The sequence below is a fragment of the Sulfurivirga caldicuralii genome, assembly GCF_900141795.1.
Taxonomy (GTDB): domain Bacteria; phylum Pseudomonadota; class Gammaproteobacteria; order Thiomicrospirales; family Thiomicrospiraceae; genus Sulfurivirga; species Sulfurivirga caldicuralii.
This window is the reverse complement of sequence record NZ_FSRE01000002.1, coordinates 1-57,303: the sequence shown is the minus strand read 5'-3', so window position 1 is coordinate 57,303 and position 57,303 is coordinate 1. Positions and strand designations below refer to the sequence as shown.

Genomic DNA, 57,303 nt, shown 5'->3' with positions numbered 1-57,303 from the left:
CCTTTGCGGCTAGCTCAAGGGCGATGGCCTTGCCAATACCGCGACTGGCGCCCGTAACCAGAGCAACTTTTCCTGCAAACATCTTCATGACTCCATGGCTTCAATGGCGGCCTCAACCGAGGCGGGATCCATGACGGCCGCAATGGGGAAGCGGCGGTCGATGCGGCGGTTCAGGCCGGTGAGCACCTTGCCCGGGCCAAACTCGAACAGCTGCTCCACCCCCTGCACCTTGAGGGCCTCGATGGTTTTCACCCATTGTACCGGCTTGTAAAGCTGCTGCACTAGCGCGTTGCGCAGTGCATCCACGTCCGCATGACTCTGCACATCCACATTGTGCAGCACGGGGAAACGCGGTGTATTCAGGGGCATGTCCGCCAGCTTTTCCGCCAGCTTCTCTGCCGCTGGCTTCATCAGTGAGCAATGAGACGGCGCGCTTACCGCCAGCGGCACGACACGCTTAGCACCCTTGGCTTCCGCCAACGCCATGGCGCGTTCGACGGCCGGCGCATCACCGGCAATCACCACCTGCCCCGGGGAATTGAAGTTCACCGCCTCACAGACTTGTCCCTGGGCCGCTTCCTCACACAACGCGATCACGTCTTCGTCGCTCAGGCCGAGGATGGCGGCCATCTTACCCGCCCCTTCCGGCACGGCATTCTGCATCAGCTCGCCGCGCAGGGCTACCAACTGTACCGCATCCGCAAGCGGCCAGACCTCGGCGGCCGTGAGTGCCGTATACTCACCCAACGAATGGCCGGCCAGCGCCGCCGGTGCCATATCGATCTGGCTGTCGAGCACGCGCCATACTGCCATGCCCGCCGTGAGCATGGCCGGCTGCGTAATCTGCGTCTTGTTCAATTCAGATTCAGGACCATTCTGCGTAAGCGCCCACAGATCGTAGCCAAGCGCATCCGAGGCTTCTTCAAAGGTTTGCTGGACCTGAGGGTAGACGGCGGCCAGCTCTGCGAGCATGCCCACAGATTGTGCGCCCTGCCCAGGAAAAACGATTGCATAGTTCATCGAATGGAATACTCCCTCAATAACGAACCAGGGCGGAGCCCCAGGTAAAGCCGCCGCCAAAGGCCTCCATGAGAATAAGCTGCCCGGGCTGGATACGACCGTCCCGAACCGCCTCGTTCAAGGCAAGCGGCACGGAGGCGGCTGAAGTATTGGCATGACGGTTTACCGTCAGCACCACCTGTTCCGGCTTCATTTTCAGCTTGCGTGCGGTGGCGTCGATAATGCGCTTGTTGGCCTGATGCGGCACCAGCCAGTCAAGCTCTTCCGGTGCCACGCCGTTGCGAGCCAGCGTTTCGGTGGCCACCTGACTGAGAGTATTGACCGCCACCTTGAACACCTCGCTGCCGCGCATGTGCATGCTGCGCTCGGAGATGCTGTCGGTAATGGGTTTCTTGGACACGCCGGACGGCACGTGCAGCAGGTTCTCATACTGGCCATCTGCGTGGATATGGGTATTGATGACACCGGGTTCTTCGCCGACCTCCAGCACGACAGCCCCGGCCCCATCGCCGAACAGTACGCAGGTGTTGCGATCGGACCAGTCGATGATGCGCGACAGGGTTTCTGCGCCGACCACCAGTGCATTGCGCACCATGCCGGCACGAATGAACTGATCCGCAACGCTCAGGGCGTAGATAAAACCGGAGCAGACCGCCTGTACGTCAAATGCGGGGGCACCATGATTGCCCAGACGCTGCTGCAGCAGACAGGCGGTACTGGGGAAGATCTTATCAGGCGTGGTGGTCGCCACCACGATCAGCTGTAGATCCTCTGGGGCCAGATTGGCCATATCCAGTGCCTGGCGGGCGGCCTGCTCGGCCAGATCGGATGTGGTCTGATCATCGGCAGCGATATGACGCTGCTCGATGCCGGTGCGTTCACGTATCCAGGCATCGGAAGTATCCACCATCTGCTCAAGATCCGCATTGGTAAGGATTTTTTCCGGCAGGTAACCGCCGGTGCCGACAATGCGACTAAACTGCTTGCTGCTCTGATTCATGAACGGTGTCTTGTTGTTCCAGCGTGGCCATCAGCTGCGCCAGCTGCTCGCTGATCATCTGCGGAATCGCCTTCTGCACCTCAAGGCGCGCCTGACCAATCGCATGGAAATAGGCAAATTCATCTGCGCCGCCGTGACTCTTGATGACGATCTTGCGCAGACCTAACAGGCTGGCGCCATTATAACGGCGCGGATCAATGGTCTGCTGAAAATGACGCAGAACCGGCAATGCCACCATGCCGGCGAGCTTGGTGAGCAAACTGCGTCCAAACGCCTTCTTGAGGTGGAAGCTGATCATCTTGGCCACCCCTTCGGAAGCCTTGAGGGCGATATTGCCGTCAAAGCCGTCGCATACCACCACATCGGTATCCCCCTTGAAGATGTCGTCACCTTCCACGTAGCCGATGTAATTGAGCGGGGTCTGCAGCAATAGGCGATGCGCATGGCGAATCCGTTCCGGCCCCTTGATCTCCTCTTCGCCGATATTGAGCAGGCCGACCCTGGGCGCCGGGTTGTCGTCCAGCTGGCTGACGAGCACAGAACCCATCAATGCAAACTGCAGCAGGTTCTCGCCATCCACGCCCACATTGGCGCCCAGATCCAGCATGTGTACATGCCCTTTCATGGTCGGCATGGCGGTACAGATGGCTGGACGTTCGATGCCAGGCAGGGTCTTGAGCACAAACTTGGACATGGCCATCAGCGCACCGGTATTGCCGGCACTGACGCAGGCGTCCGCCTGGTCGTCCTTGACCAGATTCAGGGCAACACGCATGGAGGACTGCCGTTTCTGACGCAGGGCCTTGGACGGCAGATCGTCCATTTCCACCACCTGATCAGCATGCACCACACGCAGGCGCTCGTTCGGCGTTTCGTTGTGCTCGGCCAGCGCTTCGAGAATCTCAGCTTCGCGGCCGACCAGCACCAGCGTGATGTCCGACCAGGTTTTCAGGGCCTGAAGCGCCGCGGGGATCGTGACCCGAAGGCCGTGATCCCCGCTCATGGCGTCGATGGCAATGGTTGCGTGCGACGCAGCCATTACTTCTCGATGACTTTCTTGCCCTTGTAGTAGCCGTCCGCAGTCACGTGATGACGACGGTGCAGTTCACCGGTGGTGGGATCCGTGCTCAGCTTGGGGCCGGAAATCGCATCGTGTGAACGGCGCATGCCACGCTTGGAAGGGGTTTTACGGTTCTGTTGAACAGCCATGATCAGCTCCTTTTCAGTGTTTTTTCATCAAGTCTTTCAGGGCAGCGAAGGGGTTTTCTTCCGCTTCAGCCGCCGCGTCTCCATCCAGCCACACCAGCGGCTCACCCGGCTTGCGGGGGACCTGTGGAATGGCCAGTAGCAGTTCGTCTTCAATCATCTGCCAGGGATTCAGTTTGGGCGCCTCCAGCAACCAGGTATCGTATTGCTCGGGCACCAGCTTCGCTTCTGCCTCATCGTTGACGACCACGGCGGTGTAGGTTTCATCCACCGGTTCGTCATACGCCTCCAGCGTACGTTGACACTGCAGGGACAAAGGCGTTTTCAGCGTCAGCGTAAAGGCGGGATAACCGGTTTCCGGCTCCTCGAAAAAGTCGAGCGCCACATCCACCTCGCGTGCGCCATCGTCCTGAAGCATTTCCATCAAGCGCGGAAAGCGCGACTGGGCAATGGCCAGCCGGTACTGCTGCCCGTTGCGCGCCGCCTGTGACGGCTCGATCAAATCAGGTAATCGCTTGCTCACGCCGAAGCCCTGAATTTTGTTAAGCTGTTAATTATAACAGCAATACGGAATAAAAACCGAATGCTTATTTTGGCTTCCACCTCACCCTACCGACGCGCCCTGCTGGAAAAACTACAGCTGCCGTTCGAATGCATGGCACCACAGGTGGATGAGACCCCGGCCGCGGACGAGCCCATCGAGCAGCTGGTGCAGCGCCTCAGCGAAGCCAAGGCGCGCGCCATTGCAACGAACCACCCGAACGCCTGGGTGATCGGCTCCGACCAAAGCGCGACCGTCGCGGGGCAGCAACTCGTCAAGCCCGGCACGCGGGGACGGGCCCGCCAGCAGCTGAAGCTGCTATCCGGACAGCGCGTCGCCTTTCATACCGGCCTGAGCGTGTGTCATGGCGATCACTGCCTGACCACACTGGATACCACCTGGACACAGTTCCGCACCCTCGACGACGCCCTGATCGATTATTACCTGGATCACGAACAGCCCTGGAATTGCGCCGGCGCCATCAAGTCGGAAGGGCTGGGGATCATTCTGATCAAGCGCATCGAAAATGACGACCCCAACGCCCTCATCGGCCTGCCGCTGATCAAGCTGATCGATCTGTTGAGTGCGCTGGATTATCCCTTTCCATGGAAGAGGGACACAGGCGCGGCAACAGCCACGCCTTGAGACCCTCCAGGTCGTGCAGGTGCGCCACCGGCCCATAGCGGTCCAGCTCGGCGCTGTCGTGCACGCCGTGACTCAGCGCAATCCGATCCATGCCAATGCGCTGCGCCATCTCCATGTCGAACGTTGTATCCCCTACCATGACTGCCTGCGATACCGGCACGCCGGTCTCTTCAAGGATGCGCTGCAACATCAACGGGTCGGGCTTTGACGCAGACTCTTCCGGGGTATAGGTCAGATCAAAATAGGGACCCAGCCCGCTCTCCTCGAGCACCTGATTCAGGCCGCGGCGGCTCTTCCCCGTCGCAATCGCCACAATGGCACCCGCCGCCTTGAGGGCGCGCAGCAAGCCTTCGGCCCCCGCAAACGGCACCATGGGCACCAGCGAGTCATTGAGGAAGTGGTGCGAATAGGCTTCTGCCATGCGCCGCACCTGCGCCTCATCCGCCTCGGGATAGAGGGTTTGAATTGCCTTCGTCAGGCTCAATCCGATAATGCTGGCACTGGTGCGATCATCCAGTACCGGCAATCCGGTTTTTCGGGCTGCCTGCTGAATCGCATCCACAATGCGATCCTGTGAATTCATGAGCGTGCCATCCCAGTCAAAGATGACCAGCCGATAGCAACGCGAGGTGTCCGACGCTTCAGTCATTGTGATCCTTTCTGCACAAGCATGTTAATGTCTGTGGAAATAGGTCGGGTAGCGGCGCTTCTACTTCCATTCGCTGCTCGGTCGCAGGATGGATGAACCCCAGCCGCCACGCATGCAACGCCAGACGCTTCAGGCCACAGCGGCGCGCCATCTGGTTGGCTGCCCGATCCCCATATTTTTCGTCGCCCAATAATGGATGGCCGCTGGCCTGTGCATGCACGCGAATCTGATGGGTGCGGCCCGTCTTCAGACTAACCTCCACATCCGACGCCCGCTCGCACCCTTGTACCAGCCGAAAATAGCTTAGCGAGGGCTTGCCGTCGTCCGCGACCACCACCATGCGCTCGCCCGACTTGAGCGTATTCTTGCGTAGCGGCAGCGCCACCTTGCGGCGCTGAGCAGGCCACTGCCCGGCTACCAATGCGCGGTAAAGCTTGGTCATGCCCTGACCCCGCACCTGCTCATGCAATGCCTTGAGCACCGACGCCTTTTTCGCCAGCAACAGCACCCCTGAGGTATCCCGATCCAGGCGATGCACCAATTCCAGCCGACGCGCGTGCGGCCTTGCCGCGCGGGCCAGCTCGATCACGCCCCAACTCAGGCCGCTGCCCCCATGCACCGCCATGCCGGGAGGCTTGTTCAGCACAAGAATATCCGCATCCTCATACAGCACCAGCGCTTCAAAACGCGCCACCGCATCATCGCGAAAGACAGGCTTGCCCTCCGCTTCCGGCAGTCGTGTTGGCGGAATGCGCACTTCGTCACCGACCTGCAGGCGGTCGCTGACCTTGGCACGGCGCCCATTGACGCGCACCTCCCCCTTGCGCACGATTCGGTAGATGAGTGCTCGGGGCGCCTTGCGCAGTCGGCGCATGAGAAAATTGTCGAGTCGTTGTCCGGCGTCTTCCTCGCCGACACGCACTTTCTGCACCTGCTGATAGGCCATGGGGAGTTTCCATACAGTAAGCTGGCGCCTATTGTAGCGGCAATGCCCGCGTCCCATCCTGCCAGGCTCATACACCGAAATGCGGCAGCCCTGTCCTGCAATCACACCTTTACATTGTCAAGCGTTCAAGCGCGTGATATATTTCACAGGCAATATGGGTCAACATGCACAGGCATCAGACCCCGGGTCGATCAATAAGGATTCACCCGAACGGGCACACGCCCGAGCAGACAAGATTGATTTGAAGACCGTACACGATCTGCAGACATGCGATCCCGAGTTCAACAGGAACTCACCGGCGCACCCGCTCATAACACTATCGGGATAAGACGCTGGCCGAAGCAGAACTTAAAAACAACCGAATACAAGCTGAGAGCTGAGCTGGGTACAGGTTCAGCTTGAGAAAAAGGATAAGGTTTGATCACCACGCGCATTCATTTGACACATCTGACCACCAACTGCTTACCGCCACCCGGCAAGCACCTGTTGGGCGGCGGCGTGTGCCTGCGCGACTGACACCTTATCAAGACGCTGACCCGCCTTTTAAGTCCTGCTGTGGAACGCCTGTCCGCAGTGTCGGTGTACGCCGTTTAACCGACAGATAACAGGACATTCAACCATGAAACGAATGCTCATCAATGCCACGCAGCCGGAAGAGATCCGCGTTGCGCTGGTCGATGGCCAGAAGCTCTATGATCTGGACATTGAAACCACCCGGCACCAGAAGAAAAAGGCCAATATCTACAAGGGCAAGGTGACCCGCATCGAGCCCAGTCTGGAAGCCGCCTTCGTCGATTATGGCGCTGAACGCCACGGTTTTCTGCCCTTCAAGGAAGTCGCCGAGGAATACTACCCCCAGGATCGCAAGGACGGCCGCCTGTCCATCAGCGATGTGCTGAAGGAGGGGCAGGAAATCATTGTTCAGGTGCAGAAGGAAGAGCGCGGCAACAAGGGTGCGGCGCTCACCACGCAGATCACCCTCGCCGGCCCCTATGTGGTCATGATGCCCAACAACCCCCGCGCCGGCGGCATCTCCCGCCGCATCGAAGGCGAAGAACGCGCTGAACTGCGCGATGCCCTCAATGGTGTGGACGTACCGGAAGGCATGGGCCTGATCGTGCGCACCGCCGGGATCGGCAAGAGCAGCGAGGAGCTGCAGTGGAATGTCAACTATCTGGTGCAACTGTGGGAAGCCATCAAGAAGGCTGCCGAAAGCAAGCCGGCGCCGTTCCTGATCTATCAGGAGTCGGACATCATCACCCGCGCCATTCGCGATCACCTGCGCCAGGACATCGGCGAAGTCCTCATCGACGACATGGAGGCTTTCCACCGCGCTCGCGACTTCGTCCAGCATGTCATGCCCCAGTTCGTCGGTCGCATCAAGCCCTATCAGGACAAGATCCCCCTGTTTACCCGCTTCCAGATCGAATCCCAGATCGAAACCGCCTATCAGCGGGAGGTGACCCTGCCCTCCGGCGGCGTGATCGTCATCGACATTACCGAAGCGCTGACCGCCATCGACATCAACTCCTCCCGCGCCACCAAGGGCGGCGATATCGAGGAGACCGCCTTCAACACCAATATGGAAGCGGCGGTGGAAATCGCACGCCAGCTGCGCCTGCGCGACCTGGGTGGCCTGATCGTGATCGACTTTATCGACATGCACGCCAACAAGCACCAGCGCGAAGTGGAAAATACCCTGCGCGAAGCGGTCAAGAGCGACCGTGCCCGCGTGCAGATCGGCCGCATCTCCCGCTTTGGCCTGCTGGAAATGTCCCGTCAGCGCCTGCGTCCTTCCATTGAGGAGTCCACGCAGATCGTCTGCCCGCGCTGCAAGGGTGTCGGTGTCATCCGCGGCGTGGAATCCATGGCGCTCTCCATTCTGCGCCTGCTGGAAGAAGAGGCGATGAAGGAAAACACCAAGCGGGTCACTGTACAGCTGCCCGTGGATGTAGCCACCTTCCTGCTCAACGAAAAGCGCAATCACCTCACCCGCATCGAAGAGCGCCACAACCTGCACATTCTCATCGTGCCTAACGAGCACCTGCAGACGCCGGATTACCTGATGGAGCGTGTACGCTTCAACGAAGAGGAAGTGCAGCAGGGCGCCAGCTACGCGCAGAAAACTGAAAAAACGCCGGAGCTTCCCGCCATCGAGGAGCCCACCGCCGAAACCATTGCCAAGGAAACACCGGTGGTGCAGCAGATTCAGCCCACTGCACCGCCGCCACCGCCCGCACCCAAGGCCGAAGCCCCCAAACCGGGTCTGCTGACGCGCCTGTGGCAGGCGCTGTTTGCCCCCGCACCGGCCGAGGAAGAGGAAAAAAAACCGGCACGCACGCGCAATAACAACCGCCGCCGTAGCAATAGCAATAATCGACGTCGCAACAACAACCGCCGCCGCAACAACCGGCCACTGGAGGAAGGCGCCAGCAGCGCCGATGTGAACGCGCAGGGTGAACAAACCACTCAGGAAGCGCCTGCAAGTGGCAATAACGAGAACGGCGGAAACGGGCGCAACCGTAATCGCAACCGTAATCGCAACCGCAATCGCAACAACCGCAGTCAGGAAGCGACCACGGAAGCCGTCGAAACTGCGGCTGTGGATGCCGCGGCAAGCGAAACGCCATCCGCTGCAGTAGCTGAAATGGAGAAAGCGGCCATACCAGAAGCCGCAGAACCGAAAAAGGCTGAAACTGTTGTAGATAGCGAAACCGAAGCGGGTGCAGTTGAGTCCGAATCATCCGGGGACAATGTGCCGGTAGAAGAAGCGCCGCGCACCCTTAACAAGCGCCGCACCTATCAGCGTCAGGGACGCTATGCCGTACGTCGCCGGCGCGCCCCGCAGGATGCCGCTAGCCTCACGGTTGAAGATGTGATGGCGCAGGCCGCCGAAGAACCACCAGTGGCAACTCCCGAGCCGGTTCGGGTCCCCATGATTACGGACGCAGAAACGGGTGCGCCCACCTCAGCACCGCAGGCAACGGCAATGTCCGAACAGCCCGAAACGGTACCGGCTGAAGCATCAGCGGACGCGGCTACGTCGGCACAACCGGCTGAAACGAGCATCGAGTCCGCAGAGCAGGCTTCGGCTAGCGCCTCTGCTTCACCGGCGTCTCAGGCACCTGATGCTGCACCGACAGAGGAAACCCCTGCAACACCTGCCGAGGCAGCTGAACAGACTGAGTCTGAGTCATCTGCTGAGACAGGTGCACAGAACACGGTGGCGTCAGCTGACAGCGAAGAAACGAAAGAGGCAACGTCTGAACCCCCTGCTACCGAAAACGTAGAGGAGGCCGTAGCCGAGCAGAACACGGCTGCTGACGAGACGCCCAAGGCGGCGAGTGGCAGTTAATCACTGCAACCCAAGCCTCTGGCAATAAAAAACCCGCCACGATCTCAGGCCATGGCGGGTTTTCTTTTTATACACCAAGCGCTCGCGTGCCTTATAACGCGTCGGCGAGTACGCTGTTGAGACGCTTGACGAATCCGGCCGGATCCTCCGGCTGCACCCCTTCGGCCAGCTCGGCCTGATCCAGCAGGATTTCGCCCCACAGCTTCAGCTTCTCTTCGTCGCTAAGGTTTTCCAGCTTTTTGATCAGCGGATGTGCAGGGTTGATCTCCAGCACCGGCTTCTGCTTGGGTGGCTCCTGTCCCATCTGCTTGAGCATCTGGATCATGTGCGGGCTGAGGCCGTTTTTAGGCGGCACCACACAGGCGGGTGAATCGGTCAGGCGCGCCGTGGTGCGTACCGCTTCCACACGCTCGGCCAGCACCTTCTGCAGGCGCTCGATCAGTTCATCGGCCGCCTTTTTCTCCTCTTCAGAAATGGCCTCGTTTTCCGGCGGCTCAATATCAGCCTGAGCCACGGATTTCAGCGGCTTGCCGGCGTATTCGTTGAGGTGCGCTACCAGCCACTCGTCAATGCGGTCATACAGGAGCAACACTTCGATGCCCTTCTTGCGGAAGATCTCCAGATGCGGGCTGTTTTTCGCTGCCTGATAGCTGTCGGCCACGATGTAATAGATGGCCTCCTGATCCGGCTGCATACGTTCAATGTAATCATCCAGACTGACCCGCTGCTCGGGCGTATCGTTGTGGGTGGAAGCAAAGCGCAGCAGGGAGGCGATCTTCTCCCGGTTGCTGAAGTCTTCCACCACCCCTTCCTTGAGCACATTGCCAAAGGCATCCCAGAAAGTGGCGTACTTGTCCGCATCCTCCTTGGCCAACTTGCTCAAGTGGTCAAGAATACGCTTGGTGGAGGCACTGTGAATCTTGCGCACTACCTGATTGTCCTGCAGGATCTCCCGGGAAACGTTCAGTGGCAGGTCGTTGGAATCGATGATGCCGCGCACGAACCGCAGATAGGTGGGCAGCAGATGCTCCGCGTCGTCCATGATAAAGACGCGCTTCACATACAGCTTGACGCCATAGCGACGCTCGCGATCGTACAGGTCAAACGGCGGCACCTTGGGAATATAGAACAGACTGGTGTACTCCAGCGTGCCTTCCACGCGGTTGTGCAGCCAGGTCAGCGGCGCTTCGAAGTCGTGGAAGGTCTGCTTGTAGAAATTGATGTAATCCTCGTCCTTCAGCTTGGAGCGGGGTTCCAGCCACAGCGCCGTGGCCTTGTTCACCTGTTCCCACTCGTCGGTGATGACCGGCTTGCCATCCTTGAATTCCTCCTTGGGCATGAGGATGGGAAAGGCAATGTGGTCCGAATAGGTATGGATAATCTGGCGCAGCCTGTGGCCGTCGAGGAATTCCTTCGCATCCTCTTTCAGGTGCAGGCTAATGCGTGTGCCCTTGCCTGATTTCTCAATGGTCTCCAGCGTGTATTCCCCCTGCCCGTCGGATTCCCAGCGCACACCTTCTTCTTTCGGCGCGCCGGCACGGCGGGTTTCCAGCGTCACCTTGTCCGCCACGATAAAGGCAGAATAAAAGCCCACGCCAAACTGACCGATCAGGGCACTGTCCCTGGCCTGATCACCGCTGAGCTGTTCGAGAAACTTTTTCGTGCCGGAGTTGGCGATGGTGCCGATATTCTCGATTACTTCATCGCGGGACATGCCGATACCGTTGTCTTCCACGGTAATGGTGCGTGCCTCCGGATCGTAGCTGACACGGATCGCCAGCTCCTTGTCCCCTTCGTAAAGTGCATCATTGGACAATGCCTCAAAGCGCAGCTTGTCCAGCGCGTCCGAGGCATTGGAAATGAGCTCGCGCAGAAAGATGTCGCGGTTGCTGTACAGGGCGTGGATCACAAGATGCAGCAGCTGTTTGACTTCGGTCTGAAAGGCATGCTTTTCCGCTTGTGCCATAAACGGTCTCCTTTCTGTTGTCTGTACAAACAGGAAAAATAGGGGCCAAATGCCGTTTTTAAAGGGGGGTCCCCGACTTTTTAAAGATCCATTTTTTTGGCAGGCACGAAAAAGGCGCCCGCAGGCGCCTTTTCTGGATCTGATGAGCGTTTTTAGCGGTTAGAAGCCGTTCTCATCATCTTTGACCCGCCCCATGGGGTCTGCCACGTCTTCCAGCGTGGTTTCGATGTCATCCGGCGTGCGCATGATCTTCATGAACTCGCCCATGGGCAGACCCGGCCAGCTGATGGCAATGCGGAACTTGCCGTTGAGCGCAACCGCCTGCTTGCCGTCCAGCAGCAATTCATACGGCAGATGGGCCGCATGGCTGTGCGCACCATGGTCAATATTGTCGAGAACATACTTGTCCGCCGCGGCACTCTGGGTAAAGCCGACGCCCCACACGGTCATCTCGGTGCCCGGAATGTCGATGCGATAGACCTTGAGCGCGCCATCCACCCGCTTGGCCAGGTTTTTCTCGATCACATCAATGCCCTGCTGGTGAGAGTCGTACTCCTCCAGTTCATCCACATCGGTGAAATACGGCATCATGAACTTGTAATGGTAATCGCGCAGCTCGCTTGCAGACAGACCCGGCTCCACCCCAAACTGACCGGCATTGCCCAGCGCCTTTTCCATGGCAGCCTGCACCGGCTTAATATCCCCCGCCATGCGATAGGCGTTCCACCAGTACGTCGGGTTGGTGTAGCTGACTTCCAGTGCACCGTTGTGCTTCACTACCGCCACACGCTCCATGGCACCGAAACCGCCGCGCTCGCTTTTCGCCGCCAGGGTCTTCAGCGCATCATTCGTGACCACGATGATGTGGGTCTCGCTTTTGGGGGCATACTCGCCCACGATGGTAAATCCGGCACTGGAAAGCGCACTCTTGATCTTGGAAACGCCCTCTTCGATGCCAGCGGGCTTGATGGTGCTCAGAATAAAGGGCTTGAGATCCCCGGCCAGCGCTGCAGCCGATGCCAGCCAGGCCAAAATCAGTGTGAACCAGTGCATGCGTTTCATGAACAATCGTCCTCTGTTTCTATGTGTATGAATGCAAAAAGCAGCACGTATTGTGAGCGATATCAGGGGATTATGAACAGCTGAAGTTTTTTATTTAAAAATCGAAGCGGTTTATTTCAGAACATGAGCAAATACTGAAACATCCTTGCCGCCAGACGGCGAACAATGCTGCCAGCGTCTCCATACAAGCGGGCGAATAACTGGACAGCCGGTGGGCAGAGGTCGCACAATGTCATCGTTTCAAGGAGAAAAGAAAGCTCAGCGCCGCACGTTGAAAAACCCCTGCAACAGGGCGCGACTCTCTTCAGCGAGTACGCCCCCCGTCAGCTGCAGCTGATGGTTGAGCAGCGGCGAACGACACAGATTGAACAGTGAGCCGCAGGCACCAGCGCGCGGGTCGGCCGCGGCAAAGACGACGCGTGACACGCGGGCGTGCACCAGCGCACCGGCACACATGGGGCACGGCTCCAGTGTGACATACAGGGTGGTATCGAGCAGGCGGTAGTTGTTCAGCACCTGGGCACCCGCGCGCAGAGCCACGACTTCTGCATGGGCCGACGGATCCCGGTCGGTAATGACCCGGTTCCAGCCGCAGGCAATGCGTTGCCCGCCCTGCACCAGCACGGCACCTACCGGCACTTCGCCCTGAGACTGGGCGAATTCGGCCAGCGCCAGCGCCTGGCGCATCCAGAAGGCGTCCGCCTGTTGCGCAGACAAATCTGCCGGCACAGTGGCCGGCAGATTCAAGGCTTCAGCGGGACAATTACTCCCACTCGATGGTTGCAGGGGGTTTACTGGAGATGTCATAGACAACGCGGGAAATGCGCGGTATCTCATTGATAATGCGGGTGGACACGCGCTCGAGGAAATCGTATGGCAGGTGCGCCCAGCGCGCAGTCATGAAGTCGATGGTCTCCACCGCGCGCAGTGCCACCACATAGTCGTAGCGACGCGCATCGCCCACCACGCCCACCGACTTGATGGGCAGGAACACGGCAAACGCCTGCGAAGTCTTGTCGTAGAGATCGGCCGCACGCAGTTCCTCGATAAAGATATGGTCCGCCAGACGCAGGATATCGGCATACTCCTTCTTCACCTCGCCAAGAATGCGCACGCCCAGTCCCGGCCCCGGGAACGGATGGCGATAGACCATTTCGTAGGGCAGCCCCAGCTCCACGCCCAGCTTGCGCACTTCGTCCTTGAATAGTTCGCGCAGGGGTTCCAGCAGCTTCAGGTTCATCTCTTCCGGCAGGCCGCCCACATTGTGGTGCGACTTGATCACCTTGGCTTTACCGGTCTTGGAGCCTGCCGATTCGATCACGTCCGGATAGATGGTGCCCTGCGCCAGCCACTTCACATTGGTCAGTTTGGACGCCTCCTCATCGAACACCTCAATAAAGGTGTGGCCGATGATCTTGCGCTTCTCCTCCGGATCGGTGACCCCCTTGAGGCGCCCGAAGAACAGGTCCTGCGCATCCACACGGATCACCTTGATGCCCATGTGACGAGCGAACATGGCCATCACCTGGTCACCTTCGCCGTAGCGCAGCAGACCGTGGTCCACAAACACACAGGTGAGTTGATCGCCAATCGCCTTGTGCAGCAGCGCCGCCACCACCGAGGAATCCACGCCTCCGGAGAGGCCCAGCAGCACCTCGTCATCCCCCACCTGCTCACGAATGCGCTGGATGCTGTCTTCAACGATGTTTTTCGTGGTCCACAGCTTTTCGCAGCCGGCGATATCCACCACAAAGCGTTCGAGAATGCGCTTGCCCTGCTTGGTATGCGTCACTTCGGGATGGAACTGGACCCCGTACCACTGCTTGTCCACATTGGCCATGCCGGCGATGGGGCAGGTTTCGTTACTGCACATGAGAATAAAGCCCGGCGGCATCTGTGCGACGCGGTCGCCGTGAGACATCCACACATCGAGAATGCCGTAGCCTTCCGGTGTGACATGGTCCTCAATGTCCCGCAGCAGCGGCGTGTGCCCGTGCGCCCGTACCTGCGCAAAGCCGTATTCATGGGTATCAGCGTGAATCACCTTGCCGCCCAGCTGCTCCGCCATGGTCTGCATGCCGTAGCAAATGCCCAGCAGCGGCACCCCCAGCTCGAAGACCGCTTCCGGTATGCGCGGCGCATCGTCACCCGTGGCACTTTCCGGCCCGCCCGAAAGGATGATGGCCTTGGCGCCGTAATTGCGCACGAAATCATCACCGATGTCCCACGGTACGATTTCACAGAAAACGCCGATCTCGCGGATGCGTCGGCCGATCAGCTGAGTGTACTGCGAGCCAAAGTCCAGAATCAGAACCTTGTCCTGATGAATGTCGTGGGCGGGGGTATGGGTCATGGCAACTCCTCGGTTTTCAAGCAAAACGGGGGCACAGCGCCCCCGTCGTATTCTTCGGCATGCTGCGCCCGTCAGACACGGTAGTTGGGCGCTTCCTTGGTAATGGTGACATCGTGCACGTGACTTTCGGTGATACCCGCATTGGTAATGCGCACGAACACCGGCTTGTTGCGCATTTCTTCAATATTGGCACAGCCGGTGTAACCCATGCTGGCACGCAGGCCGCCGGCCAGCTGGTGGACGATCGCGCCCATGGGGCCCTTGTAATCCACACGCCCTTCGATGCCTTCCGGCACCAGCTTGTCCACCGCATTGGTGGACTGGAAGTAGCGGTCGCTGGAGCCCTGTGTCTGCGCCATGGCGCCCAGTGACCCCATGCCTCGGTAAGATTTGTAGGCGCGGCCCTGGTAGTATTCCACCTCGCCCGGTGCCTCTTCGGTGCCGGCGAACATGCTGCCCAGCATGACCGCATAGGCCCCGGCCGCGATCGCCTTGGCGATGTCGCCAGAGAAGCGGATGCCACCGTCGGCAATCAGCGGCACGCCGCTGTCCTGCAGCGCCTCGGCCACATTGGCGATGGCGGTCAGCTGGGGCACGCCCACACCTGCAACAATCCGCGTGGTGCAGATGGAGCCGGGGCCGATGCCCACCTTGACCGCATCCGCACCGGCTTCCACCAGATCCAGTGCAGCCTGGGCAGTGGCGATGTTGCCACCAATCACATCCACTTCGGGGAAGTGATCCTTGACCCAGCGCACCCGATCGAGCACGCCCTGAGAGTGACCGTGAGCGGTATCCACCACGATCACGTCAGCGCCGGCATCCACCAGCGCTTCCACACGCTGCTCGGTGCCTTCACCGGTACCGACCGCCGCACCCACGCGCAGACGTCCCGCTTCATCCTTGCACGCATTGGGATGCTCGCTCTCTTTGAGCATGTCAGTAAGGGTAATCATGCCCTTCAGGTTGGAGTCATCATCCACCACCAGCACGCGCTCGATGCGATGCTCGTGCATCAGCTTGCGAATTTCACCCTTGGAGGCGCCTTCCTTTACGGTCACCAGCTTCTCGCGCGGGGTCATGACGGTAGTAATGGGAGCGTGCACGTCCTTGACGAAACGCAGATCGCGGCTGGTCACCAGACCATACAGCTTGCCGTCCTTCATCACCGGCACGCTAGAGATATTGTGCTGCCCCGTCAGGTTCAGCACTTCTTCAATGGTGGCATCGGCATTGACGGTGATCGGGTCGGTAATCACGCCATGCTCGTATTTCTTCACCTTGCGCACTTCATCGGCCTGCTGCTGCACGGTCATGTTCTTGTGGATAATGCCAATGCCGCCTTCCTGGGCAATGGCAATGGCAAGGCGCGATTCGGTCACCGTATCCATCGCCGCGGACACGAACGGCAGGTTAAGGCGGATATTGCGCGTCAGCTGCGTGCTCAGATCCACGTCCTTGGGCAGCACGGTGGAGTGCGCCGGCACCAGCAGAACATCGTCAAATGTATAGGCTTCTTCAATAATTCGTAGCATGGCGGGTTCCCAAATAGGTTTTTTATAGCCTGATCAGATTTTTCAATTATTGAAACTCAATGGGTTAAACGAATCGCAAGATATTGAATTTCAATCACTTGAGTCCGACATGATTCGTCTGTCGGCACCCTGAACAGGCATTGCCTGAACTTGAGCGTCATTATAAGGATTGACACAAGGCCGGTAAACTTTATAGTGTTATGCAACCGGCCAAACAACAACCCAGCCGGGTTCAGGATGGCAGCGACCATCCAGGCAAAGCTCTCAATCAGGAGGAAAACCGGAATGAAAAAAATCATCGTTACTGCAGCTGTCGCCGCGTCCCTGTCTCTGGGCGCCTGCTCCATGGGCACCAAGTCGGAGCCGAAGACCTACGCAGAAATCACCGCTGCAGCCAAAGCAGCCCACGCTGAAGCCAAGAAGCACCAGAACGTGTGGAAGCAGAAGAAGATGAAAAAGGCCTACGTAGATTACTACTTGGCCCAGGCTGAAGCCGCCAAGAAGAAAGGCGATGAAGCCGCTGCCATGAAGAACGCCAAGCTGGCACTGCGCGTTGCCCGCGCAGAAGTTGACCAGATCAACCGCTACAAGAACGAAAAGCCGATGTGGGAAAAGTAATCCCCTTCGACCGTTCGATGAAAAAACCGGCTACGCGCCGGTTTTTTTGTGCCTGCCAGAAGGTTTATAACCATGCGGGACTTAACAGCTACACACTTCGCTAGGCAGGTGCGCGTAAAGAAGATCACCTTGCGGGGGGCTTTACTTGCCCTTGAGATAGTGCTCGTCGGTAAAGGTGGCAATCCACTGCGGCTTGAACATCACCAGAAAACCCATCAGCATGCCATTTATGAAGGCTTCCGGCGCCGCCAGTAGCGGAATGTAGGGCATAAAACTGTGCCCCACCTTTTCAGCCGTCTGAACTTCTGCGCCAATGAGCACCCAGCCGGTGAGCAGCAACGCCACAAACGTGCTGATCCCCGCCGCCAGAAAGGCATTGAAGAACACATACACAAAAAAGTGGTGTGGCAGCCAACGCCATGCCAGCTTGAGCAGCCACCACGTGATCAGTGCCGGCACCACGCCCATCAACAGCCAGTTGAGCGCCAGAGCATCCCAACCGGTGACCTCAAAGGCGCTGAGGATGATCAAGGCCAGCAGGGCCGCCAACACGGCGAACTGCCAGCCAAACATCAGAGTGACGGACGTCATCATCAGAAAATGAAAGGTCAATCCATCGGCAATCGAGGCCGAAAACTTCCACAGCAGCGCCAGGGCCACGGCGACGCCAAAAAAGACATGCTGCGCATGACTGTCGCCCTTCACCTTGTGCCACGGCGCTGTCTTGACCGTCCAGAACAGAATCGCCAGCGCGACCAGCGCCGAGGCGATAACCCAGGAGAGTGGTAAAACATCTGCAGGCAGATTCATAGCCGACCTCTTCATTGCGTCGCTGAAAACAACCTATTATATTGGCTTGTTTTCAGCGAACCATCAGTAGCCATTATGCCTCAGCCCTCACCCTTTCGCATTCTCGTCGCCGCGTTCTACGATGCACTCATCCTTGCGGTCATTCTGTTTGTCGCCGCCATTCCATTTCCCCTGCTGTTCGGCGCAGGCTTCGAGCAGAATCCTTTCAGCAGGGTTGCCTTTCAGTTCTACCTGCTTGCCGTTGCCTACGCGTGGCTTGCCTGGCACTGGCGCAACGGCTATCTGACACCCGGACAGAAAATCTGGTCGCTGTGCCTGCGGGGACAGTACGGTAACCGCCTGAGCTGGGCGGAAGTGAACATGCGCTTTGGCAGCGCCCTGCTTTCGCTCGCATTGCTGGGGGCAGGCTGGTTATGGGCGCTTGTCCGGGGTCAGACTTTGCACGATCAACTTGCGGGCACTACAATCGTCGCCTGTTCAGACAAGGAGGGCTGAGATGGCCACCATTATCATTCATTCCAACGTGCTCAATTTCGATCAGGTAACCACCCTGACCCGCGCCCTCGGCAAACCCGAAAAGCACACCACCCACTATCGTATTGAACGGGCGGAACCACCCGCTCCAGAAACCCTCGATGCCCTGCGCAACGCCCTCCAGCTGGATATCAACGTCCTGCCGGAAGACTTTGACCCGAAAGCCGTCAAACTGCTGATTTCGGACATGGATTCCACCCTGATCGCCATCGAGTGCGTGGACGAAATTGCCGACCGGGTGGGCATCAAGGACGAAGTCGCAGCCATTACTGAAGCGGCCATGCGCGGCGAGCTGGACTTTGAAAGTTCGCTGAAAAAGCGTGTCGGACTGCTGGAGGGCCTGCCCACGCACGAACTCGAATGCGTCTACGAGGAACGCCTCGAACTCAACCCGGGTGCGGAAACCCTCATCGCCGGGCTCAAGCAGAAAGGCATCAGCTTCGCCTTGGTCTCCGGCGGCTTCACCTTCTTTACCGAGCGGCTGAAGGCGGAGCTGGGGCTGGACTTTGCCCGCGCCAATGTGCTGGCCGTTGCGGAAGGAAAACTTACCGGCGGGATTGACGGGGATATCGTTGCCGCCCACACCAAGGCAGAATATCTGCTGGAACTGTGCGATCAGCTGGGCATCACCCCCCAACAGGCCATTGCCGTAGGCGACGGCGCCAATGATCTGGAAATGATGAAACTGGCCGGCCTTTCCGTGGCCTACCACGCCAAGCCTGCCGTACGCACCCAGGCGGATACCCAACTCAACATTCGCGGACTGGACGCCATTCTCGACTTTCTCGAGGCATGAAAAAAGCCCGCACTCGCGGGCTTTTAATTGGGCATTGCGGCCAGCATCAGTTAAAACATGCTGCTCTCATACTCCTGAACCGCCACGCTGATGAACTTGCCCAGTGTGGACTGGTAACCCGGCCACTTGCTGGCCACCTGCTGCATGAACGGCTCCGCCATGATCTTCGGTTTCATCTCAAATGGCGACAGGCCTTCTTCGTAATACTTGGCCACATTGTCCCAGATGGTCTTGAAGAACAGCTCCTGATCCTTGAACAGCTGGATGTCGTCGTGGTGCCCGTGCCCCGGGCTCAGCGTATAGCCGGCAAACTGCTTCTGCCAGCGCTGCATGGCATCGATGGTCCCGCGGAACGAACCGTCCGCCGCATTGGCAATACGACGCATGGCCACATCACCAATGTAGACAATCTTCTGGTCGGGCACCTCCACCATAAGGTCAGACTCGGTGTGTACCCTATCCTCGTAGTCCGGGTTGCTGTAGTGGTGAATGCGCAGCTCGGTATCGCCCACCTTCAGCACTTCACCCCCTTTCAGCACCTTGTTGGGCGGTGTTACGATGGTGCCCATCACCGCATTGTTGGTCACGCGGTTGAAGAAATTGAGCCAGAAGTCGCCAGCCCCGTCCTTGATTTTTTGGAAGGTGGCGGGGTGAGCATAAATAGGCACATCCGGATAGGCTTCCACAAAAGCGTGGTTGCCCAGCCAGTGATCACCGTGATAGTGGGTATTGATTACCATCACCACCGGCTTGTCGGTCACCTTGCGGATCTGGCGCAAGATCATTTCACCAATCTGCACCGAACCGCCCGGCTCCAGCACCACTACCCCCTCTGAGGTGACGATAAAGCCCGGGTTGGAGAAAAAACCGTGATTCTCAGGCGTGGGCTCGGGATCCTTGGCACGAATGTACCAACATTTTTCGCTCAGTTGCGTGGCCGGCACATCCGGCATCGGCGGTGCCTTCACCACCATGTCCTCATCTGCCGCATAAAGCGGGGTCAGCGCCGTCGCGCCAACAGCCAGCCCCATCATTCGAATAAATTCGCGCCTATCCATATCACAATCTCCTATCGCAGTCATCTGATTGTAACAAAAACCGCAGGACCTGCAAGTTTCACATTTTGGCAAGGATTTTCAGGGGCGCATTTTTATAATGATGGGCAAACAGGAGAAAACCATAATGCACTGGCTCATTCACTGGCTCGATCCGCTCATTTTTGGCACCCTTGGCACCATGGGTTTTATCGTGCTGTGGCTGTCGCTGGAGCGCTGGCTCTATTTCCGCAGCACGGATCCTGACCGCTTCGACTCACCCGAAGCGGCACGCATCGAGACCACGCGCAACCTCACGCTGATCGCCAGCCTGGCGGCCAACGCCCCCTATGTGGGACTGCTGGGTACGGTGCTGGCCATCATGCTCACCTTCTGGCAGATTGGTGAAGCCGGCAACCTCTCTACACAGGCCATCATGCTGGGGCTGGCAATGGCCCTCAAGGCCACGGCGGCCGGCATCCTGGTGGCCATTCCCGGCACCCTGCTCTACAACGTGCTGCTGCGCAAGGCGGAAGTAATCCAGCTGCAGGTGCAAGCCCGTGCGCAGAATTGACCAGATCAATGTCATTCCCCTGATCGACGTCATGCTGGTGCTGCTGGCGGTGGTGCTGGTGACTGCCAGTTTCATCGTCCATGACAAGCTGAACATCGAGCTGCCCCAGACGCAGCAGTCCGCCAGTACCGCCCCCTTACCCGAAACACGCCATCTGGCGCTCGATGCCCAGGGGCGCCTTTATTTTGAAGCGCAGCCCATTGCACTTTCACAGTTGAGTGCCCTGCTGCATGCCGACCCCAAACGTCCCCTGGAATTGCGCGTGGACCGTCGCACCGCCTTTGGCGATTTTGTCGCCGTGGTTGAACGTATCAAAAGCCTCACCCCGCCCCCACCGCTGACGATTCTCACCGAGCATGTCCAGCCGTAAACGCCACCTGCTCGCCCTGCTGCTGGCCGTGGCCCTGCTGCTGCCGCTCGTGGGTCTAATGGTGATGAGTCTCAGCCAAACGCAGACACCTTCGGACACCCTGAGGCAGGTGGTGCCGGTGACACTGTCCGAGTTTGCACAGCCACAGCCCAAGCCACAGCCCAAGCCGCAGCCCAAGCCGCAGCCCAAGCCGCAGCCCAAGCCGCAGCCCAAGCCGCAGCCCAAGCCGCAGCCCAAGCCGCAGCCCAAGCCACAGCCCAAGCCACAGCCCAAGCCACAGCCCAAGCCCGCAACAGCTGATCAGGCGCCGTCCAAGGCTGCCACTGCGACGCCCACACAGCCTGCCAAAACAGCGTCCAATCCCCAGGCCGAGGCGGAAAAAGCCGACTATCTGGCCGCATTGCGACAGGCGATTACGACGGCGGCTCGAGATACCTATCCCTATCGGGCGCGACGTCGCGGCATTGAAGGCGATGTCTGGCTGCAGTTCCGTATCCACGCCGATGGCCGCATCGACGCGCTTGCCATCGAGCGCAGCAGTGGCAGCGCGTTGCTGGACGAAGCGGCTCGTGCCGTCATCATGGATGAATTGGGTGCGCGCTTTCGCCCCTTCCCGCCTGGCATGGCGTCGGACCCGCTCTGGGTTGAGGTGCCGATCCGCTACCGTCTGCGGTAAACTAGCGCGCAATCAAGGCCAGGAGAGCAACAATGGATTACACCGTCCCGGAAAAAAACATTGAAGACGTTCAGCGCGAGCTGGTGCAAATGTTCAACCGTTACGACAACTGGAAGGACCGCTACAAGCTGCTGATCGACATGGGCAAGAAGCTGCAGGACATGCCCGAGGAATACAAGACGGAAGCCAACCGCATCCACGGCTGTCAGTCGCAGGTATGGCTGCACACGGAAGAGCACGATGGCCGTCTCTTTTTTCAGGGCATGAGCGATGCAGCCATTGTCTCAGGGCTGGTCGCCATGTTGCTGCGCGTCTATAACGGGCGCACGCCGGAAGAGATCCTCAAGGCGCCGCTGGACTTTCTCAAAGAGATGGGCCTGCTGCAGCACCTGTCCCCCAACCGCGCCAATGGCCTTTATCACATGATCAAGCGCATCCAGAAGGAAGCCAAGGAAGCGCTCATTCGTCAAATCAAGGCCAAACAGCAGACCCACTGAGGGGGGTCCCCGACTTTTTCAAACGGCATTTTTCACCGCCACAAAAAAGCCCGCCCTGGCGAGCCAGAGCGGGCTTTTCAGTGGATCAGCATCGGTTTTATCAGCTCAAGCCGAGCCCCAGCTTCAACTGACGCTCGTCAGCGCGCATCAGATACTCGATGCGCTTTTCCAGTGGCGGGTGACTGGCAAACAGCGCCATAATGCGCTCACCTGCGGACTCGTTGATACCGAACGCCGCCAGCTGCTCCGGCAGATGGGCCGGTTCGTGGATGGTCATCAGGCGCTTCAGGGCGGCAATCATCTTGTCACGCCCGGCCAGATAGGCACCGCCCGCATCAGCACGAAATTCACGCTTGCGGCTGTACCACATTACGATCATGCTGGCGAGGATGCCAAACAGGATCTCAAAGATGAAACTGGTAATGTAAAAGCCGATACCGGGCGCATCATCTTCGTTACGGAACAAGACACGGTCCACGAAATAACCGACGATGCGGGCAAAGAAGATGACAAAGGTGTTGACCACGCCCTGCAACAGCGCCATGGTAATCATGTCGCCATTGGCGATGTGCGCCACTTCGTGCGCGAGGACCGCCTCGATCTCATCCTGGGTCATGTTTTCCAGCAGGCCGGTGGATACGGCCACCAGCGCATTATTGCGGTTCCAGCCCGTGGCAAACGCATTGGGTGCCGGATCCGGATAAATGGCTACATCCGGATGCCCGATGCCAGCCTTGTCCGCAAGACGGTGCACGGTCTGCACCAGCCAGGCTTCCGCCTGATTGCGCGGATGCTGCGGGTCAATCACCTCGGCACCGGTCATCTGCAGTGCCATCCACTTGGACAGCAACAGCGACACAAACGAACCGGCAAAGCCGAACACCGCTGCAAAGACCAGCAGGTTGCCCAGATCAAGGCCATACTGATTCACATAGCCGCCCACACCCAGCAGACTGAGCGAAATGGACGCCACCGCAATGACAGCGATGTTGGTCAAAAGAAACAGGAATATGCCCTTCAAGCTCATGGAAACCTCCTTGTGATGAGCAATTGCATATAAACAATATAAGGATTATTTATAACAAATCAACCCAGCATCCTATACGTAAAATAACGCAAATTCTCACCCAGGATACCGAAAATGCTTCGTCTGACGCTGTTTCTTTCGCTGATACTCGCATTGCCCGCCCACTCAGCCCCTCTGCAACTGTCCGAAATTCGCTCAGCAGCCCAAAACGGCGATGTGGACGCCATGCTGACGCTCGCCCTGGCCTACCAGGAGGGTGCACTGGGGCTGAGCGCCGATCCCAACCGGGCACAGGCATGGCTGACCCGTGCCGCCGCCCAGGGCAGCCGTGCAGCCCAGCTATTGCTGCAAAGAGACAGCTCAGCGGTGCATGCCGCCTCGAGGACAGAGAAATCCGCACAGGTGCCCGGAACGCAAGCGACTGAAAAAGCAGGCACACCGCCACGTGCCCAGATTGAACCGCCGCTGAAACTGGCCATCACCTTCAATACGCTGGTCGACACAACCCAAAAGCCGCTGCTGCGCATCAAGGCCGGCGATGACGGCATTGGGCTTTACCCCTACCGCAGCAACTATTTCATCCCCTATAGTCATGACTTCCATGCCAAACCCGACCGCAAGGCAGACGAAGCCAAATTCCAGCTCAGCCTGATGAAACCGCTCGTCTACAACCTGTTCGGGCTGGAAGAAACCTTTTTTGCCGCCTACACCCAACAGTCAAACTGGCAGATTTACGCCAGCTCCGCCCCGTTCCGCGAAACCAACTACGAGCCGGAGCTGTTTGTCACCCTGCCGTTCAAATGGGGCGACTTCCCGCTGCGCGCCCTCAAGGTGGGGCTCAATCATCAGTCCAATGGTCAGGGCGGGACGCGCTCGCGCTCGTGGAACCGCCTGTATGCAGCCGGCCTGTTTCAGCTGGACGACACCTTCGTCAGCCTGCGTGGCTGGTGGCGCATTCCCGAAGCGCGCAGCAGCGATGACAACCCGGATATCGAACAGTATCTGGGCTACGGCGACCTGCGCGTCGCCTGGCCCATCGGGCGCAATCTGCTCAGTCTGACGCTGCGCAACAACCTGGATACCGCCCACAACCGCGGCGCCGTGCAACTGGATTGGTCCTTTCCCATCAAGGAGTTCCGCCACACCTTCGGTTATGTACAGCTGTTCAGCGGTTATGGCGAAAGCCTGATCGACTACAACCGCAGCGTGGACAAGATCGGCATCGGCATCCAGTGGAGCCGCTGAGAATGCGCTACACGTAAAAAACCCCGCCACAAGCTTTTCTGGCGGGGTTTTGCACGGCGTCGAAAAAACGGCTTTGAAAAAGTCGGGGACCCCTGTCAGCCGTCCAGTTTCTTGCGCAGCAGCTCGTTGACCTGCTTCGGATTGGCCTTGCCCTGGGTGGCTTTCATCACCTGCCCCACAAAGAAACCGAACAGCTTGTCCTTGCCGCTGCGGTACTGCTCCACCTGCGCCGGGTTATTGGCGATCACCTCGTCAATAATTGCCTCAATGGCACCGGTGTCGGTAATCTGCTTGAGACCCTTCGCCTCAATGATCTCGTCAGCACGGCCTTCGCCGGCCCACATGGCTTCGAATACCTCCTTGGCGATCTTGCCGGAGATGGTGTTGTCCACGATCCGAGCCAGCAGCTCGCCGAGCATGGCCGCGGTAATGGGCGATTCGGACAGCAGCAGATTCTCCTTGTTGAGCGCACCGAGCAATTCCACCATAACCCAGTTGGCGCACAGCTTGGACTCGCCGCCCACGGTGGCAACCACCTCCTCGTAGTAGTCGGCCAGCGCACGTGAACCGGTCAGAACACCGGCGTCATAGCTGGGCAGCCCATACTGTTCCATGAAACGCTTGCGCTTGGCATCCGGCAGTTCCGGCAGGGTTTCGGCCACCTCGGCGATCATCTCATCGGTGATCACCAGAGGCAGCAGATCCGGATCCGGGAAGTAGCGGTAATCGTTCGCCTCTTCCTTTTCGCGCATGGAACGGGTTTCGTCCTTGACGGAGTCGTACAGACGCGTTTCCTGCACAATGCTGCCGCCGGATTCGAGAATGTCCATGTGGCGCTCGATCTCGTACTGGAGCGCCTTTTCCAGGAACTTGAACGAGTTGATGTTCTTCAGCTCGGTGCGTGTGCCCAGCGGCTCACCCGGACGGCGAATGGAGACGTTGGCGTCCACGCGGAAGGAGCCTTCCTGCATGTTGCCGTCGCAGATTTCCAGATACTGCACCAGCTCGTGAATCTTCTTGGCATAGGCGATGGCCTCCGCGACGGAACGCATGTCCGGCTCGGAAACGATTTCCAGCAGCGGTGTGCCGGCGCGGTTGAGGTCGATGCCGGTCATGCCGGCGAAGTCCTCGTGCAGGGACTTGCCCGCATCCTCTTCCAGGTGGGCACGGGTGACGCCGATGGTCTTGGTGTCGCCATCCACCTCAATCTCCACCTGCCCCTTGCCGATGACCGGCAGTTCATACTGGGAGATCTGATAGCCTTTGGGCAGATCCGGATAGAAATAGTGCTTGCGCGCAAACACGCTGCGGCGGGTAATTTCGGCGTCGATGGCAAGGCCAAACTTGATTGCCATGTCCACGGCGGCCTTGTTCAGCACCGGCAGCGTGCCCGGCAGAGCGATATCCACCGCAGACGCCTGCGTGTTGGGCAGAGCACCGAATGCCGTGGACGCACCGGAGAAGATTTTCGATTTGGTGGCCAGCTGTGCGTGGATTTCCAGGCCAATAACAATTTCCCAATTCATGCTGCGTGCTCCTTAACCCAGTTCCGGTGTACGTGTGTGCCAGTCGGTGTGCTGCTGGAATTGGTGACCGATATTCAGCAGCTTCGCTTCGCTGAAATACGGCCCCACCAGATGCAGCCCCACCGGGCGCCCCTTGGCAAAGCCTGCCGGCACGCTCATGCCGGGCAGGCCGGCCAGGTTCACCGGAATGGTGTACAGGTCGGCCAGATACATGCTGACCGGATCGTCGGACTTCTCGCCCAGGTTCCACGCCACCGTCGGCGCCACCGGCCCGGCGATCACGTCGCACTGCTCGAAGGCGCGCACGAAGTCGTCGCGCACCATGCGGCGCAGCTGCTGCGCCTTGAGGTAATAGGCGTCGTAATAGCCCGCCGACAGGGCATAGGCACCGATCATGATGCGACGCTTCACCTCGTCGCCAAAGCCTTCCGCACGGGAACGGGTATACATGTCCTTCAGATCCTTCGGATCTTCGCAGCGGTGGCCGTAGCGCACACCGTCATAGCGCGCCAGATTGGACGACGCCTCCGCCGGTGCCAGCACGTAATAGGCCGGCACAGCCAGGTCCTTGTTGGGCAGGCTCACCTCCACCACGGTAGCGCCCAGCTTTTCCAGCTCTGTGATGGCTGCCTCAATCACCTGCGCCACCTCGTCATCCAGCCCCTCGCTAAAGTACTCCTTCGGCAGGCCGATGCGCAGCCCCTCAAGGCTGTCGTTCAGATGGACAGTGTAGTCCGGCAGCTCGCGTTCCAGCGAGGTGGAGTCGCGCTTGTCGAAACCGGCCATGGCGTTGAGCAGCCAGGCGGCATCCTCGGCACTGCGCGCCATGGGACCGCCCTGATCAAAGCTGGAAGCATAGGCGATCATGCCGTAGCGGGACACGAGACCATAGGTGGGCTTGATGCCGGTAATGCCGCAGAAGCTGGCGGGCTGGCGAATGGAGCCGCCGGTATCCGAGCCGGTAGCTGCAGGTGTCAGGCCGGCTGCAACCGCTGCTGCCGAGCCGCCGGATGAACCGCCCGGCACTGCATCCCTGTCCCACGGATTGCGCACCGGGCCATAGTAGCTGGTCTCGCTGGAGGAGCCCATGGCAAATTCGTCCATGTTGGTCTTGCCCAGAATCGGCATGCCGGCCTGCTTGAGCTTTTCCACCACATGGGCGTCATACGGCGCAATGAAGTTGTCCAGCATGCGGCTGGCGCAGCTGGTGCGGATACCATCGGTAGTAAACAGGTCCTTGTGGGCAATGGGGATACCGGTGAGCGACCCGGCACTGCCTTCGGCGATGGCCGCATCGGCCATTTTCGCCATTTCGAGCGCCACATCAGGCGTGACGGTAATGAAACTGTTGAGTTCGGGATCCAGTTTTTCGATGCGGCCCAGAAAATATTGCGTCAGTTCGACGCTGGAAATCTCACGGCGATGGAGCTTGTCGCTCAGTTCGCGCAGGCTTAGCGTATGCATGGTTCAACCCTATGAAAATTGCAGGTTCGGATGTTCGGAAAAAATGTCGCAGATCACTCGATGACCTGCGGCACCAGATAGAGCCCCGCTTCCACCTTGGGCGCGATGCCCTGGAACTTTTTGTGCTGGTCGTGCTCGGTCACTTCATCCTCGCGCAGGCGCTGGGTCAACTCTAGGGGATGCGCCATGGGCTCTACACCAGTAGTATCCACGGCGGCCATTTGCGCGAACAGGTCCAGCACATTGTTCAGGCGCTCGGCGTACTCGCCCTTCTCGTCTTCTTCCACGCGAATCGCCGCCAGCGCGGCGATCTTGTTCACTTCTTCAATCGTCAATGCCACTCCGGGCCTCCTGATCACTTTTCTTCGCGAAACAAGTGCGTATTTTAACCCCTTTGGCAAGGGGATATGGATATCCTCCCAAACCCATCAAATCGGGGTAAAATAGCCGGCAATTTTTCCAACATCTGCTGGGGCGCCTACTCACCATGTTTCGTAAACTTTTCGGCATCTTTTCCGACGACCTCTCCATCGACCTGGGGACTGCCAACACCTTGATCTACGTGCGCAGCAAGGGCATCGTGCTTAATGAGCCCTCTGTGGTGGCCATCCGCGACAATGGACGTGGCAATCGCAGCATCGTCGCCGTGGGCGAAGAAGCCAAGCGCATGCTGGGACGCACACCAGGCAACCTCGAAGCCGTGCGCCCGCTCAAGGACGGCGTGATCGCAGACTTTTCCGTCACCGAAAAAATGCTGCAGCATTTCATCAAGAAGGTGCATGCGGCCCGATTCTTCCAGCCCAGTCCTCGCGTGCTGGTGTGCGTGCCCTGCGGTTCCACTCAGGTGGAACGCCGCGCCATTCGGGAATCGGCTGCCGGGGCCGGGGCCCGCGAAGTCTATCTGATCGAAGAACCCATGGCCGCTGCCATCGGTGCCGGCATGCCGGTGAGCGACCCTGCTGGTTCCATGGTGGTGGATATCGGTGGGGGCACCACCGAAGTGGCCACCATCGCCCTGAACGGCATCGTCTACGCCGATTCCATCAAGGTGGGCGGGGACCACTTTGATGAAGCCATCATCAAGTACGTGCGCCGCAACTACGGCATGCTGATCGGCCCGGCCAGCGCCGAGCGCATCAAGCACGAAATCGCCACTGCCTACCACGAAAGTGAACCGCGCACCATCGAAGTGCGCGGGCGCAACCTAGCAGAAGGTGTACCGCGCAGCTTCACCCTCAACAGCAATGAAATCCTTGAGGCGCTGCAGGACCCGCTCGCCGCCATCGTCAGCGCCGTGCGGACCGCACTGGAACGCACGCCACCGGAGCTGGGGGCAGACATTTCCGAACAGGGTATCGTCCTCACCGGGGGGGGCGCCCTGCTGCGCAACCTGGACGTGCTGCTGAGCGAGGAAACCGGCATTCCGGTGATCGTGGCCGACGACCCCATGACCTGCGTCGCCCGCGGCGGCGGCCGTGCGCTGGAGCTGATGGACGAGCGTGGCATGGACGTCTTCTCCCATGAATAACGTCTAGGAGTCGAACCATCGCTCTCGCCGCCACATCAGCCCGCACGGATGGCCGTCATTTTGTGGCGGCTTTCGTTTTTTCTGCCATCCTCATGGCGGTGGATCACTACACCCATCTAATAGACGATTTGCGCGTCGCCCTGGTGCAGCTGCTGCAGCCGGTAGAGTATCTGGCCACGACACCTCGACTCCTGTATGAAAGCTACACCGAGGCGCAGACCGATGAAGCCGTATTGCGGCGACGTCTGGCAGCCGCTGAAGCCGAAAACCTGCTGCTGCGCAGCAAACTGCTACAGATGGAAGACCTGAAGGCGGAAAACCGCCGCCTGCGCCTGCTGCTGGACGCCAGCGGCCGCTTGCCTGTGGAAAAAACCGACCTGATGATCGCCACGGTGCTGCGCTATGGCAGCGGCCCATTTGAAAACTACGCCGTCATCAACAAGGGCGCTCTGGATGGCATCCGACCCAACAGCCCGGTCATCGACCCGGCCGGCATTTTCGGACTGGTTACCGAAACCGCTGCCCTGACCAGCCGGGTTCGCCTGCTCACCGACCCTGATCTGGCCATCCCGGTGCGTATCGAGCGGACCGGCCAGCGCGCCATCACCCAGGGACTGGGACACGGACGCGTGCTGGTTCGCTTCCTGCGCAAGGGGGCCGACATTCAGGTGGGTGATCTGCTGGTAACCAGTGGACTGGGCAACATTTATCCACCGGGCTACCCCGTTGCGCGTATCAGCGCCATTGACTTTCAGCGTGACGCGGTTTTTCTGCGCGTGATCGCCCAGCCCGTCAGTCAGCTCTACAATAACGACGAAGTTCTCGTCCTCAAGATACACCATGAAGACACCCCCGCGAACGACTGATGCCTTCTGGCTGATTCTGCTGAGCTATCTCGTAGCGCTGGTCATCAACGCCCTGCCGCTCCCCCATCCCTGGGGACTGCTGCTCCCCCCAGTCGGATTGCTGGTACTGTTTTACTGGGCCTTGCGTCAGCTGGACCGAACCCATTTTGTCGCCGCCGTATTGATTGGCCTGCTCTATGACGCGCTGGAAGGCACGCTGCTGGGCGGACATGCCCTGCTCTTTTCAGTCCTGCTGTTCATCGTGCTGCGCCTGCGTCTGCGCCTGCGGCTGGCCCATCCGCTGCAGCAGAGCCTCCTGTTTACGGGGCTGCTGTATCTCTTCGAAGCGCTCGGCTGGTTTATTCTGCGCCCCAACCTGGATGAAGCCACGCGCATCTACTGGCTGGCAATGCCATTGACTGCCCTGCTCATCTGGCCTGTCATTTCAGCCACATTGCACTTTCTCACCCGCCCTGCTGGAGCCCGATGAAATCGACCCAGGCTGCGCTTCTGTTCAAACGGCGTATCATCTGGGCGGCGCTCGCGGTCCTCGTGGGCTTTGGCGTCCTGCTGGGACGCATGGCCTATCTGCAGATTACGCTGTATGACCGCTACGCCAGTCTGGCGGAAGGCAACCGCATTAGCGTGGAAGTGATTCCGCCGCGCCGCGGGCGCATCTTTGATCGCAACCACGTGGTGCTGGCAGACAACCGGCCCACCTTTGTCATCACGGCCATTCCCGAACGGACCCGTGATCTCCGTAAGGCGCTGCAAGATCTGTCGGAACAGTTTCCGTATAAATTCGATCAGAACGACGCTGATGCGTTTTACGAATATCTGCGGGTCCGTAAACGCTTCAAGGCATACCCATTGCCGTTCGACCTGGACGAAACCGAAGCTGCCCGTTTTGCCGCGCTCAGCCATCAATGGCCCGGCTTCGAACTGACCACCCGGCTGAAGCGCATCTACCCCTATGGCAGCATTACCGCCCATGTGGTGGGCTATGTGGGCAAGATCAACGAGGATGAGCTCAAGCACCTTGACGCCAAGCGCTATCAGGAAACCTATACCATCGGCAAGTCCGGCATTGAAAAACAGTACGAGAATCTGCTGATGGGACATCCCGGCTATCGGGAAGTGGAGCGCAATGCGCAGGGCCGTATCGTACGCGTGCTAAACACGACGCCACCACAGGACGGGGAGGACATCACCCTCACACTGGACATTGCCCTGCAACAGAAGGCCTACAAGCTGCTGGGGGGACGCCCCGGCGCCATCGTGGCGCTCAAACCCGAAGACGGCAGTGTGCTGGCCATCGCCAGCGCGCCCGGCTTCGATGCCAACCTGTTCGTGGATGGCATCGACGCGAGCACCTACCACAGCCTTCTTACCGACTGGCGCAAGCCGCTCATTAATCGCCCCATCGCCGGCGTCTATCCGCCCGGCTCCACCATCAAGCCCTTTTTGGGGCTCATCGCCCTGGAGCACGGCATCGTATCGCCCGGCTTCAACATATACGATCCGGGCTATTTTGAATATCAGGGGCATACTTATCGCGACTGGAAGCGCGAGGGACATGGTCGGGTTGACCTCTATCACGCCATCATGGAGTCGTGCGACACCTATTTCTATCAGGTAGGGCTGAAAATGGGCATCGACCGCATTCACGACGGATTGCTCCAGTTCGGCCTCGGACGCAAAACCGGCATTGACCTGCCAGGCGAACGCAGCGGCCTGATCCCCAACAAAGCGTGGAAACGCGCCGTGCGTGGCAAACCCTGGTACAACGGTGAAACGATCATCGCCGCCATTGGACAGGGCTATGACCTTTCAACTCCCATTCAACTGGCACGGGCCACCGCCATCCTGGCCAATCGCGGCACCCAGGTGGTCCCACACCTGCGCGATGTGCCCGTGCCGCCCGAAGGGCATATTCCCATTAAGAACCGCAAGCATTGGGAGCTGGTCATCAAGGCGATGGTGGGGGTTCTCAAGGATCCGCGTCATGGCACCGCCCGCCGTGCAGGCCGCATGATCCCCATCCCCATGGCGGGCAAGACCGGCACGGCCCAAGTCAAGGGGCTGCGTGCCGAAGAGGAGTATGACGAAACCAAAATTCCGCTCCAGGAACGCGACCATGCCCTGTTCATCGGCTTTGCGCCGGTGGACAAGCCCGAAATCGCCGTTTCCGTCATCGTGGAGCATGGTGGCGGAGGCAGCAAGGCGGCCGCGCCACTGGCGGTGCAGCTGGTCAATGCCTATCTGGGGTTGTCCCCGCCCAAAGCGAAGGCGAAGAAACCATGAAACAGGAAACAGGTCTGCTCTATCGACTGCACATTGACGGCTGGCTGTTGCTGGGGGTCGTGCTGCTGCTGATCACAAGTACGCTTGTGGTGTACAGTGCCTCCGGGGGCGAATGGTCCGTGGTGCAACGCCACCTGATGCGCGTCGGTGTCGCCTTTGTTCTGATGCTCATCTTCGCACAAATTCCGCCGCGTCAGCTGATGCTGTGGGCACCGTGGCTGTTTCTGCTGGGCATTGTCCTGCTGATAGCCGTACTGGTGGCGGGCAAGGTGGGCAAGGGGGCACAGCGCTGGCTCGATCTCGGTGTCATTCGCTTTCAGCCTTCGGAGCTGATGAAACTGGCCCTGCCCATGTTTCTGGCCTGGCTGTATGCCTGGAGCCCCATGCCGCCCAACTGGCCGCGGCTGGCGGTCGGGTTCGGCTCCATTGCGCTCACCGCCGGCCTGATTGTGGTGCAACCGGACTTGGGTACTGCGCTGCTGATTGCCAGCAGCGGGCTGTTCGTGCTCTTTTTTGTGGGACTGCCGTGGAAGGTCATTTTGGGCGTGCTGGTCGCCGCCGTCGCGGCAGCACCCGTGGTGTGGCATTTCATGTACGACTACCAGAAGCAGCGCGTGCTGACTTTCCTCAACCCGGAGTCGGATCCGCTCGGAGCCGGCTACCATATCATCCAGTCCAAGATCGCCATCGGCTCCGGCGGCCTGTGGGGCAAGGGTTTCATGGGGAGCACCCAGGCGCATCTGGAGTTTCTGCCGGAGAGCACCACCGATTTCATCTTTTCCGTATTCTCGGAAGAGTTTGGCCTGTGGGGTGTCGCCCTGCTGCTGGCAGGTTATACCTTCGTCATTTTCAGGGGCTTTTACATCGCCTTAACGGCCGATGACAATTTCGGCCGCCTACTGGCTGCCGCCCTGTCCATGACCCTGTTTACCTACGCGTTTGTCAATATCGGCATGGTCAGCGGCCTGCTGCCGGTAGTAGGCCTGCCCCTCCCTCTGATCAGCTATGGCGGCAGCGCACTGGTCACGCTGATGATCGGTTTTGGCGTGCTCATGTCCATCCGTACGCATCGCCGCTTCATGGGCAGCCAGAGCACCTGATGCTGCCTTGAACCCACCTGCCCACCGTGTTAGATTAGCGCGTTAAAATCGCACTGGAACCAAAATGAACAAGCTGATGAAACACCTCCGCGTACTACTCCTTTTTCCCCTGCTGCTGTTCGTCCAGACAGGCTTGAGCGCCCCTGCCCATGTGCCGGCACCCAAGCCCGTCACCGAACAGGTTTCCATCGTGCCAGCGCCGCCCTCCATCGCGGCCAAGGCCTACCTGCTCATCGATTTCGACAGCGGCGCCGTACTGGCTGCGAGGGATCCTGACAAGCGTGTGGAACCGGCCAGCCTGACCAAGATGATGACCAGCTACATCGTGGCACACGAGCTGGATGCGGGCAAGATCCACCTGGACGACAAGGTCACTATCAGCGAAAAGGCCTGGAAGATGCCAGGGTCGAAGATGTTCATCGAAGTGGGCAAGAAGGTGCCGGTGCGGGACCTGCTCAAGGGCATGATCGTGCAGTCCGGCAATGACGCCACCGTGGCACTGGCCGAATATGTGGCCGGCAGCGAGGAGGTCTTTGCCCAGCTGATGAACCAGTACGCGCAGAAGCTGGGCATGACCCACACGCATTTTGTCAATGCCACCGGCCTGCCCGACCCCAACCACTACACCACCGCTCGGGATCTGGCCATCCTGGCGCGTGCGCTGATTAGGGAATTCCCCAATCATTACGACTGGTACAAGGAAAAAGTTTTCACCTATAACGGCATCACCCAGTACAACCGCAACAAGCTGCTGTGGCAAGACCCCAGCGTGGACGGCATCAAGACCGGCCATACCCAGTCTGCCGGCTACTGTCTGGTTGCCTCTGCCAAGCGTGACGGCATGCGCCTGATCAGCGTAGTACTGGGTACCGACTCCGACCGCAAGCGCATCAGTGAAAGCCGCAAGCTGCTCAACTATGGTTTCCGTTTCTATGAAACCCACCCCCTCTACAAGGCGAATCAGCGCCTGACCGACCACAGGGTGTGGGAAGGTGCCACGGATACGGTCGCCATCGGCACGCCGGAAGATGTCTACATCACCATTCCGCGCGGCGAGTACAAGAATGTGCAGCCCATGATGGAAATTCCCAAGGAATTGCATGCGCCCATTCAAAAGGGTCAGCAGCTGGGCACACTGAAAGTGATGCTGCACGACAAGGTGCTGGTGGAAAAACCGCTGATTGCACTCAATGACGTGCAGGAAGGTGGCTTCTTCAAGAAACTGATGGATCAGGTGAAGCTGCTGTTCGCCCAAATGATGGAGAGCCTGGGACTGTGAGCACACAAACCGCCTGGCTGAATGGGGAGTGGCAACCACTGGAGGCGGCGCGCGTTTCGCCATTGGACCGTGGCTTTCTCTTTGGGGACGGCGTGTACGAAGTCATTCCGGTCTATGAGCGCCGCGTTTTTGCTTTCAAACCCCATCTCCAGCGCCTGAAGCACAGCCTGGAGGCCACCGGCATTCCCAACCCGCATACTGACGAGGAGTGGGAAGCGTTGTGCAATAGCCTGGTAGAGCGCCACCCGTGGACGGATCAGTATCTTTACATACAGGTGACACGGGGTGTTCAACCGAAGCGGGATCACCTGCCCCAGAACTGCCTCGTGCCCACAGTGTTTGCCTATACCAGCGAACTCAAGCCCATGGATGAGGCCGTGCTGCAGCGTGGCGTACGCTGCATTACCACCCAGGACATCCGCTGGCAGCGCTGCGACATCAAGGCCATTACCCTGCTGGCCAATGTGATGATGAAACTGGAGGCGCAGCGGGCTGGCGCCGACGACGCCATTCTGATCCGCAACGGCATGGTGTCGGAAGGCACGGCCAGCAACGTCATGATCGTGGAAGGCCAGTCGCTGGTCACGCCGCCGCTGGATCACCATCTGCTGGGCGGCATTACCCGCCAGATCCTGTTGAACTGCGCACCCGCCATTGGCCTGCTGCCGGTGGAAGAACCCATCAGCATACAGCGCCTCTACCAGGCGGATGAGATCTGGCTCACCTCCTCCACCAAGGAGGCCCTGCCCGTGGTGGAGCTGGATGAACGCTCCGTTGGAGATGGCACGCCGGGCCCTGTCTGGCAGGCGATGCGCAGCCACTATCAACAGGAAAAACAACGTCTTGTCCAACAGCGAGGGGGCGCCTCATGAGTATTGATGACACCAATACCAACACACCCGAAAACCCGGGCCAGCTCGAGTTTCCGTGCGATATCACCGTCAAGGCGATGGGCAACAACACCGACAGCTTTGCCGCGGAAATCTACGACATCTGCAAGACGCACATTCCGGAACTGCAGGAGGGCGATATGAGCGTGAAGACCTCCAGCGGCGGCAAGTTCCAGTCCGTCAACGTGAAGATGAATGCCAAAAGCCGCGAGCAGTTGGAAAAGCTCTACAAGGATCTGAACGACCACCCTGACGTTCACATGACCCTCTGATCATGGCCGAGCTGATCGTGCGCGTTCTGGGGCAGCGCCCTTATGAACCGACATGGTCGGCCATGAAAGCCTTTACATATGACCGCAACCACACCACGCCAGATGAGGTCTGGCTGGTGCAACATCCGCCTGTCTTTACCCAGGGTCTCAATGGCAAGCCTGAACACCTGCTGAACCCGGGTGATATTCCGGTGGTACAGACCGACCGAGGTGGTCAGGTCACCTATCACGGCCCCGGGCAATGGATTCTCTACCCGCTACTGGATCTCAAGCGTGCCCAACTGGAGGCCCGCCACTTCGTACACAGTCTGGAGCAGGGGCTCATCGACTATCTGGCCACCCGCTCCATTGACGCCCATGCCCGCGACGATGCACCCGGCGTGTATGTGGGCGCGGCCAAGCTGGCCTCTCTGGGACTCAAGGTAACCCGCAAGGGCTGCTACCACGGCATCGCGCTCAATGTGGACATGGACCTGTCCCCATTTACGCGCATCAATCCCTGCGGACTGACACAGCAGCCGATGACGCAATTGGCCGATCTTGTGACGCCTCTGCCTGAGCCCGACGCCCTGCTGCACGATTGGCTCGCCTGCACCCTCGCTGCCAGCGGGTACAAACCCGAGCGCATTACATGGATCGATGAGGCTGAAAGCAAAACGCCCGCAAGGAGTGCGGGCGTCTGTTAAAAGAATTCCTCGAATCGCTTACTTGCGGCGGGGCTTGAACTGCACCACCTTCTCGCTACCCGCCTCCGAGGCGGCAGTTGCCGCAGGCTTTTCAGCCACGGGCTCCGAAGCCTCCTCGGGATAGGGCTCCGGCGGAAAGGGCATACCCTGTCCGTTTTCTTTGGCAAAGATTGCCAGAACCGCCTGCGGCGGGAAATGCACAACCTGCTCTTCCCCCTGAAAGCGGGCACGAAAACGGATTTCATCATTGCCCAGCGTCAGGTCGCGTGTAGCCAATGGGCCAATATTAAGCACGATCACGCCATCGTGCACAAACTGCTGCGGCACCTGAACGCCGGGCCACTCGGCGTCCACCTGAACATAGGGCGTCCAGCCGTTATCAACGATCCATTCGTACAGGGCACGAATCAAATAGGGCCGGTTGGAAATCATCAGAGAATATCCCGCATGTCCAGTTCATCGTCGCTGAGACTGTTCTTGAACTCAGGGCGGCTCAGCAGCTTGTCGGCATAGTCCATCACCGGCTTGGCGGACTTGGGCAGTTCGATCCCCAAATACTGCAGGCGCCAGAAAATGGGTGCCATGCTCAGATCCAGCAGTGTGAATTCCTCGCTGAGGAAGTAGGGTTGCTCGGAGACGATGGGGATCAGCTGAATCAGACGCTCGAACAGGTGCTTGCGCGCCGCATTCACTGCCTTCTTGTCGTCGCTCTGGGTAATGGTGCGGATCAGCGGATACCATTCCGTCTCGATCAGACGCAACTGCTGGCGGATCAACGCCTTCTGAATGGGATCCACAGGCATCATCGGCGGATGGGGGAAACGCTCATCCAGGTATTCAAGAATCACCTGGGCGTCGTGCAGGACCAGGTCCCGATCCACCAGCGTCGGAATGGTGCCATAGGGATTCAGCTCGTACAGCTCTTCCGGGACGGCGTTGCTGTCCACGGACACGATCTCCAATGGTACCTCCTTTTCCACTGCCAGGAAGCGAATGCGGTGGGAATTGGGATCCTTGGGGTCTGAAAACAGGGTGATGACCGCACGTTTCGCCAGAGGCAGATCGCTCATTGTTCGGCTCCTTTCCTTCTTAAGAGTGTGATAGCTATTATACGGTGCCTGTCAAGTCCCCTTCCGCCACCGCAAAGGCCAGCGCAAAGTTGCGCTCATCGCTCAGAGAAAGGTGGATGACACGAATCCCCATCTGCGCCGCGCGCTGTGCCGCCGCACCGTGCAAGCATACCTCCGGCTTGCCCAGCGCGTCATTTTCAATGCACACCTGCTGAAAACGCATGCCATCACGCAGGCCGGTACCCAGCGCCTTGAAGACCGCCTCCTTGGCCGCCCAGCGCTTGGCAAGAAATGCCACACACGCCTTGCGTGACTGCCACTGGGCATATTCCTGTTCGCACAGTATCCGCTGCGCAAAGGTCGGATGCTTTTGCTGCAGTGCCGCTATGCGTGCCACTTCCACCATGTCGCTGCCGATCCCCAGAATCATGTGCCTCCCGAATACAAAAAAGCCCTCGAACGAGGACTTCATTCTAGCGCAGTGGTGTAGCCTTACAGCGCGTTAACAAACGCTGCCAGCTTCTCCTTTACGGTTTCATTCCAGGCAGCCAGTGCCGCGTTGTCCAGCTGGTCCACAATGGCCGGCAAATTGTAAACACTGGCACGAATGCCGTTTTCCGTCTGGTGCAGTGCGATGGCGCAGGGCAGGAGTGCACCAAAGTCCGCGTCCGCCTCAATTGCCGCCTTGGCCAGACCAGGGTTGCACAGACCGAGAATGCGGTAGGGACGGAAGTCCTCGCCCAACTTGGTGGCAATGGTCTTCTGTACATCGATATCGAACACCACGCCCAGCTGCATGCTCTGCGCCACATCCTGCACGCGCTCTACCGCAGCCTCCATATCGTTCAGTGCCAGATCCTTGTTGACTGCATAGTTCAATGCCATCTTCCACTCCTTTTACTTATGCGCAAATAAAAAATTATTATAGATGGAAGGCAGAAACAAAAAAACCGCCCGAGGCGGTTTCTTCCACAAGATGGCGGTGGGGGTGGGATTCGAACCCACGGTGGGCTATCAACCCACGCCGGTTTTCAAGACCGGTGCTTTCAACCGCTCAGCCACCCCACCGGGTAATTGACGGCGCTCATTATAGGGGAAACCGCCATTTTTTCAAGCAAAACAGGGCAGGCGCCCCTGCGCCGTTTTTTGCGGCTCGCAAAAAGTCGGGGCCCCCCCCCTCTGTCAGAGCGTTTCAGCCCCGCCCATGTAGGGTCGCAATGCCTCGGGTATAGTGATACTGCCGTCGGCGTTCTGATAGTTTTCCACCACCGCCACCAGCGTCCGCCCTACGGCGAGGCCGGAGCCATTGAGGGTATGCACCAGCTGCGGCTTGCCGTTTTCGTCGCGGTAGCGGGCCTTGAGGCGGCGCGCCTGAAAGTCCTCGAAATTGGAACAGGAGGAGATTTCCCGGTAGGCCTGCTGACCGGGCAGCCACACTTCCAGATCGTAGGTCTTGGCGGCAGAAAAGCCCAAGTCGCCGGTGCACAGTGAGACTACGCGGTATGGCAGCTCAAGCCCCTGCAGCACGGCTTCGGCATGTGCAGTCAGACTCTCCAGCAGGTCATAGGAGTGGTCCGGATGGGCGATCACCACCAGTTCCACCTTCTCAAATTGGTGCTGACGGATCAGTCCGCGGATATCGCGGCCGGACGAACCTGCTTCGGCACGAAAGCAAGGCGTGTGCGCCGTACGCTTGATGGGCAGCGCCTCATTCGGAACGATCTCGTCGCGTACCAGATTGGTGACGGGCACCTCTGCAGTCGGGATGAGATAGAGCTCGCGACTGTCCTCGGCTTCGGTGCGGTTGGCAATCTTGAACAGATCCTCCTCGAACTTGGGCAGCTGGCCTGTGCCATAGAGGCTGTCCTGATTCACCAGATAGGGCACATACACTTCTTCGTAGCCGTGCTGTTGCGTATGCAGATCGAGCATGTACTGGATAAGCGCACGCTGCAACCGCGCCAGCGGGCCTTTCAGCACCGCAAAGCGCGACTGGGCAATTTTGACGGCCGCATCATTGTCATACCAGCCACGGGCGGCCAATATATCTACATGATCCTTCGGTTCAAAGTCGAATGTTGTCGGCTCACCCCAGCGGCGGATTTCCACGTTGTCATCCTCGCTCGCGCCTACGGGCACACTTTCATGGGGCAGGTTCGGGATGGTGGCATACAGCGCATTCAGCTGCTGTTGCACGGTCTGCAGGGCCTTTTGCGCGGCTTCGAGGCGATCGCCCAGATCCGACACCGCATCCAGCAACGGCTGAATGTCCTCACCGCGCGCCTTGGCCTGCCCGATGGCCTTAGCGCTTCGGTTTCGCTCCGCCTGCAGCTGCTCGGCCTCCACCTGCAGCCGCTTGCGTTCGGCTTCCAGGGCGCGGATTTCTTCTAACGGCAGCTCAAAGCCACGGGTTTTCAGGCGTGCGGCAACGCCCTCCAGATCGGTACGCAACAGTTTGGGATCCAGCATGAATTACTCCGTCAAGGTCAGTTTTCCGGTATTGAAGCCCAGCCACACCGCAATCAGGCAGACCACCACACTGATGACGATATTGGCCAGCGCCTTGTTGACTTCGCCCACCTGCAGGTACTGCAGGGTTTCGAAGGAAAAGGTGGAAAAGGTGGTCAGTGCGCCAAGAAAACCGGTCATGACAAACAGGCGCCATTCGCTGGAAGCACCCAGCTTGTCGATCAGCCACACGGCCATGAACCCCATGATGAAGGAGCCCAGCACATTCACCGCCAGTGTCCCCCAGGCGAACTGCTTGCCCAGCAGCTGATAGACGTGATGCGAAATCCAGAAGCGGCTCATGGCGCCCAGCGCCCCGCCCGCTGCAACGGCCACCCACTGCATCATGACGGTCTCCTCTTGTGCGGCGCAGCCGCATCCAGCTGTTTCAAATATTCAAGCTTTTCCAGAATCTTGCGCTCCATACCACGGGGCACCGGCTGATAGTAGCTGCGCGGCGCCATTTCGGCGGGGAAGTAGTCTTCACCCGCCGCATAGCCTTCCGGCTCATCGTGGGCGTATCGATAGCCCTCGTGATAGCCCAGCTGCTTCATCAGCTTGGTAGACGCATTGCGCAGGTGCATAGGCACCTCGTAGGATCCGTGCTTCTTCACATCCTTCAGCGCGGTATTGTACGCCTTGTAGACCGCGTTGGACTTGGGCGCCACCGCCAGATAGACCGCAGCCTGCGCCAGCGCCAGCTCCCCTTCCGGGCTGCCGAGACGCTCGTAGGCTTCCGCAGCGGCGATGGTCAGCGGCAGTGCCTTAGGATCGGCATTGCCGATATCCTCGGAGGCCATGCGGATCAGCCGCCGTGCCAGATAGCGCGGATCGGCCCCGCCGTCGAGCATGCGCGTCAGCCAGTAGAGCGCCGCGTCCGGACTGGAGCCGCGCACCGCCTTGTGCAGGGCGGAAATCTGATCGTAGAAGGCATCGCCACCCTTGTCGAAACGGCGTGTGCCGGCCTGAATCACTTCACGCACGCCCTCGAGCGTCAGACGCGCCACAGGCCCATCGCTTTCGGCGAAATCACTGGCCTGCTCCAGATAGTTGAGCAGGCGGCGCGCATCACCGTCCGCTGCCTGAATCAGCGCCTGTGCCGCGTCCGCGTCGATGTCCAGCGGCTGGCCCAGATCCTCACCCAGCGCATCCAGCCCACGCTGCAGCACGGTCTGCAGCGCCTCGGCATCCAGCGGCTTGAGCACATAGACGCGCGCACGGGACAACAGGGCGTTGTTCAGCTCGAAACTGGGGTTCTCGGTGGTGGCGCCGATAAATACAAAGGTACCATCTTCCACAAACGGCAGAAAGGCATCCTGCTGCGCCTTGTTGAAGCGGTGCACCTCATCCACAAACAGAAGCGTGCCCTGCCCCGCGGTCTGCAGATGACTGCGCGCCTGCTCAACCGCCTTGCGCACCTCCTTGACCCCATCGAGCACCGCCGACAGCTGCAGAAACTGCAAATCGGACTGCCGGGCGATAAGCCGCGCCAGCGTGGTCTTGCCCGTGCCCGGCGGCCCCCAGAAAATCATGGAATGCAGCCGACCGCTGGCAAACATGCGGCTGAGCGCCTTGCCCTCTCCCAATAGATGCTGCTGACCCACATATTCCTCAAGGGTCTGCGGACGCAGGCGCTCTGCCAACGGCTGACTCATCGTGGCAGCTCTCCCACCACGTCCGCCCCCTCGGGAATGTGGAACACAAACAGGCTCGCATCCACCGGCTGATTGACGCGCACATGCTCGAAACGCACCCGCTCGACACGGTCGTTGCTCTGATAGAGGGTGATCGCCTTGAGGCGGTTGGCGGCATCCAGACCCACATCCATGCTTTCGAAATAGGTATCCTTCTTGGGGCGCAGGTTGTACCAGTGCAGGCCATCGGCTTCGCCTGCATCGATAATGCGAAACTTGCTGGCAATGGGAATCTGATACAGCAGCCAGTTGAGGGGAATATCCTTGATCACCTGTTCGATGGGCTGGACCGTCACCTGCTCGAGGTCGGGATCCCATGCCCATAGGGCGCGACCATCCACCACCAGCAACTGGGGCCCCTGCGGCGCCTTGTCATAGCGCCAGTACAGCTTGCCGGGGCGCTGCAGCGCCACATGGCCAGTATGGATGTCCACACCAAGGATATCACTCTCGTCGCGCGGGGTTTCCTGTACAAAATCCGCCTCGAAGGTGCGCAGCTGATCGGCAAAGGCCTGCAGGCGCTCCACGCCAGCCCAGGTGGGCAACACCATAAACGCCACGCAGAGTGAGAGAATAAAACGCATTACGACTCCTTCGGCACCAGTACCTTGCGGCCACCGTTGCTTTCCATGGGGGACACCACGCCTGCTTGCTCCATTGCTTCTACAATGCGTGCGGCACGATTGTAGCCGATGCTGAACTGACGCTGAATCAGGGAGACGGATACCCGCTGCTTTTCGATCACAAACGCCACCGCCGCATCATACAGGCTGTCCTTTTCGGCATCGCCACCCATGCCCTCCAGTGCCGAAGCACTGCCGCCTTCATTACCCTGTTGCAGGATCATGTCCAGATACTGCGGCGCTCCCTGCTGCTTCACGTAATCCACCACGCGATGCACCTCGTCATCCGACACGAAGGCCCCATGTACGCGCCGCGGCACGCCGCTGCCCGGCGGCAGATAGAGCATGTCCCCCTGCCCCAGAAGCTGCTCGGCGCCCATCTGATCCAGAATGGTGCGTGAATCCACCTTGGACGACACCTGAAAGGAGATGCGTGTGGGAATATTCGCCTTGATCAGGCCGGTAATCACGTTCACCGACGGACGCTGAGTGGCAAGAATCAGGTGGATGCCCGCTGCACGGGCCTTTTGCGCCAGGCGCGCGATCAGCTCCTCCACCTTTTTGCCCACCACCATCATCATGTCGGCGAACTCATCGATGACCACCACGATATAGGGCAGCGGCTGGAGTGTCGGGACCTCTTCGCTCAGTTCATGGCCAAAGTTGGGATCAGGCTTCCACAGAGGATCGACCAACGGCTCGCCACGGTCGATCGCTGCCTGAACCTTTTCATTGAAACCGGCGATATTGCGCACGCCCAATTTAGCCATCAGCTGATAGCGACGATCCATCTCATAGACACACCAACGCAACGCCTGCGCCGCTTCGTTCATGTCGGTCACCACCGGCGTAAGCAGATGGGGAATGTCTTCATACACCGACAGTTCCAGCATCTTGGGGTCCACCATAATCAGCCGCACCTGCTCGGGTGTGGACTTGTAGAGCATGGAGACGATCATGGAGTTGATACCCACCGACTTGCCGGAACCGGTGGTCCCGGCCACCAGCAGATGTGGCATCTTGGCCAGATCGGCCACCACCGGTTCGCCGGCAATATCCTTGCCCAGCGCCAGTGTCAACGGCGAACGCGCGTGCGCAAACAGGTCGGACGCGATAATTTCCCGCAGGGCGATCACTTCACGAGTCGGATTGGGAATTTCAATGCCCACGGTAGACTTGCCGGGGATCACCTCCACGACACGCACCGAGCGCACGGAAAGTGCCCGCGCCAGATCCTTGGCCAAGTTGCTGATCTGTGAGACCTTTACGCCAGGGGCCGGCAGAATCTCGAAGCGGGTCACCACGGGGCCGGCCTGCACCGACTCCACTTGCGCCTTGACGCCGAAGTCGAGCAGATTCTTCTCCAGCAGGGCAGACATCTCCGCCAGCTCCGATTCACCATAGTTGTCCTGGGCTGGTTGCGGCAGATCAAGCAGATCGACAGGCGGCAAGCCGCCCTCTCCCCCGGTATAAACGGTATTGACCTGCGCCTGGGTGTTAACACTGGCAGTGGAAGCGGGCGCAGTCACCGCCTCCACTTTTTTCGCCTGTGAAGCCGGCGGATTGGCAGCGGAACGTTTTGTTTTGGCTGGAGCAGGCGACCTAGCCTCCACAACAGGCGCGCTCTTATCCCCACGTAACCGTTGCAGGAACTGCGCCTTCAGCGCTGCCATGCTCCAACGCTGACCGTCCTGTGCTGGCCGGTTTCTCAGCCATTCCCACAGCCACCAGGCACGCGCACCGGTCGACTCAAAGATGTTCAGCCAACTGCGCCCGAGCAGCAAAGCAACCCCCAGCGCCCCCACTAGCAGCAACAACAGAGTTGTGGCGAGCCGGTCGATGCCACTGACCAGCGTCTGTGCCAATGCATACCCCAGCACACCGCCACCGGAATGGGGCAATGGCACGATGAATGCCTTGGGATCCAAGTAAAGGGCTGTTAGCGCAGCGCCCGCCACCAGCACCATGGTGCCGCCCAGCAAGCCACGCGTCAATGTGTCCGCCGATTCGTCCAGATCACGTGCCTGACGAAAGGCGCGCCACGCCAGCCCAAGCAGGAAAAAAGGGATAAGCAACGCCCAGGCACCGATCAGATAGAACATGACTGAGGCCACCCAGGCGCCGGAGCGCCCCCCGTAATTATGAATGGGGTGGTCGCTTCCACTCTGGTTGATGCCGGGGTCGCTGGGGGTATAGCTGAACAGAATCAGAAACAGAAAAGTTGCGAGCAACAGGGCACCCAGCCACGCGCCTTCCCGCAATAGCCAGCGCCATAGCGACATGGAGTCGGAATCCTGCATGATGCTCCTCGAATGGCTCAAAACAAGTCCTGAACGTGTAAAAAGGCTCTTCAAAGCGCTCTGAACGGCTTGGCAGCACAGCGCATTTTTATGGTTTGCGAAAAAGTCGGGGACCCCCCTGTCTCCGATGCCAAAAGCGCGTAAAATCTTATTATTGATTCATGCTTTGATAGGTTGCATCCATATATGAGGATAGCCAGCCGTCAGACACCGGATTCTAACACAGGACTACAGGAGCACTGTCATGAGCACACAGCACCGCAAACTGATCATTCTCGGTTCCGGACCGGCAGGCTACACTGCCGCCATTTATGCCGCCCGCGCCAATCTTAAGCCCACCATCATCACCGGCATGCAGCAGGGCGGCCAGCTGATGACCACGACCGATGTGGACAACTGGCCGGGCGAGCCGGAGGGCGTACAGGGCCCTGAGCTGATGGAGCGCATGCGCAAGCATGCCGAGAAATACGGTACCGAAATGATTTTCGACCACATCAAGGCGGCCGATCTGTCCCAGCGTCCCTTCAAGCTGACCGGCGACGCAGGCGAATACACCTGCGACGCACTGATCATCGCCACCGGTGCCTCTGCCAAGTACTTGGGCCTCCCCTCTGAAGAGAAATTCAAGGGCAAGGGCGTCTCGGCCTGCGCCACCTGCGACGGCTTTTTCTACCGCAACCAGAAGGTCGCGGTCGTGGGCGGCGGCAATACCGCGGTGGAAGAGGCGCTCTATCTGGCCAACATTGCTTCCAAGGTAGTGCTGATTCACCGTCGGGACACCTTCCGCGCCGAAAAGATTCTGGAGGATCACCTGATGCAAAAAGTGGAAGAAGGCAAAATCGAGCTGAAACTTCACAAGGAAGTCGATGAGATTCTTGGGGACGACAGCGGCGTCACTGGTGTGCGCATCAAGGATACCCGTACGGGCGAAACCGAAGAAATCGAGCTGATGGGCGTCTTTATCGCCATTGGCCATCATCCCAATACCGACATTTTTGCCGGACAACTGGAGATGGATAACGGATATATCAAGGTGAAGAGCGGTCTGCAGGGCAATGCCACGGCAACGAGCGTGCCGGGTGTATTTGCTGCGGGTGATGTCATGGACCAGCACTACAAACAGGCGATTACCTCTGCCGGAGCAGGCTGCATGGCTGCGCTGGATGCTGAAAAGTATCTGGATAATCTGTGATTTCTTAACGTCCATGGAGGGGAGAAGAACAAGGAAACTCCCCTCTAACTTATAAGCCAGTCTCACATCTTCAGAGCCACCTTCTCGCCGACTGTCAACTCTTGGCGAACTCCATTAACTGAAACAGAAAGAGTTCGGTAGCCAACTTTATTGACTATCAACTTATTCCTTCCGAAAATCCGAGTTAGCGAAACAAGCCCAACGCCCTCCAACGCTACAAAAACCTTTCCGGCGCCAACCTCCACAAATCCAACTATTTTATACTTGCGCATAACAGGTTTACCATGCCCGAGCGATTCTGACCGAATTTTAATGCCCAAGCGATTTTTACGCAGTCTATCAATCATATCACGTTGATCAGGAGTGAGAAAAAAAGGGGGGAAACGCTGATTCAAATTATCGTTAAAAAACTTGAGTGGATCAGAGAAGACAGGATCAGAAAAAAGCGATACCGGAACATCGTCTGAAAAGGCTGGTTTTAAAAAAACCAAAATAAAAACAAGAGAATGTAATATCACTCTATTAATCTGAAGCATAATCAAGCTCTCTTGGCATCGCAACAATAAATACAAGCTCACAGTCGAAAGAAATAAGACCAGGCCTTTCCTTGACAGCCTTGGCAAAATCAAATGAGGCAATATCGCCGGAGAATACCATGCTGCAGTTACTAACTCTAAAATATGGGGATGTGTGTAGATTATAAAAATTAACAATACGGAAATGATCTACATCACTCGGCCCATCCCAACGCAACCTAACAGGGTCAGCAACCAACAGGCCCTCTCTGATAGCTGTATTGCCGGCTCGGAGACCAGATATAGGGCGACGAGGCATGAAAGTAATGGCAAAATTGGAAATGTTGTAGATCTGAGACAGACGATAAAATTGATCAGAAAACAACAAACGATCCAGAGGTTTGACAAGCCAGACTGAAATCTTCTTATATTGCTCACCATAACGAAGGTAGTAAACCAGCTTCTGGCGCAAAAAGGAAACCTCTTTGTCAAGCCGGTTAACTTCTGCTATCAGGGAGTCGAGCCGATGCTGAGTTCTTTCTAAACGATGGCTGAGGTGTAAATATGCCTGATAGTCTATAACAGACAAAACAACCAGGGACAAAACTGGAAGGAGAAGATATTTTTTAATAAGTACGTAATTCATTATTCAGGAGGCGCAAATTTATAACTAACTATATAAAAATAGTAATCCTTTTCATAATCCTCAATATTAATCTTTAACAGCTTCTTAGTATCATCATCAAAAGGCTGCTTAATCTGTTTAACCGATTTAACGCCTTTTGAACGCTGAAGATGGCTGGCTATGGTTTCCATCAAGATATCGACCTGGGCTAGGGAATACTCCTCAACAGGCAACGCCAGCAAAACCTTAATCTTGTATACCGGCTCTCCAAGGAGGTTGGATTGTTCATCTTCAAAAGTAAACTCACGTATTTTTACTTGTGGTGCAAACCGCTCAAGAACAGCCAGCAAAGGCAAATAGACTGCTGTCAATCGATTATTAGCCTGTGCTTTTGTGAAGGCATCATTGAACAATACAAGCTGATACATATCAGAAGGATCATAATGTAGATTCAGTTTAGACTGAATATTATTCCTTAAATATACGAGCTTGGCCTTTTGATACTCTAACGTAGATACTCCCTCCTGAAGACTAATAAGCCTTGAAACGGTATTTCCCAAATAGTATGAAAAAAGGGTCCCAATTACAAAAAGGCCAGCCCATATTATGGCACCAAGTTGCACCAGAGCGCGCTTATTCTTGCCTGCCCGCGTTTTTAAAAGAGGGAAACCTGGATACTTATTAACTACCGCTTTGAATAATGGGATTGGCAGTCCATTGCAACCGCTTACCTCAACACCTTTTAATAGGGCCTTAAAAGAACTACAATTAAAAGAGTCAAGATTTGAGAGCAAAGAAAGACCCACAAATGACTTCTCACTACACAGATGAGCGCGACCAAGTAGCTCATCAGGCAGAATCAGGTTAAAATTAATAGGATCAGACTCTGATATCACCCCTTTTGCCAACACAAACCTCAAGGTCAGGTCAACCTCCCGTACGATCAGGGATTCCACAACGCCCTTCTGACTGCTTTTAATTGGGGTATGGCGAAAAAAAACAGTCCCACATTGATCGATTATAAAAAAATGGATGAATTCGCAGTCATATACAACCGTTAATTTTTTTGTTAATTGGGAGCCCGCAAGCTTTGCAACACCATTGAGGCTGGCCTTTAATCCTTTTCCAGGGTGGGATAGTGCATAGGCGAGACTTGACGGAAAAGAGTAAACGGACAAAACCAGAATATCTCTGGCCAGCAAGGATTCATAGACGGAATAGGTTTGATCATTAAGTGTAACTACCCAGTCCCTTAGAATAGGCTTGCCGCTGCAACGCATGTAGTCTGCATGCGCGATGACTCTTTCCTGTGATCCGTATCTTTCTCCACAGTGGGTTGCAACAAACGACGACACCTCCCATGGCATCAGTGCAGGCGCATCAGACACAATCAATTCATCGGACTTGGAATAAAAAAGGATATTAAATTCCTGGCGTGCATATACAGTATCCAACTCAATCAAAAAGGCCTGTATATGCTCCATCTCATCATATGAAAAGGAGACAACAGAGTCTGTTGAGGCAGCCGGAACAAAAAACAGATCCGAGTCAGTAAGAATAATTGTGTTAATATCATTCATATACGTTATTAAATCTGTATTTTGCTTATAGTGTCATATACCGGTCCCATAACAGCCATCATAATCCACAACACGATTGCAGCCAGCACTATTATCAGGAGGGGCTCAATGGCAGGTTCCAGCTTATCAATTTTTCGCTTTGCATCAAAGTCATAGTTTGAGCTAATTACCTTGAATGACGCATCCAGCTGACCGGATTCCTCTCCAGCCTTTATAATATTAAGTGATATAGGATTATAAAAATCCTGATTGGATATTGCTTCGTAGATGCTGGCACCTTCTTCTATTTTTTTCATTGCATCAACGACTTGAAGCTCTATACAGCGTGAAGCAACAACACGCCTGGCAAGGTCAAGGGAGTCTACAAACCCGATCCCCGCAGAAAACGAGAGGGCCACTGCTTTAGAGAATCTGGCCAGTTTAAGCAGCTTTAGCACCTCCCCAATCAGTGGGATTTTCAAAATAATACAATCCAGCTTATACCTGACTTTATCATTTCTTTTATATAAATATCGCAACAGGACCAGCAATAACAAGGGGGCTGCAATTATGAGTATCATATTATTGGAGATAAACTCAGAAGTGGCGATCAATGCTCGCGTCGTCCACGGTATTTCCCCGCCCATTTCCTGAATAAAGTTGGTTAGCTTGGGTACAACAAAAATCATGAGCACGATAACGACTGCAGTAACCACCACAAGAACAATAGAAGGATAAATAACTATTTTCTTGGTCCTCGCAGCCACATCTTCTTCCCACTCCAGCAGATCAATCAGTTCTTGCAGAGAGGATTCGATACGCCCCGTTTTTTCACCAACCTTTATCAACGAGACATATACTTCACCAAAAATATCTTTCTTAGATTCCAGTGCTTGTGAAAATGACTGCCCAGCCTTCAGCTGTTCCACAATATCGGCAATAATTGTCCGCATGGTCCCCATAGAAGAGTCGCGAATGTTCTCTAATGCACTGATAATGGGAACACCCGCAGAGATAAGCTGCTTCAGCTGGATTGAGAAGGAAATGATTTGTTGCCGCGTCGGCTTGCCTGAACTAAATAAAGGGTTATGTTTAGGCTTTACCTTGATGGGTATCAAGCCGGAAGAACGCAAATGATTAATGACCTCGCGAGGTGAGCTCGCATCCATCTCCCCTGTAATACGCTTGCCATCCTTGTATGCAGCATATCGAAACAACATATCAGCCGATCTGCTCGCTCAGATCAATAACACGTGCAATCTCATGAAGTGACGTTTCGCCGGACAAGACTCTATTAATGGCTGATTCAACCAGCGGACGAAAACCATTTGCCTTCGCCACCTCCATAAAGTCGCTTAATGAGGCCTCCTTCAACACCAAGTCATCGAGCTCCTTGTTCATGCGGAGAATCTCTACCACTGCAATACGACCGGAGTAACCTGTACCATTACAAGCGGGGCATCCCTTTGGAGCATATAGAACAATACTTTCCTGCGAGTCCGGAATCCCCAGCAGCTTGCGTTCCATGCTATCCGGTTCATAGGGCACCTTGCACAGGTTACAAAGCCTTCGTACCAGTCTCTGTGCGAGAATACCCGCAATATTCCCGGCCAAAACGGTCTTCGTTACACCCAAATCTATCAAGCGGGTAATAGCACCGATGGCTGAGTTAGTATGCAGAGTGGCCAAGACCTGATGTCCTGTCATGGCTGCTCTGAATGCCATTTCAGCGGTATCCTGGTCCCGCACTTCACCAATAAGAATGATGTCCGGATCCTGGCGAAGCAGTGCTCTTACGCCGGAACCAAATGTAAACCCGATATCTTCATTGATTTGGGTCTGACGAATCAGTTGGGAGGGGTATTCGACCGGATCCTCAAGCGTCATGATATTGATTTCCGGTGAATTCCGCTCATTCAGGATGGAGTATAACGTCGTTGTTTTACCTGATCCGGTCGGTCCTGTCACCAATATAATACCTACCGGGCGAGCCAGGACCAGCTGAAGTTCTGAGGTTGCATGCTTGTCCAGTCCCAACTTATCAAGCGGAACAATTCCCTTGTTGCGATCAAGAATACGCAGAACAATATTCTCGCCGTGAATCGTGGGCAAAGTGGAAACACGAAAGAAAATTTCTCGTCCCAAGATATTCAACTGCATCCGCCCATCTTGCGGATGGCGGGACTCAGAAATATCCAGCTCAGAAAGTATCTTGATGCGTACCGTAACTGGGGAAAAAAGTGATTTGTGAAATACCTTGATTTCCTGTAGAACCCCATCTATACGATAGCGGAGTCGTGCAAACTTTTCCTCCGGCTCAATATGAATATCTGAAGCCCCCTTCTTTACGGCATCGGACAAAATGGAATCGACAAGCCGTACAATTGGATGCTCATAAGTACCATCTATTTCAACGCCACCAACCGCACTGGTATCGTGTGTTAACTCATCGAGAATATGATCTATGACAAAATCAAACCCATAATATTTTTCAATTGCCTGCCGAATAGCATCAGGATTTGCAATAAATGGAACGACTTCAATTGCATCATTCCCAATGGCGCGCTTGATCTTGTCAAGCAAAATAATATCATCGGGATCAGCAACTGCCACATGAAGTCGTTTTTTGTCAAAAGAGATAGGAAAAACAAGGTATTGCCGTGCCAGTGATTCAGGAATAAGACGGATCAACTCGGGGTCGACCAGCATGGCATTTGGATCAACCACACTGTGACCGGTCACTTCGCCCAGAACATTTTTAGCCTGCTCTTCAGAAATGAACCCCAGTTCTCGGAGCATTTCTGCCAGTTTTTTTCCGGTCCGCTTCTGCTCAACGAGTGCAACCTGCAGCTGATCTGGCCGAATAATGCCCGCCTCGACAAGGTGCTCACCCAGCCTTTTGCGTTCCCCACGCCCCTGCATTGAGTGTCCTGAATGCTTCGATGAATTAACCATTGCCGATCACTGCCTCCAGATCGTGGACCGCCTGACCAAGCTGTGAATCTATTTGAAGATGATTAGCCGGAATCCTGCTTAGCAAATCAGAAGCCAAGTTTTTCTTATCCATCTCATAGGCCACAAGTGCTGCGTTATACAGCAGATAGCCATTGCGGGGGTGCTCCTCGAGTGCCAACATTAGGACATCGAGAGCCTTATTCAGATTTCCTGACAGAACATAACGATTAGCAAGCTGCAATGCAATAGTGACGGCTCCCGGGAATATTTCATGCAGGGACGCTAACTGCTCAAGCGGGATTGCTTCCCCCCCAATCAGTGCATAGATTTGTGCAACATAAATATTATAGGGGGCCGTACTATAAGCCTGATGAACCAGCCGCCTTGCCCGTTCCACTTGGCCCGCGCTAAACAAACGATACGCCTCAAAAGCCAAACGTATAGAAGCATTATCAATGTGATTACATGCATCCCCTTGAGTGGCTTCTCTAATAAGCTGCTCAAAACATTGCTCGAGTGAAACGATTTGTGTTTGATTCGTCGCCGCCTTTTTAAGACGAGGATAAGAGGTTAGAGGTTTCCCATCTTCACGTCGATTCAGTTGAGCAACACCCGAGGGTGCTTTTTCCTCTGCTTCCTTCTTTTTAACAGCATCCGTTCTAGCTAATATGGGGGGGGCTTTGTGTGTAGCCGCTTCAGAAAGCTTTTTATTCTCGGTCGGATTTTCTTGGCTTTCACTTTGAGTATCATCGCCTATTTTTTCAACGTTAGGCATTGATAGAGGTTCCTGCCCCCGTTCTGACATCACTGGAGAATGAACTTCCTGGGGTGATGGCGAACGCTCAGGTACCTCCTTGGGTTTGCCTGCATCAGATAAAACTGTCAGTTCGTGCTCGTGTCTGTCTGCAATATGGGCGTAGCGATTAGGTAGAGCCGGCTGTGTGTTTTGGTAATAACCCCAAATGACCGCAACCGAAGCCATAACAATGAGCAGGGCAAGCAATAAGACCGATGGGCTGATGCGGCGCCCTGATTTTCGGGACCGAAGCAATACACTTGGGTCCTGAACTTGAAAGCCTCCATCCGTGCCAATTTCTTCGTGTGAAGTGGAGGCGGCGGCCTTATCTGGCATTGCAGGGGTAGTAGACCCCACTTTATCTTCACTCAGTTGTGAGGGTACGAAGTCTATATCTTCCGGTGAAGTAGCAGTATTATCAGCATCCGGCACCCCCCATTCTTCACTGTCGCTGGAAGATAAAAGCTCCGATTCTTCAACAAACTTAAGACCCTCACTTTCTCTCAATGCATCACTGAATGCAGAACCCCTAACAGACTCATCCCTGCCAGGGTGCGAACCAAGTGGTTTTGTTGCTACCTTATCGGCCTCAGCAAACCCATAAGCGGTATCTGACGGCTCTAAATCTGCCTGGCGTAATTCGGTGAAAGGTTTGTAATGCTGTAGCGTTTGGGCATTTTCAAAGCTGGATTTATGTTTATTGTCCTCTATGTCATCCGAAGAGAAAACAGCCTGTCGTTCACCAGCAGCCTTGTCATCTGGCGCTTCGGAAATGGGAAATTTTATTTTTAACGGAATACCTGAAGGTGACGCCCCAGTCTCATTAGCTTCTGGTACATCAGAATCATCAGCCTGCTGAGGCTGCATTGCAGAATGTAGAGGAAGCTCGTCATCCTTGTTTATCGGACAGCCATTCGACGAAGCCGTATGAGGCTGTTCGACCGCAGTGTAAACCCCACCATCATCTGAGGCTTCCACCTTGGCATCAGCAGCAGCTCGTTGCTCAGCAGCCTTTTTTAATGCCTCTAATAAAACACTCATTGAACTACTCGACCAATACCGGACGCAGGAAAATCACAAGTTCAGACCGCGAACTAGAGTTGTCAATGGATTTAAACAATGAACCAAAGCCAGGTGCGTCAGCCAAGCCTGGCAGCCCATTGGAGGTATCTGCATTCTCTGACTGCATCAAGCCGCCTATCACAACTGTTTCGCCACTCTTGAGTTGTAGCGTCGTGCTAATTTCTCTCTCCTGAATAATTGGAATTTCACTTTTAACCCCTGCTCGAGCCAACTCTGGATGAGGGTCAGCTACGTAACCAAGAATACGCGAAATGTTGGGGCGTACATACAGCTCTACACGATCATTGTCTGCTACAAATGGTGTAACTGTCATCATAAACCCGACCGGAACTGTATGGACCTCTGTTTCAAAAGTAATTGTAGTCGTAGACTGATTTGAGTCTGCACTAACGGAAGTTGTGAAATAAACCTGATTATCGACCACCTTAAGAATGGCAGACTGGTTATTAAGCGCTACAATCTTGGGTTGCGATATGACCCGTGTTTTTCCAAACTTTTGCAAGAACTTGATACCGAGATTCATATTGAACAACTGAGAAAGTTGATTATTTGCTGTCACAATACGAATTGGATATGTATTCGAAAGTTGAGCAGAAGTACCATTAGTCACCTGAAAGGAGGACCAGTCAATACCAGCCTGATGGGTATCAGATAATTGCACCTCTACCACCATCGCCTCTATAAGTACTTGACGCTTGGACCGCTGCTTTACACGATCTAGATATGCGGCCACCTTTTTCTGAAGTTGAGATGGTGCGTACACCATGATAATGCCGGCATGCCGGTTAATGGAATAGGCATTCTTCTGCACCGGCTGCATCGGTAATATAGAAACGCTTTCTGTCCCTTGCTGCTGCTCAACAGCATTATTTAATCCAAGGATGGCTTTGAGGTTTTCCTCAATCTCTTTCCAAGGATCCTGTTCAGACTCCAGCTGCACCTCGCTTGTATTGTGGCCTCCCTGAATGGCCGAACCGCCACCCTCTTCCCCTGAAACAGCGCTACCAACTGACATATTGAGGGAAATTGCCTCTTTAACTGACTTTTTGATATTAATACGGTCTATTACATAGGGCTTCCAAACAGGGCGATCGGCATCGATAGTTAAAATCCCATTATGATAGGTATAGGTTAGGCCGGCCTGCTCAGTTATTTTCTTGATCGCCATCCGCAGAGGCACCTCCTTTAGAAAAAGCGTAATTTTCTTGGGAGGCAACTGCCGAACATCCAACTGCAACTCACTCTGCTCAGCAAGCAGATTGATCACATCGGAAACAGACATTCCATGCGCATTGATAGTGATCGGCTTATCCAATGGTCCGGGTGGCACAACGATGAGTTTTGAGCCTGGAGCAGACACACTGGGAATCAGCAAAGGCTTATGGGTTCTTATAACCTCCGACCTTTTTGCGATTGGGAGCGAATCCATTTTGGGCGGTTTCTTGATCAATGGACCCTCGTCTCGGGCACCAGTCATCACACTTGTGCACCCACCCGCCAAAAAGAAAAGGAGGAGGAGGATGACTTTTGTTGAATTATTGATAAATTCCACGGTAAACCTTGGCATCACGCTTATCAACCATTTTGTTCAACTTGGCGGCCGGGATCACATATGCACCCAAGCGTTTGAATTTGTCCGGGAGCTTTGCAAGAACATTTTTAGCAACCGAGTACCCCTCATATGGCCCCATCAGAAGCTTGCACTGTTGTGGCTCCCCATAGCTTATGGTCAGCAATGAAGCTGAATCAGCACTCAAGGACTTCATCACACTTGAGATGAACTTCATATCCTTACATGGCGACGTTGCCAACACAACATAGTAACCCTTGTCAGCGACCCCTTCCACAGAGTAGTTTTTCCTTTCTTCCTGTCCGTCAGTTTCCGGCGGTGCAAACGTTTGGGCCACATCCTGCTTCATGACCGTTTCAGCTGGTGATGTCCGGCCTAACTCTTTCATAGCCCCGACAGAATGAGGATTCATATCCGAGGGTGAATTGGAGGCAAGAGAAGTTTCAAAATCAGGTGGTGCAAACAAACTAAAGAAATTTGAATGACTATGATATAGCCATACCCCCAAAAGTACAACGAAAAAAATAGAAGCAAGCATCCACTTCATGGATCCAATAGCATCAATACCCCCATGAATGGGAACATCCTTCGCAGTGGCTGTTTGACCTTTTCGCATAAAAGCGTTAAGCGCCGTTTTGTCAGCCAGGTTGTTGATCTCTCTTGGGTTCCCTCGCGTGAGGCGAAAAATCTTTCTTGCTGTACGATGGTCGAAAAAAGGCCGCTCCCCCCTGTAGCCAGCTATGCGCATGCGATAGTTCAGGTATTGATACACCTCTTCCTGGTTAAGGTGCCCCAAATAAAATTGATGAGCTATCCGTGACTTGAGTTGACGATTTTCGTGTCGATCCAGCAGCGCATCCAATTCCTGCTGACCGAATAACACGATTTGAACGAACTTTTGTGAATTGCTTTCGAGATTGGTCAGTAGCCTGATTTCTTCCAAAGTATCCCGGGGAATCAGGTGGGCCTCATCAATCAGGATAACTAGCCCCTTTGCTGAAGGCTGCTCCGTAAAATAGTGATAAAGTAAGTCATACATCTCAAACTTGGAAGAAACCGTGGTGGAAAGGCGCAGCTCCCGAAGGATAAAGCGCAGCATATCCTCGGGTTGCAAAAGAGGGCTGGGCACATATGCGACCTGATAACCCAGCTCAAGCAGACGTTGTGCAACAGTTCGCAACAGCGTGGTCTTGCCGCTGCCAACATCACCCACCACCTTGGTGATGCCTTCACTCCGATCTATCACATAAATCAGTGCATCAGCAATGGCTTTACGATCCCCCCCCTCAAAAAAAACAGCTGAGTCGGGCGTGTTTCTAAAAGGATCGTAATTGAGATTGTAAAAGGCCTTATACATGAAACACCTTAATTAAGTGCCCACTCCTGCCCGACAGGATTACTAGCCTTGTCATAAGCCCACGGCCAGCCATTCTCATTATTAAAGCTTTTCCAATAGCGTCGTTCATTCACCCAACGTTGGCTGACAACTTCAGACCACTCGCCGAAATGAATGCCAACAATAATGTCGTCATTATCCTTATGGGTGAAATAATCATCACCATCGACATTTTCAGGTGCCAACTGAAGATCAGCCCCAGGATCGATTAGCAGCGCAACGTACCCGGTTCGGTTGTCGACGGAAAGAAAGGGCACGGGCAGACTCCCATTCGTAAGAGGTAAGGCAGATCCCCCACATGAAGAGACAGGCGCAGGCGGGCTTGTGATTTTCAAGAGATAATTAACGGGATATGGAAGGTATTCCGTTCCTTCATCGTAGTAACACTGGTTAAAAGCAACAAAACGCTCATCCAAGATATATCTGTACTCTGCCTTTCTCAAAACCTGTGCAAAAAACTGATTACGATTCTTAAGTGCTAAGGGAACATAGCCTAGTGCGGTGATGCCAGTATGAGAGTCGCCAGGGTTAGAAGATGATATGTAACCCTGCCTGGGGTTGCCGCATGGTGCACCATCCCAAACCCCTGACTCATTGGCAGGACAGGGCAGATAACCAATGCCAGGAATTATTTGATAGGGTTTGAGCTGTTTATCAGCATTACTTTGATACACTTCTGGAACAAAAAGGGAACCGGCGAGCAAGGCAGACTTGATTTCCAGTAGCTGCTGGGTGCGGATATCTTCATAAAGACGCTTGGTTTCCAATAAGGAATTGAACCCAGAGACCCCAAACCATACCAGCATGCCTATGCTCATCCCCAGCACAAGAACAATCAGAGCTGAACCTGACTGAGCCTTATGCAATTTAACCCGGCCAACCTCCATCGTCATATCCTCAGCCATATACGACATCAGCTTGCAAGTATAGCAGATGAGACATTTTCTCTAGCCAATAAAAAACCCCGGTCGTTTGTGACGACCGGGGTTTGGTATTTAATGCCTGGGGATGACCTACTCTCGCATGGGACCTCCCACACTACCATCGGCGCTGGCGCGTTTCAC

The 57,303-nt window shown here is 56.5% G+C and carries 57 protein-coding genes and 1 tRNA gene (1 of these 58 only partly in view); 20 read left to right on the top strand and 38 right to left on the bottom strand.

All coding sequences use genetic code 11. The features are described 5' to 3' along the window. The 6 genes in view from fabG to BUQ81_RS03375 are tightly spaced (at most 16 nt apart) and all read right to left on the bottom strand, a layout consistent with a single transcriptional unit that may run on beyond the window. Positions 1-82, bottom strand: the 5' portion of a protein-coding gene (gene fabG / locus BUQ81_RS03400) for a 3-oxoacyl-ACP reductase FabG (RefSeq protein WP_074200999.1). Its footprint begins 659 nt before the window's first position; only the first 82 of its 741 coding nucleotides appear in the window; its start codon is at positions 80-82; its stop codon lies off the left edge, out of view. Between the two features lie 2 nt (positions 83-84). Next, on the bottom strand, positions 85-1,020 hold the full coding sequence (gene fabD, locus BUQ81_RS03395) for an ACP S-malonyltransferase (protein ID WP_074200998.1): 936 nt from the start codon (positions 1,018-1,020) through the stop codon (positions 85-87). A gap of 16 nt (positions 1,021-1,036) precedes the next feature. Next, positions 1,037-2,020 carry a beta-ketoacyl-ACP synthase III gene (locus BUQ81_RS03390; RefSeq protein ID WP_074200997.1) on the bottom strand — a complete coding sequence of 328 codons (984 nt, stop codon included), beginning with the start codon at positions 2,018-2,020 and terminating at the stop codon, positions 1,037-1,039. Continuing rightward, positions 1,995-3,059, bottom strand: a complete 1,065-nt coding sequence (gene plsX / locus BUQ81_RS03385) for a phosphate acyltransferase PlsX (RefSeq protein ID WP_074200996.1) — start codon at positions 3,057-3,059, stop codon at positions 1,995-1,997. The genes BUQ81_RS03390 and plsX overlap by 26 nt, the downstream gene beginning before the upstream one ends. Then, positions 3,059-3,229 carry a 50S ribosomal protein L32 gene (gene rpmF, locus BUQ81_RS03380; protein ID WP_074200995.1) on the bottom strand — a complete coding sequence of 57 codons (171 nt, stop codon included), beginning with the start codon at positions 3,227-3,229 and terminating at the stop codon, positions 3,059-3,061. Before rpmF ends, plsX begins: the two co-directional genes overlap by 1 nt. Before the next feature lie 13 nt (positions 3,230-3,242). Next, positions 3,243-3,749, bottom strand: a complete 507-nt coding sequence (locus BUQ81_RS03375) for a YceD family protein (protein ID WP_143598452.1) — start codon at positions 3,747-3,749, stop codon at positions 3,243-3,245. Positions 3,750-3,809: 60 nt separating this feature from the next. Between BUQ81_RS03375 and BUQ81_RS03370 the strand changes: the two genes are divergently transcribed. Further along, positions 3,810-4,412: a Maf family protein gene (locus BUQ81_RS03370; RefSeq protein ID WP_074200993.1), complete on the top strand. Its 603-nt coding sequence runs from the start codon at positions 3,810-3,812 to the stop codon at positions 4,410-4,412. On the opposite strand, the gene BUQ81_RS03365 is transcribed toward BUQ81_RS03370, so the two are convergent. Further along, positions 4,330-5,061, bottom strand: a complete 732-nt coding sequence (locus BUQ81_RS03365; RefSeq protein ID WP_074200992.1) for an HAD family hydrolase — start codon at positions 5,059-5,061, stop codon at positions 4,330-4,332. The two genes, BUQ81_RS03370 and BUQ81_RS03365, sit on opposite strands and share 83 nt — an antisense overlap. Beyond that, positions 5,054-6,007 carry an RluA family pseudouridine synthase gene (locus BUQ81_RS03360; protein ID WP_074200991.1) on the bottom strand — a complete coding sequence of 318 codons (954 nt, stop codon included), beginning with the start codon at positions 6,005-6,007 and terminating at the stop codon, positions 5,054-5,056. The genes BUQ81_RS03365 and BUQ81_RS03360 overlap by 8 nt, the downstream gene beginning before the upstream one ends. A 619-nt stretch (positions 6,008-6,626) precedes the next feature. On the opposite strand from BUQ81_RS03360, the gene rne reads away from it, so the two are divergent. Beyond that, entirely contained in the window at positions 6,627-9,362 is a 2,736-nt protein-coding gene (gene rne / locus BUQ81_RS03355; protein WP_074200990.1) for a ribonuclease E, read from the top strand. 91 nt (positions 9,363-9,453) lie between these two features. Here rne and htpG read toward each other — a convergent pair whose 3' ends face one another. From htpG to guaB, 5 genes are all read right to left on the bottom strand, one after another. Continuing rightward, complete coding sequence (gene htpG, locus BUQ81_RS03350) at positions 9,454-11,328, bottom strand: molecular chaperone HtpG (RefSeq protein ID WP_074200989.1); 1,875 nt, start codon at positions 11,326-11,328, stop codon at positions 9,454-9,456. A gap of 159 nt (positions 11,329-11,487) precedes the next feature. Continuing rightward, positions 11,488-12,390, bottom strand: coding sequence for a DUF302 domain-containing protein (locus tag BUQ81_RS03345; RefSeq protein WP_074200988.1), 903 nt, complete (start codon positions 12,388-12,390; stop codon positions 11,488-11,490). 258 nt (positions 12,391-12,648) lie between these two features. Further along, a complete protein-coding gene (gene tadA, locus BUQ81_RS03340; protein WP_234947330.1) occupies positions 12,649-13,137 on the bottom strand; it encodes a tRNA adenosine(34) deaminase TadA in 489 nt (162 codons plus the stop codon). 16 nt (positions 13,138-13,153) lie between these two features. Beyond that, entirely contained in the window at positions 13,154-14,743 is a 1,590-nt protein-coding gene (guaA, locus tag BUQ81_RS03335; RefSeq protein ID WP_074200987.1) for a glutamine-hydrolyzing GMP synthase, read from the bottom strand. Between the two features lie 71 nt (positions 14,744-14,814). Beyond that, positions 14,815-16,278 carry an IMP dehydrogenase gene (guaB, locus tag BUQ81_RS03330; RefSeq protein ID WP_074200986.1) on the bottom strand — a complete coding sequence of 488 codons (1,464 nt, stop codon included), beginning with the start codon at positions 16,276-16,278 and terminating at the stop codon, positions 14,815-14,817. 285 nt (positions 16,279-16,563) lie between these two features. On the opposite strand from guaB, the gene BUQ81_RS03320 reads away from it, so the two are divergent. Continuing rightward, the gene (locus tag BUQ81_RS03320; protein ID WP_074200984.1) at positions 16,564-16,896 is read left to right on the top strand and encodes a hypothetical protein; all 333 of its coding nucleotides are present in this window, start codon (positions 16,564-16,566) and stop codon (positions 16,894-16,896) included. Between the two features lie 141 nt (positions 16,897-17,037). Here the strand turns inward: BUQ81_RS03320 and BUQ81_RS03315 are convergent, their stop codons facing one another. After that, positions 17,038-17,706, bottom strand: coding sequence for an energy-coupling factor ABC transporter permease (locus tag BUQ81_RS03315; protein WP_074200983.1), 669 nt, complete (start codon positions 17,704-17,706; stop codon positions 17,038-17,040). A gap of 75 nt (positions 17,707-17,781) precedes the next feature. Between BUQ81_RS03315 and BUQ81_RS03310 the strand changes: the two genes are divergently transcribed. Further along, a complete protein-coding gene (locus BUQ81_RS03310; RefSeq protein WP_074200982.1) occupies positions 17,782-18,201 on the top strand; it encodes an RDD family protein in 420 nt (139 codons plus the stop codon). A gap of 1 nt (position 18,202) precedes the next feature. Further along, the gene (gene serB, locus BUQ81_RS03305; RefSeq protein ID WP_074200981.1) at positions 18,203-19,036 is read left to right on the top strand and encodes a phosphoserine phosphatase SerB; all 834 of its coding nucleotides are present in this window, start codon (positions 18,203-18,205) and stop codon (positions 19,034-19,036) included. Between the two features lie 50 nt (positions 19,037-19,086). Here serB and BUQ81_RS03300 read toward each other — a convergent pair whose 3' ends face one another. Next, positions 19,087-20,094, bottom strand: a complete 1,008-nt coding sequence (locus BUQ81_RS03300) for an MBL fold metallo-hydrolase (RefSeq protein ID WP_084188211.1) — start codon at positions 20,092-20,094, stop codon at positions 19,087-19,089. A gap of 124 nt (positions 20,095-20,218) precedes the next feature. Here BUQ81_RS03300 and exbB point away from each other — a divergent pair, with 124 nt between their 5' ends. The 4 genes from exbB to BUQ81_RS03280 are packed head-to-tail and all read left to right on the top strand — an operon-like array spanning position 20,219 to position 22,187. Then, positions 20,219-20,644 carry a TonB-system energizer ExbB gene (exbB, locus tag BUQ81_RS03295; RefSeq protein ID WP_074201408.1) on the top strand — a complete coding sequence of 142 codons (426 nt, stop codon included), beginning with the start codon at positions 20,219-20,221 and terminating at the stop codon, positions 20,642-20,644. Next, positions 20,631-21,014 (top strand): ExbD/TolR family protein, encoded by a 384-nt coding sequence (locus BUQ81_RS03290; protein ID WP_074200979.1) that lies wholly within the window; start codon positions 20,631-20,633, stop codon positions 21,012-21,014. The genes exbB and BUQ81_RS03290 overlap by 14 nt, the downstream gene beginning before the upstream one ends. Next, entirely contained in the window at positions 21,001-21,690 is a 690-nt protein-coding gene (locus tag BUQ81_RS03285) for an energy transducer TonB (protein WP_074200978.1), read from the top strand. The genes BUQ81_RS03290 and BUQ81_RS03285 overlap by 14 nt, the downstream gene beginning before the upstream one ends. A 32-nt stretch (positions 21,691-21,722) precedes the next feature. Continuing rightward, positions 21,723-22,187 (top strand): SufE family protein, encoded by a 465-nt coding sequence (locus BUQ81_RS03280; protein ID WP_074200977.1) that lies wholly within the window; start codon positions 21,723-21,725, stop codon positions 22,185-22,187. A gap of 100 nt (positions 22,188-22,287) precedes the next feature. Here the strand turns inward: BUQ81_RS03280 and htpX are convergent, their stop codons facing one another. Next, complete coding sequence (gene htpX / locus BUQ81_RS03275; RefSeq protein ID WP_074201407.1) at positions 22,288-23,208, bottom strand: protease HtpX; 921 nt, start codon at positions 23,206-23,208, stop codon at positions 22,288-22,290. Positions 23,209-23,328: 120 nt separating this feature from the next. Here htpX and BUQ81_RS03270 point away from each other — a divergent pair, with 120 nt between their 5' ends. Then, positions 23,329-24,459, top strand: a complete 1,131-nt coding sequence (locus BUQ81_RS03270; RefSeq protein WP_074200976.1) for a phospholipase A — start codon at positions 23,329-23,331, stop codon at positions 24,457-24,459. Between the two features lie 95 nt (positions 24,460-24,554). Here BUQ81_RS03270 and gatB read toward each other — a convergent pair whose 3' ends face one another. Genes gatB through gatC form a run of 3 tightly spaced genes read right to left on the bottom strand, consistent with a single transcriptional unit; the run spans position 24,555 to position 27,790 of the window. Beyond that, positions 24,555-25,985, bottom strand: coding sequence for an Asp-tRNA(Asn)/Glu-tRNA(Gln) amidotransferase subunit GatB (gene gatB / locus BUQ81_RS03265; protein ID WP_074200975.1), 1,431 nt, complete (start codon positions 25,983-25,985; stop codon positions 24,555-24,557). Positions 25,986-25,997: 12 nt separating this feature from the next. Continuing rightward, entirely contained in the window at positions 25,998-27,449 is a 1,452-nt protein-coding gene (gene gatA, locus BUQ81_RS03260) for an Asp-tRNA(Asn)/Glu-tRNA(Gln) amidotransferase subunit GatA (protein ID WP_074200974.1), read from the bottom strand. Positions 27,450-27,502: 53 nt separating this feature from the next. Then, on the bottom strand, positions 27,503-27,790 hold the full coding sequence (gene gatC / locus BUQ81_RS03255; protein WP_074200973.1) for an Asp-tRNA(Asn)/Glu-tRNA(Gln) amidotransferase subunit GatC: 288 nt from the start codon (positions 27,788-27,790) through the stop codon (positions 27,503-27,505). A 146-nt stretch (positions 27,791-27,936) separates the two neighbouring features. Here gatC and BUQ81_RS03250 point away from each other — a divergent pair, with 146 nt between their 5' ends. The 9 genes from BUQ81_RS03250 (at position 27,937) to lipB (ending at position 36,353) form a co-directional block, all read left to right on the top strand. Next, positions 27,937-28,977, top strand: a complete 1,041-nt coding sequence (locus BUQ81_RS03250) for a rod shape-determining protein (protein ID WP_074200972.1) — start codon at positions 27,937-27,939, stop codon at positions 28,975-28,977. 62 nt (positions 28,978-29,039) lie between these two features. Continuing rightward, positions 29,040-29,843, top strand: a complete 804-nt coding sequence (mreC, locus tag BUQ81_RS03245; RefSeq protein ID WP_074200971.1) for a rod shape-determining protein MreC — start codon at positions 29,040-29,042, stop codon at positions 29,841-29,843. Further along, positions 29,818-30,312 (top strand): rod shape-determining protein MreD, encoded by a 495-nt coding sequence (gene mreD, locus BUQ81_RS03240; RefSeq protein WP_074200970.1) that lies wholly within the window; start codon positions 29,818-29,820, stop codon positions 30,310-30,312. The genes mreC and mreD overlap by 26 nt, the downstream gene beginning before the upstream one ends. Continuing rightward, complete coding sequence (mrdA, locus tag BUQ81_RS03235) at positions 30,309-32,126, top strand: penicillin-binding protein 2 (RefSeq protein WP_074200969.1); 1,818 nt, start codon at positions 30,309-30,311, stop codon at positions 32,124-32,126. Before mreD ends, mrdA begins: the two co-directional genes overlap by 4 nt. Next, positions 32,123-33,226, top strand: coding sequence for a rod shape-determining protein RodA (gene rodA, locus BUQ81_RS03230; RefSeq protein ID WP_074200968.1), 1,104 nt, complete (start codon positions 32,123-32,125; stop codon positions 33,224-33,226). The genes mrdA and rodA overlap by 4 nt, the downstream gene beginning before the upstream one ends. 76 nt (positions 33,227-33,302) lie before the next feature. Then, positions 33,303-34,505, top strand: a complete 1,203-nt coding sequence (locus BUQ81_RS03225) for a D-alanyl-D-alanine carboxypeptidase family protein (protein WP_200770543.1) — start codon at positions 33,303-33,305, stop codon at positions 34,503-34,505. Continuing rightward, entirely contained in the window at positions 34,502-35,377 is an 876-nt protein-coding gene (locus BUQ81_RS03220; protein WP_074200966.1) for a D-amino acid aminotransferase, read from the top strand. The genes BUQ81_RS03225 and BUQ81_RS03220 overlap by 4 nt, the downstream gene beginning before the upstream one ends. Further along, on the top strand, positions 35,374-35,667 hold the full coding sequence (locus tag BUQ81_RS03215; protein WP_074200965.1) for an HP0495 family protein: 294 nt from the start codon (positions 35,374-35,376) through the stop codon (positions 35,665-35,667). The genes BUQ81_RS03220 and BUQ81_RS03215 overlap by 4 nt, the downstream gene beginning before the upstream one ends. A 2-nt stretch (positions 35,668-35,669) precedes the next feature. Beyond that, positions 35,670-36,353, top strand: a complete 684-nt coding sequence (gene lipB / locus BUQ81_RS03210; RefSeq protein WP_084188210.1) for a lipoyl(octanoyl) transferase LipB — start codon at positions 35,670-35,672, stop codon at positions 36,351-36,353. 18 nt (positions 36,354-36,371) lie between these two features. Here the strand turns inward: lipB and BUQ81_RS03205 are convergent, their stop codons facing one another. From BUQ81_RS03205 to BUQ81_RS03160, 10 genes are all read right to left on the bottom strand, one after another. Beyond that, positions 36,372-36,785, bottom strand: coding sequence for a ClpXP protease specificity-enhancing factor (locus tag BUQ81_RS03205; protein WP_074200963.1), 414 nt, complete (start codon positions 36,783-36,785; stop codon positions 36,372-36,374). Then, entirely contained in the window at positions 36,785-37,423 is a 639-nt protein-coding gene (locus tag BUQ81_RS03200) for a glutathione S-transferase N-terminal domain-containing protein (RefSeq protein WP_074200962.1), read from the bottom strand. The genes BUQ81_RS03205 and BUQ81_RS03200 overlap by 1 nt, the downstream gene beginning before the upstream one ends. A 37-nt stretch (positions 37,424-37,460) precedes the next feature. After that, a complete protein-coding gene (gene acpS / locus BUQ81_RS03195; RefSeq protein ID WP_074200961.1) occupies positions 37,461-37,853 on the bottom strand; it encodes a holo-ACP synthase in 393 nt (130 codons plus the stop codon). Positions 37,854-37,915: 62 nt separating this feature from the next. Continuing rightward, positions 37,916-38,308, bottom strand: a complete 393-nt coding sequence (locus tag BUQ81_RS03190) for a DUF302 domain-containing protein (RefSeq protein ID WP_074200960.1) — start codon at positions 38,306-38,308, stop codon at positions 37,916-37,918. Positions 38,309-38,400: 92 nt separating this feature from the next. Next, a tRNA-Ser gene (locus BUQ81_RS03185) sits at positions 38,401-38,491 on the bottom strand. A gap of 114 nt (positions 38,492-38,605) precedes the next feature. After that, positions 38,606-39,892 (bottom strand): serine--tRNA ligase, encoded by a 1,287-nt coding sequence (gene serS / locus BUQ81_RS03180; protein WP_074200959.1) that lies wholly within the window; start codon positions 39,890-39,892, stop codon positions 38,606-38,608. Positions 39,893-39,895: 3 nt separating this feature from the next. Continuing rightward, a complete protein-coding gene (gene crcB / locus BUQ81_RS03175) occupies positions 39,896-40,279 on the bottom strand; it encodes a fluoride efflux transporter CrcB (protein WP_200770542.1) in 384 nt (127 codons plus the stop codon). Continuing rightward, positions 40,276-41,586, bottom strand: coding sequence for a replication-associated recombination protein A (locus BUQ81_RS03170; RefSeq protein ID WP_074200958.1), 1,311 nt, complete (start codon positions 41,584-41,586; stop codon positions 40,276-40,278). Before BUQ81_RS03170 ends, crcB begins: the two co-directional genes overlap by 4 nt. After that, complete coding sequence (locus tag BUQ81_RS03165; RefSeq protein WP_084188209.1) at positions 41,583-42,209, bottom strand: outer membrane lipoprotein periplasmic chaperone LolA; 627 nt, start codon at positions 42,207-42,209, stop codon at positions 41,583-41,585. Before BUQ81_RS03165 ends, BUQ81_RS03170 begins: the two co-directional genes overlap by 4 nt. Then, the gene (locus BUQ81_RS03160) at positions 42,209-44,548 is read right to left on the bottom strand and encodes a DNA translocase FtsK (protein ID WP_074200957.1); all 2,340 of its coding nucleotides are present in this window, start codon (positions 44,546-44,548) and stop codon (positions 42,209-42,211) included. Before BUQ81_RS03160 ends, BUQ81_RS03165 begins: the two co-directional genes overlap by 1 nt. A gap of 244 nt (positions 44,549-44,792) precedes the next feature. On the opposite strand from BUQ81_RS03160, the gene trxB reads away from it, so the two are divergent. Further along, entirely contained in the window at positions 44,793-45,740 is a 948-nt protein-coding gene (gene trxB, locus BUQ81_RS03155; RefSeq protein ID WP_074200956.1) for a thioredoxin-disulfide reductase, read from the top strand. 62 nt (positions 45,741-45,802) lie between these two features. Here the strand turns inward: trxB and BUQ81_RS03150 are convergent, their stop codons facing one another. From BUQ81_RS03150 to BUQ81_RS03115, 9 genes are all read right to left on the bottom strand, one after another. Next, positions 45,803-46,276 (bottom strand): hypothetical protein, encoded by a 474-nt coding sequence (locus tag BUQ81_RS03150; protein WP_143598451.1) that lies wholly within the window; start codon positions 46,274-46,276, stop codon positions 45,803-45,805. Beyond that, positions 46,263-46,901 (bottom strand): hypothetical protein, encoded by a 639-nt coding sequence (locus BUQ81_RS08610; RefSeq protein WP_143598450.1) that lies wholly within the window; start codon positions 46,899-46,901, stop codon positions 46,263-46,265. Before BUQ81_RS08610 ends, BUQ81_RS03150 begins: the two co-directional genes overlap by 14 nt. Then, positions 46,901-48,460, bottom strand: a complete 1,560-nt coding sequence (locus BUQ81_RS03145) for a hypothetical protein (RefSeq protein ID WP_074200954.1) — start codon at positions 48,458-48,460, stop codon at positions 46,901-46,903. Before BUQ81_RS03145 ends, BUQ81_RS08610 begins: the two co-directional genes overlap by 1 nt. An 8-nt stretch (positions 48,461-48,468) precedes the next feature. Continuing rightward, on the bottom strand, positions 48,469-49,659 hold the full coding sequence (locus BUQ81_RS03140; protein ID WP_074200953.1) for a type II secretion system F family protein: 1,191 nt from the start codon (positions 49,657-49,659) through the stop codon (positions 48,469-48,471). 1 nt (position 49,660) lies between these two features. Next, complete coding sequence (locus BUQ81_RS03135) at positions 49,661-51,361, bottom strand: GspE/PulE family protein (RefSeq protein ID WP_074200952.1); 1,701 nt, start codon at positions 51,359-51,361, stop codon at positions 49,661-49,663. Positions 51,362-51,386: 25 nt separating this feature from the next. Further along, complete coding sequence (locus BUQ81_RS08605) at positions 51,387-53,231, bottom strand: tetratricopeptide repeat protein (RefSeq protein WP_143598449.1); 1,845 nt, start codon at positions 53,229-53,231, stop codon at positions 51,387-51,389. Positions 53,232-53,235: 4 nt separating this feature from the next. Further along, the gene (locus tag BUQ81_RS03125) at positions 53,236-54,723 is read right to left on the bottom strand and encodes a hypothetical protein (RefSeq protein WP_234947328.1); all 1,488 of its coding nucleotides are present in this window, start codon (positions 54,721-54,723) and stop codon (positions 53,236-53,238) included. Between the two features lie 85 nt (positions 54,724-54,808). Continuing rightward, the gene (locus BUQ81_RS03120) at positions 54,809-56,200 is read right to left on the bottom strand and encodes an ExeA family protein (protein ID WP_074200949.1); all 1,392 of its coding nucleotides are present in this window, start codon (positions 56,198-56,200) and stop codon (positions 54,809-54,811) included. Between the two features lie 8 nt (positions 56,201-56,208). Continuing rightward, positions 56,209-57,144, bottom strand: coding sequence for a hypothetical protein (locus BUQ81_RS03115; RefSeq protein ID WP_143598448.1), 936 nt, complete (start codon positions 57,142-57,144; stop codon positions 56,209-56,211). Positions 57,145-57,303 lie beyond the last annotated feature (159 nt).

Coding starts and splice junctions, on each gene's coding strand:
- fabD (WP_074200998.1), bottom strand. CDS start 1,020: ATGAACTATGCAATCGTTTTTCCTGGGCAGGGCGCACAATCTGTGGGC.
- BUQ81_RS03390 (WP_074200997.1), bottom strand. CDS start 2,020: ATGAATCAGAGCAGCAAGCAGTTTAGTCGCATTGTCGGCACCGGCGGT.
- plsX (WP_074200996.1), bottom strand. CDS start 3,059: ATGGCTGCGTCGCACGCAACCATTGCCATCGACGCCATGAGCGGGGAT.
- rpmF (WP_074200995.1), bottom strand. CDS start 3,229: ATGGCTGTTCAACAGAACCGTAAAACCCCTTCCAAGCGTGGCATGCGC.
- BUQ81_RS03370 (WP_074200993.1), top strand. CDS start 3,810: ATGCTTATTTTGGCTTCCACCTCACCCTACCGACGCGCCCTGCTGGAA.
- BUQ81_RS03365 (WP_074200992.1), bottom strand. CDS start 5,061: ATGACTGAAGCGTCGGACACCTCGCGTTGCTATCGGCTGGTCATCTTT.
- BUQ81_RS03360 (WP_074200991.1), bottom strand. CDS start 6,007: ATGGCCTATCAGCAGGTGCAGAAAGTGCGTGTCGGCGAGGAAGACGCC.
- rne (WP_074200990.1), top strand. CDS start 6,627: ATGAAACGAATGCTCATCAATGCCACGCAGCCGGAAGAGATCCGCGTT.
- htpG (WP_074200989.1), bottom strand. CDS start 11,328: ATGGCACAAGCGGAAAAGCATGCCTTTCAGACCGAAGTCAAACAGCTG.
- BUQ81_RS03345 (WP_074200988.1), bottom strand. CDS start 12,390: ATGAAACGCATGCACTGGTTCACACTGATTTTGGCCTGGCTGGCATCG.
- guaA (WP_074200987.1), bottom strand. CDS start 14,743: ATGACCCATACCCCCGCCCACGACATTCATCAGGACAAGGTTCTGATT.
- guaB (WP_074200986.1), bottom strand. CDS start 16,278: ATGCTACGAATTATTGAAGAAGCCTATACATTTGACGATGTTCTGCTG.
- BUQ81_RS03320 (WP_074200984.1), top strand. CDS start 16,564: ATGAAAAAAATCATCGTTACTGCAGCTGTCGCCGCGTCCCTGTCTCTG.
- BUQ81_RS03315 (WP_074200983.1), bottom strand. CDS start 17,706: ATGAATCTGCCTGCAGATGTTTTACCACTCTCCTGGGTTATCGCCTCG.
- BUQ81_RS03310 (WP_074200982.1), top strand. CDS start 17,782: ATGCCTCAGCCCTCACCCTTTCGCATTCTCGTCGCCGCGTTCTACGAT.
- serB (WP_074200981.1), top strand. CDS start 18,203: ATGGCCACCATTATCATTCATTCCAACGTGCTCAATTTCGATCAGGTA.
- BUQ81_RS03300 (WP_084188211.1), bottom strand. CDS start 20,094: ATGGATAGGCGCGAATTTATTCGAATGATGGGGCTGGCTGTTGGCGCG.
- exbB (WP_074201408.1), top strand. CDS start 20,219: ATGCACTGGCTCATTCACTGGCTCGATCCGCTCATTTTTGGCACCCTT.
- BUQ81_RS03285 (WP_074200978.1), top strand. CDS start 21,001: ATGTCCAGCCGTAAACGCCACCTGCTCGCCCTGCTGCTGGCCGTGGCC.
- BUQ81_RS03280 (WP_074200977.1), top strand. CDS start 21,723: ATGGATTACACCGTCCCGGAAAAAAACATTGAAGACGTTCAGCGCGAG.
- BUQ81_RS03270 (WP_074200976.1), top strand. CDS start 23,329: ATGCTTCGTCTGACGCTGTTTCTTTCGCTGATACTCGCATTGCCCGCC.
- gatB (WP_074200975.1), bottom strand. CDS start 25,985: ATGAATTGGGAAATTGTTATTGGCCTGGAAATCCACGCACAGCTGGCC.
- gatA (WP_074200974.1), bottom strand. CDS start 27,449: ATGCATACGCTAAGCCTGCGCGAACTGAGCGACAAGCTCCATCGCCGT.
- BUQ81_RS03250 (WP_074200972.1), top strand. CDS start 27,937: ATGTTTCGTAAACTTTTCGGCATCTTTTCCGACGACCTCTCCATCGAC.
- mreD (WP_074200970.1), top strand. CDS start 29,818: ATGAAGACACCCCCGCGAACGACTGATGCCTTCTGGCTGATTCTGCTG.
- mrdA (WP_074200969.1), top strand. CDS start 30,309: ATGAAATCGACCCAGGCTGCGCTTCTGTTCAAACGGCGTATCATCTGG.
- rodA (WP_074200968.1), top strand. CDS start 32,123: ATGAAACAGGAAACAGGTCTGCTCTATCGACTGCACATTGACGGCTGG.
- BUQ81_RS03225 (WP_200770543.1), top strand. CDS start 33,303: ATGAAACACCTCCGCGTACTACTCCTTTTTCCCCTGCTGCTGTTCGTC.
- BUQ81_RS03215 (WP_074200965.1), top strand. CDS start 35,374: ATGAGTATTGATGACACCAATACCAACACACCCGAAAACCCGGGCCAG.
- lipB (WP_084188210.1), top strand. CDS start 35,670: ATGGCCGAGCTGATCGTGCGCGTTCTGGGGCAGCGCCCTTATGAACCG.
- BUQ81_RS03205 (WP_074200963.1), bottom strand. CDS start 36,785: ATGATTTCCAACCGGCCCTATTTGATTCGTGCCCTGTACGAATGGATC.
- BUQ81_RS03200 (WP_074200962.1), bottom strand. CDS start 37,423: ATGAGCGATCTGCCTCTGGCGAAACGTGCGGTCATCACCCTGTTTTCA.
- acpS (WP_074200961.1), bottom strand. CDS start 37,853: ATGATTCTGGGGATCGGCAGCGACATGGTGGAAGTGGCACGCATAGCG.
- BUQ81_RS03190 (WP_074200960.1), bottom strand. CDS start 38,308: ATGGCATTGAACTATGCAGTCAACAAGGATCTGGCACTGAACGATATG.
- serS (WP_074200959.1), bottom strand. CDS start 39,892: ATGCTGGATCCCAAACTGTTGCGTACCGATCTGGAGGGCGTTGCCGCA.
- crcB (WP_200770542.1), bottom strand. CDS start 40,279: ATGATGCAGTGGGTGGCCGTTGCAGCGGGCGGGGCGCTGGGCGCCATG.
- BUQ81_RS03170 (WP_074200958.1), bottom strand. CDS start 41,586: ATGAGTCAGCCGTTGGCAGAGCGCCTGCGTCCGCAGACCCTTGAGGAA.
- BUQ81_RS03165 (WP_084188209.1), bottom strand. CDS start 42,209: ATGCGTTTTATTCTCTCACTCTGCGTGGCGTTTATGGTGTTGCCCACC.
- BUQ81_RS03160 (WP_074200957.1), bottom strand. CDS start 44,548: ATGCAGGATTCCGACTCCATGTCGCTATGGCGCTGGCTATTGCGGGAA.
- trxB (WP_074200956.1), top strand. CDS start 44,793: ATGAGCACACAGCACCGCAAACTGATCATTCTCGGTTCCGGACCGGCA.
- BUQ81_RS03150 (WP_143598451.1), bottom strand. CDS start 46,276: ATGCTTCAGATTAATAGAGTGATATTACATTCTCTTGTTTTTATTTTG.
- BUQ81_RS08610 (WP_143598450.1), bottom strand. CDS start 46,901: ATGAATTACGTACTTATTAAAAAATATCTTCTCCTTCCAGTTTTGTCC.
- BUQ81_RS03145 (WP_074200954.1), bottom strand. CDS start 48,460: ATGAATGATATTAACACAATTATTCTTACTGACTCGGATCTGTTTTTT.
- BUQ81_RS03140 (WP_074200953.1), bottom strand. CDS start 49,659: ATGTTGTTTCGATATGCTGCATACAAGGATGGCAAGCGTATTACAGGG.
- BUQ81_RS03135 (WP_074200952.1), bottom strand. CDS start 51,361: ATGCAGGGGCGTGGGGAACGCAAAAGGCTGGGTGAGCACCTTGTCGAG.
- BUQ81_RS08605 (WP_143598449.1), bottom strand. CDS start 53,231: ATGAGTGTTTTATTAGAGGCATTAAAAAAGGCTGCTGAGCAACGAGCT.
- BUQ81_RS03120 (WP_074200949.1), bottom strand. CDS start 56,200: ATGTATAAGGCCTTTTACAATCTCAATTACGATCCTTTTAGAAACACG.
- BUQ81_RS03115 (WP_143598448.1), bottom strand. CDS start 57,144: ATGGCTGAGGATATGACGATGGAGGTTGGCCGGGTTAAATTGCATAAG.